General features: G+C 72.0%; 52 protein-coding genes, 1 pseudogene and 1 riboswitch (1 of these 54 cut by a window edge). Of the genes and pseudogenes, 30 read left to right on the top strand and 23 right to left on the bottom strand.

All coding sequences use genetic code 11. The annotated features are described in order from the left end of the window. Both ABT137_RS31195 and ABT137_RS51075 read left to right on the top strand, forming a co-directional pair. Positions 1–942 carry the 3' portion of an AraC family transcriptional regulator gene (locus tag ABT137_RS31195; RefSeq protein ID WP_351714454.1) on the top strand. The gene continues 81 nt to the left of window position 1, outside the view, so only the last 942 of its 1,023 coding nucleotides appear in the window; its start codon lies off the left edge, out of view; its stop codon occupies positions 940–942. Positions 943–1,404: 462 nt separating this feature from the next. Further along, on the top strand, positions 1,405–2,352 hold the full coding sequence (locus ABT137_RS51075; RefSeq protein WP_502984603.1) for a transposase: 948 nt from the start codon (positions 1,405–1,407) through the stop codon (positions 2,350–2,352). Between the two features lie 149 nt (positions 2,353–2,501). Here the strand turns inward: ABT137_RS51075 and ABT137_RS31185 are convergent, their stop codons facing one another. From ABT137_RS31185 to ABT137_RS31175, 3 genes are all read right to left on the bottom strand, one after another. Beyond that, on the bottom strand, positions 2,502–2,753 hold the full coding sequence (locus ABT137_RS31185) for a hypothetical protein (RefSeq protein ID WP_351714452.1): 252 nt from the start codon (positions 2,751–2,753) through the stop codon (positions 2,502–2,504). Positions 2,754–3,382: 629 nt separating this feature from the next. Beyond that, positions 3,383–3,742, bottom strand: a complete 360-nt coding sequence (locus tag ABT137_RS31180; RefSeq protein WP_351714451.1) for a nuclear transport factor 2 family protein — start codon at positions 3,740–3,742, stop codon at positions 3,383–3,385. Positions 3,743–3,767: 25 nt separating this feature from the next. After that, positions 3,768–4,553, bottom strand: coding sequence for an SDR family oxidoreductase (locus tag ABT137_RS31175; protein ID WP_351714450.1), 786 nt, complete (start codon positions 4,551–4,553; stop codon positions 3,768–3,770). 99 nt (positions 4,554–4,652) lie between these two features. On the opposite strand from ABT137_RS31175, the gene ABT137_RS31170 reads away from it, so the two are divergent. Then, on the top strand, positions 4,653–5,171 hold the full coding sequence (locus tag ABT137_RS31170; RefSeq protein ID WP_351714449.1) for a winged helix-turn-helix transcriptional regulator: 519 nt from the start codon (positions 4,653–4,655) through the stop codon (positions 5,169–5,171). Between the two features lie 241 nt (positions 5,172–5,412). Beyond that, positions 5,413–6,918 carry an ISL3 family transposase gene (locus ABT137_RS31165; RefSeq protein WP_351714448.1) on the top strand — a complete coding sequence of 502 codons (1,506 nt, stop codon included), beginning with the start codon at positions 5,413–5,415 and terminating at the stop codon, positions 6,916–6,918. A 567-nt stretch (positions 6,919–7,485) separates the two neighbouring features. Here the strand turns inward: ABT137_RS31165 and ABT137_RS31160 are convergent. The 3 genes from ABT137_RS31160 to ABT137_RS31150 all read right to left on the bottom strand — a co-directional run bounded on the left by ABT137_RS31160 (position 7,486) and on the right by ABT137_RS31150 (position 10,058). Continuing rightward, positions 7,486–8,505: an NADPH:quinone reductase gene (locus ABT137_RS31160; RefSeq protein ID WP_351714447.1), complete on the bottom strand. Its 1,020-nt coding sequence runs from the start codon at positions 8,503–8,505 to the stop codon at positions 7,486–7,488. Positions 8,506–8,610: 105 nt separating this feature from the next. After that, a complete protein-coding gene (locus ABT137_RS31155; protein ID WP_351714446.1) occupies positions 8,611–9,504 on the bottom strand; it encodes an aldo/keto reductase in 894 nt (297 codons plus the stop codon). After that, entirely contained in the window at positions 9,501–10,058 is a 558-nt protein-coding gene (locus ABT137_RS31150) for a TetR/AcrR family transcriptional regulator (protein ID WP_351714445.1), read from the bottom strand. Before ABT137_RS31150 ends, ABT137_RS31155 begins: the two co-directional genes overlap by 4 nt. Positions 10,059–10,332: 274 nt before the next feature. Between ABT137_RS31150 and ABT137_RS31145 the strand changes: the two are divergent. Next, a pseudogene (locus tag ABT137_RS31145) lies at positions 10,333–10,887 on the top strand (transposase). 240 nt (positions 10,888–11,127) lie between these two features. Here the strand turns inward: ABT137_RS31145 and ABT137_RS31140 are convergent. Then, positions 11,128–11,754, bottom strand: coding sequence for a TetR/AcrR family transcriptional regulator (locus tag ABT137_RS31140; RefSeq protein WP_351714444.1), 627 nt, complete (start codon positions 11,752–11,754; stop codon positions 11,128–11,130). A 233-nt stretch (positions 11,755–11,987) separates the two neighbouring features. On the opposite strand from ABT137_RS31140, the gene ABT137_RS31135 reads away from it, so the two are divergent. Genes ABT137_RS31135 through ABT137_RS31120 form a run of 4 tightly spaced genes read left to right on the top strand, consistent with a single transcriptional unit; the run spans position 11,988 to position 16,912 of the window. After that, positions 11,988–12,557 (top strand): (2Fe-2S)-binding protein, encoded by a 570-nt coding sequence (locus ABT137_RS31135; protein ID WP_351714443.1) that lies wholly within the window; start codon positions 11,988–11,990, stop codon positions 12,555–12,557. Continuing rightward, the gene (locus ABT137_RS31130) at positions 12,554–13,546 is read left to right on the top strand and encodes an FAD binding domain-containing protein (protein WP_351714442.1); all 993 of its coding nucleotides are present in this window, start codon (positions 12,554–12,556) and stop codon (positions 13,544–13,546) included. The genes ABT137_RS31135 and ABT137_RS31130 overlap by 4 nt, the downstream gene beginning before the upstream one ends. Beyond that, positions 13,543–15,669: a xanthine dehydrogenase family protein molybdopterin-binding subunit gene (locus ABT137_RS31125; protein WP_351714441.1), complete on the top strand. Its 2,127-nt coding sequence runs from the start codon at positions 13,543–13,545 to the stop codon at positions 15,667–15,669. Before ABT137_RS31130 ends, ABT137_RS31125 begins: the two co-directional genes overlap by 4 nt. Then, the gene (locus ABT137_RS31120; RefSeq protein ID WP_351714440.1) at positions 15,662–16,912 is read left to right on the top strand and encodes an XdhC family protein; all 1,251 of its coding nucleotides are present in this window, start codon (positions 15,662–15,664) and stop codon (positions 16,910–16,912) included. The genes ABT137_RS31125 and ABT137_RS31120 overlap by 8 nt, the downstream gene beginning before the upstream one ends. Before the next feature lie 34 nt (positions 16,913–16,946). On the opposite strand, the gene ABT137_RS31115 is transcribed toward ABT137_RS31120, so the two are convergent. The 5 genes from ABT137_RS31115 to fae are packed head-to-tail and all read right to left on the bottom strand — an operon-like array spanning position 16,947 to position 22,317. Beyond that, positions 16,947–18,107 carry an iron-containing alcohol dehydrogenase family protein gene (locus ABT137_RS31115; RefSeq protein WP_351714439.1) on the bottom strand — a complete coding sequence of 387 codons (1,161 nt, stop codon included), beginning with the start codon at positions 18,105–18,107 and terminating at the stop codon, positions 16,947–16,949. A gap of 49 nt (positions 18,108–18,156) precedes the next feature. Next, positions 18,157–19,083, bottom strand: coding sequence for an NAD(P)-dependent oxidoreductase (locus tag ABT137_RS31110; protein ID WP_351714438.1), 927 nt, complete (start codon positions 19,081–19,083; stop codon positions 18,157–18,159). Positions 19,084–19,127: 44 nt separating this feature from the next. Continuing rightward, the gene (locus tag ABT137_RS31105) at positions 19,128–20,648 is read right to left on the bottom strand and encodes an aldehyde dehydrogenase (RefSeq protein ID WP_351714437.1); all 1,521 of its coding nucleotides are present in this window, start codon (positions 20,646–20,648) and stop codon (positions 19,128–19,130) included. Further along, positions 20,645–21,757, bottom strand: a complete 1,113-nt coding sequence (locus ABT137_RS31100) for a mandelate racemase/muconate lactonizing enzyme family protein (protein ID WP_089105969.1) — start codon at positions 21,755–21,757, stop codon at positions 20,645–20,647. The genes ABT137_RS31105 and ABT137_RS31100 overlap by 4 nt, the downstream gene beginning before the upstream one ends. Then, on the bottom strand, positions 21,754–22,317 hold the full coding sequence (fae, locus tag ABT137_RS31095) for a formaldehyde-activating enzyme (protein WP_351714436.1): 564 nt from the start codon (positions 22,315–22,317) through the stop codon (positions 21,754–21,756). The genes ABT137_RS31100 and fae overlap by 4 nt, the downstream gene beginning before the upstream one ends. Before the next feature lie 245 nt (positions 22,318–22,562). Between fae and ABT137_RS31090 the strand changes: the two genes are divergently transcribed. The 5 genes from ABT137_RS31090 (at position 22,563) to ABT137_RS31070 (ending at position 27,826) form a co-directional block, all read left to right on the top strand. Next, positions 22,563–23,360, top strand: coding sequence for an IclR family transcriptional regulator (locus ABT137_RS31090; RefSeq protein WP_351714435.1), 798 nt, complete (start codon positions 22,563–22,565; stop codon positions 23,358–23,360). Between the two features lie 168 nt (positions 23,361–23,528). After that, a complete protein-coding gene (locus ABT137_RS31085) occupies positions 23,529–25,004 on the top strand; it encodes an NAD-dependent succinate-semialdehyde dehydrogenase (protein ID WP_351714434.1) in 1,476 nt (491 codons plus the stop codon). Between the two features lie 75 nt (positions 25,005–25,079). Next, complete coding sequence (locus tag ABT137_RS31080) at positions 25,080–26,447, top strand: MFS transporter (protein ID WP_351714433.1); 1,368 nt, start codon at positions 25,080–25,082, stop codon at positions 26,445–26,447. Between the two features lie 234 nt (positions 26,448–26,681). Further along, positions 26,682–27,302 carry a hypothetical protein gene (locus ABT137_RS31075; RefSeq protein ID WP_351714432.1) on the top strand — a complete coding sequence of 207 codons (621 nt, stop codon included), beginning with the start codon at positions 26,682–26,684 and terminating at the stop codon, positions 27,300–27,302. Positions 27,303–27,487: 185 nt separating this feature from the next. Then, the gene (locus ABT137_RS31070; RefSeq protein ID WP_351714431.1) at positions 27,488–27,826 is read left to right on the top strand and encodes a DUF2218 domain-containing protein; all 339 of its coding nucleotides are present in this window, start codon (positions 27,488–27,490) and stop codon (positions 27,824–27,826) included. A gap of 1 nt (position 27,827) precedes the next feature. On the opposite strand, the gene ABT137_RS31065 is transcribed toward ABT137_RS31070, so the two are convergent. Both ABT137_RS31065 and ABT137_RS31060 read right to left on the bottom strand, forming a co-directional pair. Further along, entirely contained in the window at positions 27,828–28,640 is an 813-nt protein-coding gene (locus tag ABT137_RS31065) for a hypothetical protein (protein WP_351714430.1), read from the bottom strand. A gap of 154 nt (positions 28,641–28,794) precedes the next feature. Further along, positions 28,795–29,052 (bottom strand): hypothetical protein, encoded by a 258-nt coding sequence (locus ABT137_RS31060; RefSeq protein WP_351714429.1) that lies wholly within the window; start codon positions 29,050–29,052, stop codon positions 28,795–28,797. A gap of 160 nt (positions 29,053–29,212) precedes the next feature. On the opposite strand from ABT137_RS31060, the gene ABT137_RS31055 reads away from it, so the two are divergent. From ABT137_RS31055 to ABT137_RS31005, 11 genes are all read left to right on the top strand, one after another. Continuing rightward, positions 29,213–29,344: a hypothetical protein gene (locus ABT137_RS31055; protein ID WP_351714428.1), complete on the top strand. Its 132-nt coding sequence runs from the start codon at positions 29,213–29,215 to the stop codon at positions 29,342–29,344. A gap of 202 nt (positions 29,345–29,546) precedes the next feature. Then, complete coding sequence (locus tag ABT137_RS31050) at positions 29,547–30,419, top strand: glutathione S-transferase C-terminal domain-containing protein (protein ID WP_351714427.1); 873 nt, start codon at positions 29,547–29,549, stop codon at positions 30,417–30,419. Between the two features lie 77 nt (positions 30,420–30,496). Then, positions 30,497–30,620: riboswitch (SAM riboswitch) on the top strand. Positions 30,621–31,008: 388 nt separating this feature from the next. Continuing rightward, positions 31,009–31,992: an amino acid ABC transporter permease gene (locus ABT137_RS31045; RefSeq protein ID WP_351714426.1), complete on the top strand. Its 984-nt coding sequence runs from the start codon at positions 31,009–31,011 to the stop codon at positions 31,990–31,992. Next, positions 31,989–32,777 (top strand): amino acid ABC transporter ATP-binding protein, encoded by a 789-nt coding sequence (locus tag ABT137_RS31040; RefSeq protein WP_351714425.1) that lies wholly within the window; start codon positions 31,989–31,991, stop codon positions 32,775–32,777. Before ABT137_RS31045 ends, ABT137_RS31040 begins: the two co-directional genes overlap by 4 nt. A gap of 59 nt (positions 32,778–32,836) precedes the next feature. Next, positions 32,837–33,862: a transporter substrate-binding domain-containing protein gene (locus tag ABT137_RS31035; protein ID WP_351714424.1), complete on the top strand. Its 1,026-nt coding sequence runs from the start codon at positions 32,837–32,839 to the stop codon at positions 33,860–33,862. A gap of 48 nt (positions 33,863–33,910) precedes the next feature. Then, positions 33,911–34,657: a GNAT family N-acetyltransferase gene (locus ABT137_RS31030; RefSeq protein WP_351714423.1), complete on the top strand. Its 747-nt coding sequence runs from the start codon at positions 33,911–33,913 to the stop codon at positions 34,655–34,657. 52 nt (positions 34,658–34,709) lie between these two features. Beyond that, on the top strand, positions 34,710–34,805 hold the full coding sequence (locus tag ABT137_RS31025) for a putative leader peptide (RefSeq protein WP_350785419.1): 96 nt from the start codon (positions 34,710–34,712) through the stop codon (positions 34,803–34,805). Positions 34,806–34,909: 104 nt separating this feature from the next. Next, positions 34,910–36,127, top strand: a complete 1,218-nt coding sequence (locus ABT137_RS31020; protein WP_351714422.1) for an LLM class flavin-dependent oxidoreductase — start codon at positions 34,910–34,912, stop codon at positions 36,125–36,127. Positions 36,128–36,149: 22 nt separating this feature from the next. After that, the gene (locus ABT137_RS31015; protein ID WP_351714421.1) at positions 36,150–37,523 is read left to right on the top strand and encodes an NtaA/DmoA family FMN-dependent monooxygenase; all 1,374 of its coding nucleotides are present in this window, start codon (positions 36,150–36,152) and stop codon (positions 37,521–37,523) included. After that, positions 37,520–38,602: an LLM class flavin-dependent oxidoreductase gene (locus ABT137_RS31010; protein WP_351714420.1), complete on the top strand. Its 1,083-nt coding sequence runs from the start codon at positions 37,520–37,522 to the stop codon at positions 38,600–38,602. Before ABT137_RS31015 ends, ABT137_RS31010 begins: the two co-directional genes overlap by 4 nt. Beyond that, complete coding sequence (locus ABT137_RS31005; protein ID WP_351714419.1) at positions 38,595–39,719, top strand: LLM class flavin-dependent oxidoreductase; 1,125 nt, start codon at positions 38,595–38,597, stop codon at positions 39,717–39,719. Before ABT137_RS31010 ends, ABT137_RS31005 begins: the two co-directional genes overlap by 8 nt. A gap of 3 nt (positions 39,720–39,722) precedes the next feature. On the opposite strand, the gene ABT137_RS31000 is transcribed toward ABT137_RS31005, so the two are convergent. The 5 genes from ABT137_RS31000 to ABT137_RS30980 form a co-directional block, all read right to left on the bottom strand. After that, the gene (locus ABT137_RS31000; protein WP_351714418.1) at positions 39,723–40,793 is read right to left on the bottom strand and encodes a phosphotransferase enzyme family protein; all 1,071 of its coding nucleotides are present in this window, start codon (positions 40,791–40,793) and stop codon (positions 39,723–39,725) included. Beyond that, positions 40,790–41,551: an ABC transporter ATP-binding protein gene (locus ABT137_RS30995; protein ID WP_351714417.1), complete on the bottom strand. Its 762-nt coding sequence runs from the start codon at positions 41,549–41,551 to the stop codon at positions 40,790–40,792. The genes ABT137_RS31000 and ABT137_RS30995 overlap by 4 nt, the downstream gene beginning before the upstream one ends. Further along, complete coding sequence (locus tag ABT137_RS30990; protein ID WP_351714416.1) at positions 41,548–42,312, bottom strand: ABC transporter permease; 765 nt, start codon at positions 42,310–42,312, stop codon at positions 41,548–41,550. The genes ABT137_RS30995 and ABT137_RS30990 overlap by 4 nt, the downstream gene beginning before the upstream one ends. After that, on the bottom strand, positions 42,309–43,346 hold the full coding sequence (locus ABT137_RS30985; protein ID WP_351714415.1) for an ABC transporter substrate-binding protein: 1,038 nt from the start codon (positions 43,344–43,346) through the stop codon (positions 42,309–42,311). Before ABT137_RS30985 ends, ABT137_RS30990 begins: the two co-directional genes overlap by 4 nt. Before the next feature lie 117 nt (positions 43,347–43,463). Next, positions 43,464–44,384 (bottom strand): ABC transporter substrate-binding protein, encoded by a 921-nt coding sequence (locus ABT137_RS30980; protein ID WP_351714414.1) that lies wholly within the window; start codon positions 44,382–44,384, stop codon positions 43,464–43,466. 403 nt (positions 44,385–44,787) lie between these two features. Here ABT137_RS30980 and ABT137_RS30975 point away from each other — a divergent pair, with 403 nt between their 5' ends. Then, positions 44,788–45,636, top strand: a complete 849-nt coding sequence (locus ABT137_RS30975) for a sulfurtransferase (protein WP_351714413.1) — start codon at positions 44,788–44,790, stop codon at positions 45,634–45,636. Between the two features lie 234 nt (positions 45,637–45,870). On the opposite strand, the gene absR1 is transcribed toward ABT137_RS30975, so the two are convergent. After that, positions 45,871–46,950: a beta-glucuronidase AbsR1 gene (gene absR1, locus ABT137_RS30970; protein ID WP_351714412.1), complete on the bottom strand. Its 1,080-nt coding sequence runs from the start codon at positions 46,948–46,950 to the stop codon at positions 45,871–45,873. Between the two features lie 94 nt (positions 46,951–47,044). On the opposite strand from absR1, the gene ABT137_RS30965 reads away from it, so the two are divergent. Continuing rightward, on the top strand, positions 47,045–48,781 hold the full coding sequence (locus tag ABT137_RS30965) for a LuxR family transcriptional regulator AbsR2 (protein ID WP_351714411.1): 1,737 nt from the start codon (positions 47,045–47,047) through the stop codon (positions 48,779–48,781). 17 nt (positions 48,782–48,798) lie between these two features. On the opposite strand, the gene ABT137_RS30960 is transcribed toward ABT137_RS30965, so the two are convergent. Then, entirely contained in the window at positions 48,799–51,402 is a 2,604-nt protein-coding gene (locus ABT137_RS30960) for a CHAT domain-containing protein (protein ID WP_351714410.1), read from the bottom strand. Between the two features lie 112 nt (positions 51,403–51,514). Between ABT137_RS30960 and ABT137_RS30955 the strand changes: the two genes are divergently transcribed. From ABT137_RS30955 to ABT137_RS30945, 3 genes are read left to right on the top strand one after another with little or no spacing between them, the layout of a single operon-like run. Beyond that, positions 51,515–52,957, top strand: coding sequence for a S8/S53 family peptidase (locus tag ABT137_RS30955; RefSeq protein WP_351714409.1), 1,443 nt, complete (start codon positions 51,515–51,517; stop codon positions 52,955–52,957). A 35-nt stretch (positions 52,958–52,992) separates the two neighbouring features. Next, entirely contained in the window at positions 52,993–53,592 is a 600-nt protein-coding gene (locus ABT137_RS30950; RefSeq protein ID WP_388918796.1) for an RNA polymerase sigma factor, read from the top strand. Positions 53,593–53,645: 53 nt separating this feature from the next. Then, on the top strand, positions 53,646–54,140 hold the full coding sequence (locus ABT137_RS30945; protein WP_502984602.1) for a hypothetical protein: 495 nt from the start codon (positions 53,646–53,648) through the stop codon (positions 54,138–54,140). A gap of 83 nt (positions 54,141–54,223) precedes the next feature. On the opposite strand, the gene ABT137_RS30940 is transcribed toward ABT137_RS30945, so the two are convergent. Together ABT137_RS30940 and ABT137_RS30935 are read right to left on the bottom strand one after the other, a co-directional pair. Then, positions 54,224–55,501, bottom strand: a complete 1,278-nt coding sequence (locus ABT137_RS30940; RefSeq protein ID WP_351714408.1) for a cytochrome P450 — start codon at positions 55,499–55,501, stop codon at positions 54,224–54,226. 58 nt (positions 55,502–55,559) lie between these two features. Continuing rightward, positions 55,560–56,351: an N-formylglutamate amidohydrolase gene (locus tag ABT137_RS30935; RefSeq protein ID WP_351714407.1), complete on the bottom strand. Its 792-nt coding sequence runs from the start codon at positions 56,349–56,351 to the stop codon at positions 55,560–55,562. Positions 56,352–56,512 lie beyond the last annotated feature (161 nt).

Below are 56,512 nucleotides of genomic sequence, written 5' to 3'. Positions count from 1 at the left end.
ATCGAGACGGCCAGGTGGTTCGCGGGCACGGGCCTGGACCGGGCCCGGCTGGAGCAGCCCCGGACGCTGGTCTCCTACCGGCAGGCGATCACCGTGATGCGCCGCGCCCTGAAAGAGCTGCCCGCCGGACCGATCGGCCTCATGATCGGAAGCCGCGACCCACTCCTCACCTGGGGAACGCTCGGCACCGCCGTGCGGTCCGCATCGACGGGCGCCGAAGCCCGCAAGGTCGCGACCCAGTTCCACCAAGGGGCGGGCACGATGCTGGACTACGTCGTGTCCCGCACGGACCAGGGAATCGTGGTCGAGCTCCTGCCCCGCACCCACGAGCCGGACCTGCTGGTCTTCCTCAGCGAGGAGGCCTTCGCCGGGATCGTGGTCCTCACCCGGCTCATGTTCGGCCCGTCATCCGGCCCGCTGGCCGCTGAACTGTCCTACCCGCCGCCACCGTGGGCTGCGGCGTACACCCGACTGTGGCGCTGTCCGGTCACCTTCGACTGCGAACACACGACTCTCACGATGCCCAGTGCCCTCGAAGAGCGGCGCGTTCCCACGGCGAACGCCACACAGTTCGAGGCCGCTCTGCATGCGACGCGCGCGATCCTGGAGTCCGACCCGGTCCAGGACCTCGTCGCAGCCGTCGAAGGCACACTTCGCCAAGACCTCCGCTCCCGAAGAACGGCGACGCAGGTCGCAGACGCGCTCGGCATGAGTCCCCGCACCCTTCATCGTCAGCTCGCCAGAGCCGGGTACAGCTTCGGCACGATCCAGGACCGGGTACGGCGGCAGCAGGCCGACGTACTGCTGACGCAGACACGCAGGTCGATCACCGCCATCGCAGCCGAACTCGGCTACAGCGACCCGCGTGAGTTCCGCCGCGCCTACAAACGATGGACCGACACCACGCCCACCCAAGCGCGACAAAGTGTGCGGCTCTTTTGAAGTGAAGGTCGTGGATCAGGCGGTCCGTGTGCAACCGTCCTGGTCGGGGCTGGGACAGCGGCGCTGGACTTGGTCGAGGTGGCCGGTGGTTCAGCGGTGGCAGCCGGTGCGCAGTCTCTTCCGCCCCCCTGCGGGCTTGGGGCGGCGCGCAGAAGGAGCTGCCGGGGAGGGGGCTGCCATGTCGGGTCGGGGGCAGGCCGGCACTGCGACGACGGCCTCGACAAATGCGTAGAAGTACGAGACCGAGAGCGGTCCGCGTCGCCGCGTCACGCCGCGCGCGGACAACCGCCCCGACTACTCGGGCAAGCACCACTGCCACGGCCTGCATTCCCTGGCCCTGACCGACGACACCGGCTACAAGGCCACCCGCGCTCGTAAGCTCACCCCGGGCCAGAAGCAGGCCAACCGGATCCTGGCCGGCGGACGCGCCCCCGTCGAACACGGCACCGCAAACCTGAAGGCCTGGCGGATCCTCACCAAGCTCCGTACCGACCCTGGCCGCGCCACCGCCCTTGCACGCGCTGCTCCCCGGGCGCCGGATGCGACTGGCCGCCCGCATCGTCAAGTGCGGAACCTCCCGCTACAGCATCTGGAACCGCGACGGCCGTCCACGCGACAGCATCGAGATCACCGCCATCGAGATCACCGTGCACCCACCAGCCCTGCCCAGCACGCAGGACCCGAGCCGGGCCCTCTCCGGTCGTCGGGGCCAGGTCTGCCAGCTCTTGGCCGCGAACTCCAACCAGGCCATGCACACCCGGGACATCGCGCGGCATCTCGGGCTCCCCACCTCGGGGCGCCCCCTCAGCAGCCTCACCGCGCAACTCTGCTACTGGGCCCGCAACGGCCGACTCATCCGCACCGCGCCATGCACCTACAAGATCACTCTCCCTGAGACCTATACGCGTTCGTCCGCCGCCGGAGGGACCACGTGCTGGTCAAGGAGTTCCACGACCGGCTGCGATCGAGGTCCGCGAGCGGGAGGGGCGGGACACGAAGCCGACGGCCGGCGTGATCGACTCGCAGTCAGCCAAGGCGGGCGCAGCTGTCGGCTCCGACAGTCGTGGCTTCGACCGCGGCAAGCTGATCAATGGGTGCAAGCGGCACGTCATGGTCGGCGCGCGCGGTCTGCTGCTGGGCGTGATGGTCACTGTCGCGGACACCGGAGACCGCGCCGCCGCCCAGGTCCTGCTTGAGCAGGTGGCCGACGCGCACCACCGGCTGGCCCTCATCTGGGCTGATGGTGGCTGCACCGGCAGCCTCGTCGAGTACTGCCTGGCCACGCTCGCGCTGGTCGTGGCGATCGTCAAGCGCAGCAACGACCAGAAGGGGTTCGTGGTGCTGCCCAAGCGGTGCCCGACTTCGAGCGCTGCACCACCAGTGCCGAGGCGATGGTCTACTGGTCGATGATCCTGCTCATGACCCGCCGCTTGGCCCGGCCATGATGAGGCTCGTTGAATACGGATCTGGCCGCGATTGCGTGAATGATCTTGATTGGGTGGGCAGTGCTCAGTTCTCCTGCACACGCTGACAAGCGGTTGTAGGAGGTGGGGAACGGTTCAGCAGCCGGTGACCGGGTGGGTGGCCGGGGGAGTGGTGGCCTGGAGGTCCCAGTCGGAGGGGTTGAAGGCCGAACCACCCAGCAGTTGCACGGTGCCCTGGACGTTCCTGGCCACGGTCTTGTGCCAGTACCAAGGCCCGGTGAGGGCGGAGTTCGCGGTATCGAAGATCCAGCCCGACTTTCGCAGGGCTGACTTCAGATGCGCGACGACCTGCGCGTCCGTGCCTCCGCCGGTGAACTCCAGGTTCACCGTCGGCTCGTCCCAGCCGTAAGTGGACTCAATCCCATCACAGGAGTCCCACCTCGGCTTGGTCGCGTTCCTCGAAGAGATATGCGCCCCCGCCGGAGCGACGGCAAGCACCGGCTTGATCGCCGCAAGCAACCATCCGCCTGGATCAGGATCCCCGACCGGCTGCGGCGTGCTGCTCCCGCACCCGGCCAGAACCACGACTGCCGCAACCACGATTACTGAAGCCGCCACGCGTCGCCGCCCGTGTGACGCCATCCTCGAATCGTTGATCATGGCTTTCAAGACGCCCACCCACCCTATTCGGTTCCCCACAGGTCCCCCTCGCACAGGGGGTGGCGGGTCCTGCTGTGCGGGGCACGCCGGCTTGGGCGCCGTAAGAGTATCCAGCCCAGCTTCGAGGCGATCACGAAACTGCGGCCAGAGCCTTGAATCTCCTCACCCTGTGCTGAGGATGGCCCCGGAGTCGCTCGCCTTGATTCCTCAGGCGTGCAAGTGCTGATCTGCGGGTGGATGCGGAACTTGAGGGCTGGCTCTTGGTCGGGTGGCTGGGTGGGCACGAGGGCTGGGACGGGGCGGTCTGGGGTGGGTGGGGTCTCTCGTGGGCGGGAACAGGTGGTGTGGGAGCGGGCTCAGGGTTCGATGGTGAGGTGTTCGATGAGGTCGTCGCGCAGCGTGAATTGATAGCGGAGATCGATGGTGCCGCCGGGGAAGTTGCCTTCGAGGTGGTGTGTGGCGATGTAGTGGGCCGGGTCGGTCTCCTGGGCGTTCGTGAGGTGGATGGTGTAGGTGAACTCGGTGGCGGATCGGTCCAGCCACTGCTCGATCGCGGCGCTGCCCCGGTAGGTGTTGCCGTCGTCGATCACTGTGGCGTCGTCGGTGAACGTCGTGACCGCGGTGGCGGTGTCGTGGGCGCGGTGCGCTGTGAGGTAGCGGGTGACTACCTCGGGCAGGTCGTCCGGGGGGATGGTGCGGGGCTGGTTGTCGTGCATGACGCTCCTGATGGTGGTGGCGGGTTCAGACGGTGGGGGTGGTGCCGCCGTCGATGACGTGTTCGGCGCCGACGATGGCCGAGGCGCGATCGGAAACGAGGAAGGCGACGAGCTCGGCGACCTCCTCGGGCCGGTTGGGACGGCCGAGCGGGATGCCTCCCAGGGAGTCCATGAGCCGGCCCAGCGCCGCTTCCTGGCTGATGCCGGCGTCGTGGGCGATCCGGGCGACGAGGTTGTCGGCGGCCGAGGTCTGGACGAAGCCGGGCGAGACGGTGTTGACGCGGACGCCGTGTGGGGCGACCTGGTTGGCCAGGCCCTTGCTGTACGTGGTCAGGGCGGCCTTGGCGGCGGCGTAGGCCAGGGTGCCGTTCCACAGCGGCATGCGGCGCTGGATCGAGGTGACGTGCACGACTGCGCCCTTGCCCGTGGCGATCATGTGCGGGAGGAGTGCGCGGTCCAGGCGGACGGCGGCCAGCAGGTTCGTGTTCAGCTCCCTGGCCCAGTCGTCCTCGCCGAGAGCGGCGAATCCTCCTGCCGGTGCCTCCGAGCCGCCGAGGGTGTTGACCAGGATGTCGACGCCGCCTGTGCGGGCGTCCACCTCGGAGGCGACGTGGGCGGCGCCCTGGGCGGTGGACAGGTCGGCGGTGATGAACGTCTTCTCCTGGACGTCGTCGGGGCGGCTGCGGGCGGTGACCAGCACGGTCGCGCCGGCCTGGGCGAGTCGTCGGGTGATGGCGGCTCCGGTGCCCTTGGTGCCGCCGGTGACCAGAGCGCGTCGGCCTTCGAGGGATTCGCTGATGGATGTGGCCACGTTGTGCTCCGTTTCCGGGCGCGGGTATACGAGGCGCCGCTCCCGTCTCTACTGCTAAAATAGAAGCTACTGACTTCGACTTTAGCAGTAACTGAGAGGATGGTCGCCGTGGCGAGCCGGATCAGGCTGGAGGACCGGGAGTGCCCGCTGTCCACGACGGTGGAACACGTCGGCGAGTGGTGGACACTGCTGATCCTCCACGACGCCTTCGACGGCTACACCCGCTTCGACCAGTTCCAGGAGAGCCTGGGCATCTCCTCCAGCATGCTCACCACCCGGCTGAAGACCCTGGTCGCGGACGGTCTGCTGGAGCGCCGGCCCTACCAGACCAGCCCCGTCCGGCACGAGTACGTACTCACCGAGCTCGGGCGCTCGCTGCGCCCGGTGATCGTCGCCCTGGCCGCGTGGGGCAATGCCCGCCTCACGCCGACAGAGCGCAGCATGATCCTTGTCGACGCGCACAGTGGCGAGGAAGTCGAGCCCGTCGTCGTCGACGCCAAAACCGGCCGCCGACTCGACGACAGTGCCGCCTACGTCTTCACCGCGGGCCCCGCAGCCAGCGACGCGATGCGCAGCCGCTATGCGGCACGGGCGACCATTCCCGCGCAAGAGGCGTAAGTCTGCCCGGAAGAGCCTCGTACAGCCTTGAGCAGGGCCGCGAGCACGGGCTGCACCTGATCAGCCTCGCGGCACCGGCTTGTCGCCGGCGTGATACCTGCCAACCCTCCCTAGTCGTTGCGAACTGGATCAAGTGAGGCGAGGAGCAATACCGGTCGTTTCCACGGCTCTGTCCGCAGTTTCGTGAATCCCCAGGTCAGGGAGGTGAGCGAGGGATCGTTTCGGCAGAGTATGTCCCGGCATGGCGAGCAAGGCGGTCGGGGCTGTGCTGTTTCCCGGTATCGATGTGAGAGTGGAGCACGTCAGCGACTCCTCCGACGTCCTCGTGGTGGAGGCTGTGTCCACGGCTCGCCCGGGCCGGTGCCCGGGCTGCGGGAAACAGGCGAGGCGCATACATAGCACGTATCAACGAGCCCTGAATGAAAGGCCGTTGGGGCCTCGCCGGGTCATAGTCCGGCTGCGGGTCCGCCGGTACTTCTGTGATCGGAAGAGTTGTTCCCGCAAGACGTTCGTCGAGCAGGTGCCGGGATTGTCCGAGCGGCACCGCCGCTCCAGCACCGGGCTGACAGGGTGGCTGCGGTCGATCGCGGTGGAACTGGGCGGCCGTCCGGCCGCGCGGTTGTGCCGCCGGCTGCGGCTGGTCGCGGGCCGGACCCGGCTGCTCAGGCTGTTGACGGCGCCGGCGGTTCCGGATCGTGCGCCGCGGGTGCTGGGGGTGGATGAGTTCGCCTTCCGTAAGGGCTGTACCTACGGCACCGTGCTGGTCGACGTCGAGGCCGGCCGGGTCGTGGACGTACTGACCGACCGCACCTCGGAGACGTTCGCGGCCTGGCTCACCAAGCATCCTGGAGCCGAGATCATCTGCCGGGACCGGGCCACCGCCTGCACCAAGGCGGTCAGGGAAGCCGCCCCGCATGCCCTGGAAGTCGCTGATCGCCGGCACCTGTTGCAGAACCTGTCCGCCGCGGTGGAGAAGACCTGCCACCAGCACCGCGACTGCCTGCGCAAACGCACCGAAGAGGAGACGGTGACTGAAGTGCCGGAACCGATCCCGATGCTGTTAGCGCCTGCGGAACTGCCCCGCACTCAGATCATCGAACGCACCCGCCATCGCTACGAGGACATCCACCGCTTGCTCGAGAAACGCTGGACGATCAGCGCAATCGCCCGCCGTCCGAACCTCGACCGCAAGACCGTGCGCCGCTTCCGCGACACCGACCTCGACGAGCTGCTGGCCTCCGCCCGCGAGCGCCGCCCCCACGGCGTCCTGGAGCCGTTCAAGGCATATCTCAACGCCCGCTTCACCGAAGCCCAAGGCCAGGCCAGCGGCACACGCCTGTTCCTGGAGATTCACGCTCGCGGCAGCCGCCAGGTCGTCCGCAAACACCTCGCAGCCCTTCGCGCGGGCACCGCCGAACCGGTCCGGGCCGACATTCCGAGCCCTCGCAAGATCACCTCGTGGATCATGCGGCCTCGGGAGACGCTCACCGAATGCCAGGAGGAGCGACTCCTTCAAGTCCGGCTCTCCTGCCCCGACATCACCCGGGCCTGTGATCTCGCTCGGGCGTTCGCCGACCTGGTCCGCCACCAGCGCGGATACCTCCTGCTGGAGTGGATCCGGCAGGCCGAGCAGGACGCACCGAAGCCCATGAAGGGCTTCGCCGGCTTCCTCGGTGTCGCAGGAGTCTCCTGCGTATCGACTGGTCCTGCTCAGCGGGGCGGAGTACCTTGCGGGACCCGGCGGTGAAATTGTCGACCATCCGCTCCATTTCCCCCTGGTCTTGGAAGGCGAACCGCAACTGGCTCTGGAGCAGTTCGTCGCGGTCACGACCACCGGCGACTTCCGCAGCCCAGTCGCGGATTCGTTCGGACAGAAGCTCGATGGCCTTCGCAGCGATCTCGGCATCGTGGGCGACGGCGTACGGGCCCTCGACCGCCACCGCGCCGACGGCCCGCGCGACCGCGTCACGCTGTCCGTCGACCTCCTGAAGCCGGACCTGTACGGCGGCATGGTCGAAGTCGTCGCTCTTGAACACGTCCAACAGTGCGGCTGCGGCGTTCCGCCCGGCGAGAAGGGCCGTCGCGCACGTGCTGTACGCCTGCCGACGGGCTTTCTGCTCCTCCGTGCTCGTCTGTGCCCGGCTGGTGATCCTTGCCGAGCCCAGCGTGCCAGCGGCTCCGACGACTGCGCCAAGGAGCGTGCCGCCGAGGACGTGCAGGAAGCGTCGTGTGCGGTCCAGGAGCTTGGCGTTGGTGTGGGCGATGAGGTCGTCCTCGTCTATGGCGCTGTGTTCGCACGGCGGCCGGCTGGGTGTCACGACATGATGCTCACCAGGACCTTGCCGACGGCTCCGTTCTCCACCGCCCGGTGCGCGTCGGCGGTGCGGTCGAGCGGGAAGCGGACCAGCGGCAGGCCGTGCTCCTCGCCGACCGGCAGCGCGCCGTCGCGGACTGCGGCGGCTACGTCGTCGACTGCCGCGGCGTGTGCTTCCGGACCGGCTGTGTAGAGCACCAGGAACTGCAGGCGTGCGTTCAGCACCATGCTCTGCAGCACGTCCAATTCGACCGGCTTGCCGCCGTCGTTGGCGTAGGCCGAGATCGTGCCGCGTGTCCGCAGCACGGCCAGGTCCAGTGCGAGGTTGGTGCCGAGCGCCACCTCGGCGACGATGTCGACGCCGTCCGGGGCGATCTTGCGGATCTCTGCGGCCGGGTTGCCCTCGCGATAGTTGAGCACGTGGTGGGCCCTCGCGGCGGTGGCCAGCCGGGCATTCTCCGGGCTGCTGACCGTGCTGATGACGGTGGCGCCGGCCCACCGGGCGAGCTGGATCACCGCATGCCCGACCGCTCCGGCACCGCCTGCGGCGAGCACCACCCTGCCGTCGAGCGCCCCGGGCCGCAGACGGCGCGGCCCGTCCTCGGCGACGGTGAGCGCGCGGTGCGCGGTCAGCGCGGGGACGCCGAGTGAGGCGCCGACGTCGAACCCGACCTCGTCGGGCAGCGGCACGGCCCGCTCGGCGGGCACGACGGTGAACTCGGCGGCGGTACCGGTGGGCCGCCCCGCGGCGGCCATGAACAGCCAGACCCGCTGACCGACCCGGCTCCGGTCGATCCCCTCACCGACGGCGTCGATCGTGCCGGCGCCGTCGAGGTGCGGGGTGACCTCGGAGAAGTGCCGGGGGTGGGCAGCGCGGGAGCGGGTCTGCCAGTCGGTCGGGTTGACCCCGGACACGGCGACCCGGACGCGTACCTCGCCGGGGCCGGGCGCGGGCAGGTCGCGGTCGACGAGCCGAAGAACGTCGGGGCCGCCGGCGTCGCGGTAAATGATGGCCTTCATGATTCGTCCTCAGAACCTGGTGAAGAAGGGGTTCCCGGCGCGGCCGGGAGTTCCGTCGGGGTGTCCGGTGGCGTGTGGTCGCGCCCAGAGTCCCGTGGGCTCCGGTCAGCCGATGGGGACCTCGTTGGAACGGGACTCGACGGCGTCGAGGGCGGCGCGGGTCGCGGCGTCGAGGGTGATCTCACCGGCGCCCATGTTGGCTTCCAGGTGGGCGGGGTCGGCGGTGCCGGGGATGAGCAGCACGTTCGGGGCGTGGTGCAGCAACCAGGCGAGGCCGACCTGAGTGGCTGTGACGCCCAGGGACTTGGCCGCCGCGTGCACCGCCGGCTCGGCGGTCGCCTTGGGCAGGCCCGGGAAGGCCCCGCCGAGCGGGAAGTACGGCACCCAGGCGATGCCCTCGGCCACGCACAGTTCCAGCATGTCCTCGTCGTCGCGGGAGACGAGACTGTAGGCGTTCTGCACGCAGACGATGCCCGCCGGCAGGGCGCGGCGCAGGACGTCGAGAGTGACGCTGCTCAGGCCGATCGCACCGATCTTGCCCTCGTCGCGCAGAGCGGTCATCACCGCGAGCTGGTCGTCGAGGTCGACCACCTGGTCGCCCTCGGGACGCAGCCCCGGGCCGGAGTCGAGGCGGCGGAGGTTGACCACCTGGAGTCGGTCGACGCCGAGGCTGCGCAGGTTGTCCTCGACGCCGGCGCGCAGCTGCTCGGGCCGCTGCGCGAGACGCAGCGGCGGGTGACCGCCGGGGTTGGGGTCGGCGCCGACCTTTGTGACGACCAGGACGTCGTCCTCGGGGCGCAGTGCCTCGCGGATCACGTCGTTGGCGAAACCGAAGCCGTAGAACTCGGCGGTGTCCATATGGTCGACGCCCAGCTCAACCGCGTGTCGCAGCAGCGCGACGGCCTCGCCGCGGCGGTCGCGCAGGCGCTCCAGCTGCAGCGCACCGTAGCCGATCCGGGAAACGGTGCGGCCGGCGAACGAAGCGGTGGGAGTGGTCATGGCGCTGTCTCCTCGGGCAGTGACTGCAAGGCGGTATACAGCAGTTCGGCCTGATAGAGCGCCATCACCCGGTGGGCGATCGGGGCGGCGCTCTCCCGGGCCTCGGCCGGCTCGTGGTGCTCGACCTTGACCAGCCACGCAGTGACGCAGTCGTGCAGCATCGCGCGCATCCGGTCGGTCATGTCGACGACGATGTCGCGGATGGCCGGGTTGGTGGTCGCCTCGCCCCAGGTCTGTACGCCGAGCCGGGCCTTGACGGGGTCGATCGCCGCGATGAGGCGGGCGAGTAGTTCGTCGGGGTCCGGCGGGGCGTCGCTCGCGGCGTGCTCGCCGAGGACCTTGGCGCGCTCGGCGAGATCTCCGCGGGCAACTGCCTGGACCAGGTCGGCCTTGTTGCGGTAGTGCGCGTAGATCGAGCCGGCCGAGAGGCCGGACTCGGCGATGATGTCGGCGATCGACGTCCGCTCCAGGCCGTTGCGACCGAAGCAGCGGACAGCGGCCTCGGCGATCTGGGCGCGCCGGAGTTCCTTGCGCGCGTCGGTGAGTCGCGGCACCACACCCCCCTCACAAAAAGAATCCCTGTTCTGCTTGTGGGGAGACACTAACAGAATGGCTGTTTCTTTTGTGATGGAGCAGGTCGCACAAGAACAGGCCGGTCGTGATGACGGAGCCGGTTCGCGACGGTTTGCCAGGCGGACCGTGGCGGGTCAGTGCGCTGTTTCGGAGTGGCCGCTGATCAGGTGACGCGAGCGGTGTGCGCAACGCACGAGGCTCCCGTGCCGTTGGGGGAGGTGTTCGAAGTCTCAGCCCACAGGCACAGGAGCCGCGTTGGTTCCGTGTTCTGCCGCACTCGGCCTGCCCCACGGCCTGGTCGAGTGGGTCACCATGCTCATCGTCACCCGAGAGGGGGACCGCCGCTGCAAGCTCCCGCCGCACCGGCGTGCGCTGGTCGGCCTGGTGTACCTGCGGCGGCACGACACCCTCGCCCGACTCGCGGCCGGCTTCGGCATTTCCGTCGGCACCGCCCATGCCTGCACCACGGCCGTCGTCGACCTGCTCGCCGGCCGCACGCCCGGTCTGCTGCACGCCCTCACCGTGGCCCGCACCCACCAGATCATCAGGATCTGTGAGCGTCAGAGCATTCCCGTCCTCGCCCATATCGGAGCCGGCCCATGGGTGACGACAGCCCTCAGACGCCCACCGGGCCGCGAGCTCACACCCACCCAACGGACCGTCAACCGTGCGCTGTCCGCGGCACGGGCACCGGTCGAGCGCGGCATCGGCACGACTGAAGTCGTGGCGCATCTTCCGCAGGGCCGGTGCAGCCCGAATCGAACGACGTCAATCGCCGCCGCCGTCCTCACCCTGGAGCGGCAACGCTGAAAACGCTCACCGACTTCGAAGAACGACCCGTCGCACGCCGCTCAGTGGCTCCACAACCGGGGGTCAATGGGTCGCAGGTTCACATCCTGTCGTCCCGACGGTGCGAAGGGTCTTCGCAGGCGAGAGCCCGCGGGGGCCCTTTTTCGCGTGGGGTGTTTCCGGCTTCGGGGTTGAGCATGCCGCTCGTCGGCGCCTTTGCTCGGAGGCCGGTGAAGATGTTGTTGCCGGAGCCGGAGGAGATCACCGCGGGTCTGTCGAAGACCTGGCCGGAGTTTCTGCGGGGCCGGTGTTCGGTCCGGGTGCTCCCACCCGCAGTCCGTCCATGACCAGGTCGAAGAGGCGGGCGGTTCGTGCTTCCCAGTCGCTGTGCGGGTCGATCGTGAACAGGCCGCTGATGGCGAGGAAGAAGTCGTCCGCGGTGACGCCGGGGCGGATGGTGCCGGCCTTCTCGGCGGCGCGGAGCAGGAGTTCGGACGCGGCGGTCACCGGGGTGTGCTCCGGCTTGGCCGCCGCGCCCGGCGCGCGTGTGACCTGACGGATCGCGTCCGCCAGACCGGCCTTGGCCATGGCGAACCGCGCGAGCCGGTCCAGCCACTCGCGCAGGGCCCGGTCGGGCTCCCGGGTTTCGAGGAGGTCGGCCGCGCAGTCGGCGACCTGCTGCATCTCGTGGCGGTAGATCTCCAGGACGAGCGCCTCGCGGTTGGGGAAGTTGCGGTAGAAGGTGCCCTGGCCGACGCCCGCCTTCTTGGCGATCGCGCTCAGCGGGGCGTCGGCGCAGCGCGTCAGTTCGGCCAGCGCCACTTCCAGGATGCGTTCGCGGTTGCGCTGTGCGTCGGAGCGCAGCGGTGCGTCCTTCTTCTCCGGCACTCGTGCCCTCCTCGCGGGCTCGCGGAGGGGCCCGGCCTTGCTAAGCGGACAGCTGTCCGATACGTTTCCTGGTAGCGGACAGCTGTCCGGTTGGATGCATCATAGCCCTGGCCGAGCTGATCCAGCCATGTACTGAGCTGCTTATTTGTCTCCCGGTGCACCCGATTTTCCCCTACGCCTGCGTGCCGGACCGCCTTCTCGGTGCGTTCGGGATCTGTGAAAGAAGGCTGATCATGACTCCAGCCAGTCCGTCGACGCACAGTGGCATCACCCTGAACATCAACGGCGAGAAGCACTCCCTGTCCGTCGACCATCGAACCACCCTCCTCGACGCCCTGCGCGAGCGACTTGCTCTCACCGGCACCAAGAAGGGCTGCGACCAGGGGCAGTGCGGGGCCTGCACGGTGCTGGTCGACGGCCGACGGGCCGTGGCCTGTCTGCAACTGGCGGTGGCCGCCGAGGGGCGGGAGATCACCACGGTCGAAGGCCTGGCAGACGGTGAACGGCTGCACCCCGTGCAGCAGGCCTTCCTCGACCTCGACGGCTACCAGTGCGGTTACTGCACACCCGGCCAGATCTGCTCGGCCGTCGCGGTGATCGAGGAGCACGCGGCCGGCTGGCCGAGCGCCGTCACCGGCGACGTACGGCCCGAGGCGGGACCGCCGCCGCTGACCGCCGAGGAGATCCGCGAGCGGATGAGCGGCAACCTGTGCCGCTGCGGTGCGTATGTGTCGATCGTCCAGGCGGTCGCCCAGGCGGCCGCGACCGCGGCCGAGACGGAGACCACGGAGGCGGCGGCATGAGGGAGTTCGGCTATCAGCGTGCACTCGACGTCTCCGGCGCGGTCGCGGTGCTCGACGCCGATCCCGACGCGAGGTTCCTCGGCGGCGGCACCAACCTCGTCGACCTCATGAAGACCGGCGTCGAGCGGCCCGCCCGTCTCGTCGACATACGCGAACTGCCCCTGGACCGCATCGAGTCGACGCCCGGCGGTGGCCTGCGGATCGGCGCCACCGTCACCAACAGCGACCTCGCCGCCCACCCCGAAGTGCGGCGCCGCTACCCGGCGTTGACGCAGGCGGTGCTGGCCGGCGCCTCCGGGCAGCTGCGCAACATGGCCACGGTCGGCGGGAACCTGCTCCAGCGCACCCGCTGCGGCTACTTCGCCGACGTGACCCAGCCGTGCAACAAGCGCACTCCCGGCAGCGGTTGCCCGGCCATCGCGGGTGAGCACCACAACGCCGCGATACTCGGCGCCTCCGGCCACTGTGTGGCCGTACACCCGTCGGACATGGGCGTGGCGCTCACCGCCTTCGACGCCGTCGTGTCGTACGAAACGGCCGACGGGCCCGGCGAGTTGCCGCTCGCCGAGTTCTACCTGCCGGTCGGCGACACCCCGCACCGGGAGACCGCCCTGCCGCCGGGCGCGCTGATCACCGGCGTCACCCTGCCGCCCGCGCCGGTCGCCGCCACCTCGCGCTACCGCAAGGTGCGCGAGCGGGCCTCGTACGCGTTCGCGATCGGGTCGATCGCCGCCGCGCTCGACGTCGAGGCGGGAACGGTACGGGAGGTGCGGCTCGCCCTCGGGGCGGTCGCGTCGCGGCCCTGGCGGGCCCTGGAGGCCGAGCGGGTGCTCAGGGGCGCGCCGGCCGATGCCCGTACCTTCGCCGCCGCCGCGGACGCCGAACTGGCGGCGGCCCGGCCCCTGCCGCACAACGGATACAAGGTGACCCTGATGCGCAACCTCGTGGTGGCCGTGCTGACCGAACTCGCCGAGGAGGCGGCCCGATGACCACCGTCACCCCCCTGAAGGGCTCCGTCGGCACGGCGCACACCCGCGTGGAGGGACGGGACAAGGTCACCGGCGCCGCCCGGTACGCGGGAGAGATCCCCTTCGCCGAACTCGCCCATGGCTGGCTGGTGTTGTCCACGGTCGCCCGTGGCCGCATCCGGGTCGTGGAAGCCGACGCCGTCCTGGCCATGCCCGGCGTCCTCGCCGTTCTGCACCACGGGAACGCCCCGCACCTGGAGACCGACTACGCCGGGCTCATGGGGAACAGGCCCGACCCGTCCATCGCGCTCTTCCAGCACGACCGGGTGCCGCACGCGGGCTGGCCCGTGGCGCTGGTCGTAGCCGAGACCTCCGAGCAGGCCAGGGAGGCCGCGGAGGCGCTCGTGGTGCACTACGACCGGGAGCCGCACGACATCGCGTTCGCCGACGGGCGCCCGGACGCGTACACGGCGGCGGACGTGCCCCACGCCGCGGCCGTGACCGCGAAGGGCGACCTGGAGGCCGAACTCGCCCGGTCCGCCGTCGTCGTGGACGCCGAGTACACCACGCCCGAGGAACACCACAACCCGATGGAGCCCCACGCGGCGACCGCCCGCTGGGACGGCGGACTTCTTGACGTCGTCGACTCCAACCAGGGCGCCATCTGGGTGAAGGGTGAACTCGCGAACCTGTTCTCGCTCGACCCGGCATCCGTGCGCGTGCGCTCCGAACACGTCGGAGGCGGCTTCGGGTCCAAGGGCGTCCGCGCCCACCAGGTGGCCGCCGTCATGGCCGCGACCCTCCTGCGCCGCCCCGTCCGCGTCGTACTGACCCGCCGTCAGATGTTCTCCCTGGTCGGCTACCGCAGCCCCACGGCACAGCGCGTCAGGCTCGGCGCCGACTCCGACGGGCGGCTGCGCGCGCTGGAGCACCGGTCGCTGAACCTCTCCTCGACGGTGCACGAGTTCCTGGAGCCCGCCGCCATGCCGGCCCGGGTGCTCTACGACGCCCCGGCCCACCACACCGCCCACCGGATCGTACGGCTCGACGTGCCGACCCCGACCTGGATGCGCGCGCCGGGCGAGGCGCCGGGGTCGTTCGCGCTGGAGTCGGCGCTCGACGAACTGGCCGAGAAGTGCGGCGTCGACCCGATCGAGCTGCGCGCCCGCAACGAGCCCGAGACCGGGCCGGTGTCCGGGCTGCCCTTCGCCGGCCGCGATCTGATCGCCTGCTTCCGGGAGGGCGCCCGGCGGTTCGGCTGGGCCGACCGCGATCCGCGTCCCGGCCTGCGCCGCGACGGCCGCTGGCTGCTCGGCACCGGAACGGCGGCGGCCTCGTTCCACGCCGCAGCCGTGCCGTCCACGGCGGCGGTGACCGCGGAGGCCGACGGCGGCTTCACCGTCCGTATCTCCGCGGCGGACATCGGCACCGGCGCGCGTACGGCCCTCACCCTGATCGCCGCCGACGCGCTGGAGGTGGCGCCGGACCGCGTCCGGGTGCTGATCGGGGACAGCGACTTCGGCCCGGCCATGATCGCGGGCGGCTCGATGGGCACCAGCTCCTGGTCCTGGGCGGTCACCGCGGCGGCGGACGAACTGCGCGAGCGACTCGCCCTGGGCGGCGGCATCCCTCCGGAGGGCGTCACCGTCCGCTCGAACACCGCGGCGGCCATCGCGGCACTCCCGCAGAAGGAACGGCACTCCTACGGCGCCCACTTCGCCGAGGTCGCCGTCGACGTCACGACCGGCGAGGTACGGGTCCGCCGGATGCTCGGCATTTTCGCGGCGGGCCGGATCATCAACCCGCTGACCGCCCGCAACCAGTTCGTCGGCGGCATGATCTGGGGCATCTCCATGGCCCTGCACGAGGAGGCGGTCCGGGACCGGGCTTCGGGCGCCCACGTCGGCGCCGACCTCGCGGGCTACCACTTCGCTGCCAACGCCGACGTCCCGCTCGTCGAGGCGGACTGGCTGCCCGAGGACCCGGACGAGGACGACCCCCTCGTCGTCAAGGGCATCGGCGAGATCGGCATCGTGGGCGCCGCGGCGGCGGTCGGCAACGCGGTCTGGCACGCGACCGGCGTACGCCATCGCAGCCTGCCCATCCGCCCCGACCGCGTCCTGCGGGCAGGCCGGGATGCTTGACCTCGCCGCGGAGTTGAGCAAGTGGGCCGAGGAGGGCCGCGACTTCGCCGTCGCCACGGTGGTGTCCGTCGGCGGCAGCGCGCCGCGCCCTCCCGGCGCCGCCCTCGCGGTCGACAGCGCGGGCACGGCGATCGGCTCGGTCTCCGGTGGTTGTGTGGAGGGTGCGGTGTACGACCTGTGCGTGCAGGTCCTCGCTGACGGTGAGCCGGTCCTCGAAACATTCGGCTACAGCGACGAGGACGCTTTCGCGGTGGGCCTGACGTGCGGTGGAGTGATCCAGATCCTCGTCACTCCGGTGACGCGGGACGCACCGGACCGAGAGCTGTACGAGGCGGCGCTGTCGGCTGCCGCCCGGGGGGAGCCGACGGCACTGGCCAGAGTGATACGTGGACCGGCCGGACTTCTCGGCACACCTGTGCACGCACCCGCCCACGAGCGCGGAACCGTGACCTCTGCGGCGCCGCCGCGTGGGGGCGGCAAGCCACAGCGGACCCGCAGCGCGTCCACGACCCTCCCCGTGGATCGGATCACCTCCGAGGCCCTGGCCACGCTGGCCGCCGGAGGCACCCGTACCCTCGACATCTCGGAGGACGGCTCCCACTGCCCCGGCGGCCTCGCCCTGTTCGTCGAGACCCGTGTCCCACCACCCCGCATGATCGTCTTCGGCGCGATCGACTTCGCCGCCGCACTCGTGCGGGCCGGAAAGCTCCTCGGCCACCACGTGACCGTGTGCGACGCCCGCCCCGTCTTCGCGACCCGGGCCCGTTTCCCCGAGGCGGACGAGGTCGTGGTCGACTGGCCGGACCGCTACCTCCGCAGCACGGAGACCGATGCGCGCACGGTCCTGTGCGTGCTGACCCACGACGCCAAGTTCGACGTGCCCCTGCTGGAGGCGGCCCTACGGATGCCGGTCGCCTACGTCGGTGCGATGGGCTCCCGCCGTACGCACGCCGACCGGGACCGCAGGCTGCGTGAAGTGGGCCTGGGCGATGCCGAGTTGGCCCGGCTCCGGTCACCCATCGGCCTCGACCTCGGCGCCCGTACGCCCGAGGAGACCGCGCTGTCCATCGCGGCGGAGATCGTCGCAGTCCGGCGGGGCGGGACGGGTGCACCGCTGACCGGCTCGGGGACGCCGATTCACCGGGCCACGGCGGAGTGGGCAGCGGCACGGCGAGGTGTGCCGACCGCCGCGATCACGGCGAGGAAGGCGACGCCGCTGGAGGGCGTGAAAGGGGCGGTGTAGCCGGCCTCCGTCATGTCCGGGGACCGCCCCGGTCCTAGTACACCGCTTCGAGGATCCCCAGGATCTGCTCCTCGGTGGGCTGCCGGGGCGCGTTGCGGGTGACCGCGTCCGCGAGGGCGCCCGCGGCGACCGGGCGCAGCAGGTCCGGGCGGGCGCCCAGCTCGCGCAGGGGCTGCTTGATGGCGAGGGCGCCGGAGATCTCGCGGACGGCACCGATCGCGGCGCGGGCCCAGTCGCCGTCGGCGGGCGGGGCGAGGCGCAGGGCGCGGGCGGTCTGCTCGTACGCCTCCTGGGCGGCCGGTGCGCTGAACTCCAGGACCTCCTCCAGGACGGCGGCGAGCGCGACCCCGTGCGGGGTCCCGGTGTGGGCGGTCAGGGCGTGCCCGATGCCGTGGACCAGGCCGAGCCCGGAGATGGTCAGGGCCTGGCCCGCCAGGTGGGCGCCGAGCATCAGCCCCGCCCGCGCCTCCAGGTCCGAGCCGTCGGCGTGGGCGACGGGCAGCCAGCGGCCGACCATCGCCACCGCCTGCGTCGCGTACGCCACCGACACCGGGTTGGCGCCCCGCGAGGCCAGCGACTCGATGCCGTGCACGAGGGCGTCGATGCCGGTGGCCGCCGTGATCCGGGCGGGCAGCCCGAGCGTCAGCTCCGGGTCGAGCAGCGCGATCCGCGGCTTCACCGAGGGGTGGCCGAGGTAGACCTTGCGGCGGGCTTCGGTGTCCTCGATGACGCCGAAGCCGTTGGTCTCCGCACCCGTGCCCGAGGTGGTCGGGATCGCGATCAGAGGCAGCCCGTCGAGCGCCTCCCACAGCGCGTCGGCGTCGGCCGCCGCCGCGTCCGCGTTGCCGACCAGGAGCGAGATGCCCTTGGCCGCGTCGAGGACCGAGCCCCCACCGAGCGCGACCACCACGGCCGGGCCGAACTCCCGCGCCCGGGCGGCGCCTTCGTCGACGTTGCCGGTGGAGGGGTTCGCGCCGACCCCGTCGTACACCCCGTGCTCGACGCCCGCCGCGTCCAGCACCTTGAGCACCCGGTCGGCGATACCGGCGGCCCGCAGCCCGCGGTCGGTGACCAGGAACGCGCGGCTCATGCCGAGGGAGGAGACCAGGTCGGGGAGGTGCGAGAGGCGGCCGGGGCCGAACTCGATACGGCAGGTGGGGTCGACGGTCAGCTGGCTGGTGAGGGACTCGCCCATGGCGTACGGCTCCTGGAGACGCGAGGGGAAAGGGGGGACGCGGATCGGCTCAGGCGGGGCTCAGCAGGGCCTCCTCCGGGCGGGGGAGCCGGAACTCCCTCCCGGCCAGGGCCTCGTAGAGCCGGACCGGGCTCATCTCCCCGGCCAGGTCGCCGTGTTCAGCCTTGGAGCGGCGGTAGATCTGCTCCACGAGCGCGGAGAGCTCCGTGGCGACGCCCAGGTCGCGGCCCAGGTCCACGGCGAGGCCCAGGTCCTTGCAGGCGAGGACCATGGCGAACGAGTCGTCGTAGTCGCCGTCGACCAGCACGGACAGCAGGTCCTGCTCCAGGAAGTGCGAGGCGGCCGGGCTGGCGAGCAGCGAGCTGCGCAGCACGCCCAGGTCGACGCCCGCCTTCGTGCCCATGGCCAGCACCTCGGAGGTGGCGACCAGGTGGGTGAACCACAGCAGGTTGATCATCAGCTTGACCGTGTACCCGGCCCCCGGCGGACCCACGTGCAGCACCTTGTCGGGGTCACCCATGGCCTCGAAGACCGGCAGGCAGGTCAGGAAGTCGTCCGCCGCACCGCCCACGAAGATCTGCAGCCGCCCGGCCTCGGCACCGCGCGCCATGCCACTGACGGGGGCGTCCAGGCGGCGCACCCCGCGCCGGTCCAGGACGTCGGCGGCGATCCGGTCCGCGACGGCCGGGGTGGAGGTCGACATGTCGACCCACAGGGCGCCCTCGGGCAGCGCCTCGGCGGCCCCGCCGCGCAGCAGTACCTCCTCGACGATGCGCGGGTTGGGCAACATCGTGACCAGCAGCTCGGCGTCGGCCACGCACTCCGCCGGGGTGCCGGCCCAGCGGGCGCCGAGCGCCAGGTGCTCGGCGGCGGCCTCGGGCCGGGAGTCGTGCACGGTGACCAGGTGTCCCGCCTGGATCAGGTGGCGGGCCATGTGGCGTCCCATGTTGCCCAGGCCGATGAAACCGATCCTCATCGTTGTCCTCGCTAGGTGATGGTGAAGTAAGGGGACGGGGCCGTTCAGGCCAGGTTGATCCAGGTGGTCTTCAGCGCCGTGTACGCGTCCAGCGCGTGCAGCGACTTGTCGCGACCCGCGCCGGTGGCCTTGAAGCCGCCGAACGGGGTGATGACGTCACTCGCGTCGAAGGTGTTGATCCAGACCGTGCCGGCCCGCAGCCGCTTCGCGGTGCGGTGGGCGACCGTCACGTCCCGGGTCCAGACGGACGCGACCAGCCCGAAGTCGCTCTCGTTCGCGAGCCGTACGCCCTCGTCGACATCGCCCTCGTACGACACGACGGCGAGCACCGGGCCGAAGATCTCCTCCCGGCCGACGACGGAGGTGTTCGCCACGCCGTCGAGCACGGTCGGCTCGACGAAGCTGCCGCCGGTGTCGGTGAGCGTGCGCCCGCCGCCCAGCAGCACCCGCGCCCCGTCCGCCCTGCCACGCTCGATGTAGCCCATGACCTTGGTGAGTTGGGCCTCGTCCACGATGGGTCCCATGACGGTGGCCGGGTCGAGCGGGTCGCCGACGCGGAAGGTCTCGGCGGTGATCCGCCGTACGGCGTCCAGGAGCTGGTCCTTGACCGAGGCGTGCACGACGACCCGGGAACCGGCGTTGCAGGTCTGCCCCGCGTTGTAGAAGATGCCCCACGCCACGGCGGACGCGGCGGCCTCGATGTCGGCGTCGGCCAGGACCAGCTGGGGCGACTTGCCGCCCGCCTCCACGGCGACCTGCTTGCCGTTGGACTCACCCGCGTACACCTGGAAGAGGCGGGCGACCTCCGCCGAGCCGGTGAAGGCGATCTTGTCGACCTCGGGGTGGCGGCCGAGCGCCTGACCGGCGACCTCCCCGCGCCCCGGAATCACGTTGAGCACGCCGTCGGGCAGCCCCGCCTCGGTGGCCAGCGCCGCGAGCCGGAGCGCGGCGAGCGAGGTCTGCTCGGCGGGCTTGAGGACCACACTGTTGCCGGTGGCGAGCGCAGGCCCCAGCTTCCAACTGGCGATCAGCTGCGCGTAGTTCCAGGGCACGACCACGCCGACGACACCGAGGGGCTCGCGGGTGATCAGCGCCAGCGCGTCACCGGGTGTTGGGGCCACCTCGTCGTACGTCTTGTCGATCGTCTCGGCGTACCAGGCGATCGTCTCCGCCGCCTTGGCCACGTCGATGCGCACCGACTCGGTGATGGGCTTGCCCATCTCCAGGGTGTCGAGCAGGGCCAGTTCCTCGGCATTGGCGAGGATCAGTTCGGCCCAGCGCAGCAGGATCCGCTTGCGCTCCTTGGGTGCGAGGTCACGCCAGCGGCCGTCCTCGAAGGCGGCCCGGGCGGACCGTACCGCGCGGTCGACGTCCTCGGCCCCCGCCGCCTGCACCTGGGCCAGCACCGCGCCGTCGCGGGGCGAGGTGCTCGTGAAGGAGTCGCCGGAGGTGGCGTCGGTGAAGGAACCGTCGATGAACGGGCGTGTCTCGAAGGCGAGTTTGTCCGCCGCGGCCAGCCAGTCCTCGTACGAGCGCGCCAGCAACTCGTCGACAGTGTTCGTCACTTGATCCTCCAGCGGTCGATCGCGTCCTCGTCCAGCTCGACGCCGAGCCCCGGCAGGTCCGGGACCTCCAGATCGCCGTCGGCGTTCACCCGCACCGGCTCGGCGAGCATGAAGTCGCGGCGCTCGGGGGTCCAGCCGGGCGGGTCGTAGGGGAACTCGAAGAACGGGCCGCCGCCGACGCCCGCCGCGACATGGAGGTTGGCGAGCACGCCGATGCCGTTGGTCCAGCTGTGCGGGGTGAACTGACGGTGCTTCAGCTGGGCCAGCTCGGCCAGCGTGCGGGCGCGGTGCATGCCGATCGCGAGCACCACGTCCATCTGGTAGATGTCGAGGGCGTCCGCTTCGAGGTAGCGCAGCAGCTCGGTGGGGGAGTGGTGCATCTCGCCGGCGGCGATCCGCACCCCCGGGTTCTCGGCACGCAGCTGCCGGAAGCCGTTCAGGTCCGCGTACGGCAGCGGCTCCTCCACCCAGAACACGTCGAGTTCGGCGAGGCGGGCGACGGTCTTGCGGGTCCTGGCGAGGTCGGAGGCGTTCGCGGTGTCGCCGGCCATCCGCCAGGACTGGTTGAGGTCGACCATGATCTCGAAGCCGGGCCCCAGTTCCTCGCGTACCGCCCGCACCGCCGCGATGCCCTCGTCGATGCGGTTGCGGTCGATCCGGATCTTCATGGCGCGGAAGCCGGCCTCACGCACCTTCAGGGCGGTCTCGACCCGCTCCTCGGGGGACTTCAGCTCGCCGGAGGAGGCGTACGCGGGCAGCTTCTTCGCCGCGTTGCCGAAGAGCTCCGACACCGGGCGGCCGTGCACCTTGCCGATGACGTCCCACAGCGCGGCCTCCAGCGGCCAGTAGTGGGCGCCGTGGAAGTTGGCGGTCTCGATCGCCCGGACATGCCGGGTGATGTCGAGCGGGTCCTCGCCGACGAACAGGTGCTTGTACGTCTCGAAGCCGTCCATCAGGTCGCCGGAGCCGATGCCGGTGATGCCCTCGTCGGTGTGGACGCGCACGATCGTCGCGTCGAAGACGCGGCGCGGCTCCGGGTCCCAGGCGGCGCGGAACGGCGGGTCCAGCTCCAGCCGGAGCCGGTCCAGGACGATGTCGGTGATCTTCATCGGGCGAGCACCTCGGCGGTCGGCGTGTAGAACGGGTTCGTGGCGCCCTCCTTGGCGGCCGCCAGCACGTCGGAGACGGTCGGTGCACCGGTCACGGCGGCCCGTACCGCGCCGTACGCGGCGGCGCGCTGGTTGCGGAAGGAGGCGTCCAGGTCGTCGACCGCCGGGTTCACCCACACCGCGGCGATGATCAGCAGGTCGTCGGCCTCCGCGGCCGGGATCAGCCCCTCCTCGACCGCGTCCGCGACCCCCTGCGCGAGGCCGGCCTGGGCGGAACCCCAGGTCGCCCGCTCGTGCAGCTCGCCCGCGGCGGCCGCCTTGGTCACGAACAGGGTCAGCGGCTTCACCGGCACCGACGGCCGGACGACCGTGAGGAACGGGACGTGCCCGGCGCTCGGGGTGGCCAGCGCCGTCGCCCACGCGGTCTCGACGGGGCCGCCCTTGCGTCCGAGCACGATGTTCGTGTGGGCGGCGTTCGCGCCGTCGCCGACGAACGACTCGCCGATCAGCGCGGTCGCCGCGAAGCCGGGCGGACGGGTGGGGGAAACCGGCGTGGGCATCGGATCTCCTGAGCCTGGGAAGCGTGGTTCACCGGGCGCGGAAGGACGAACCTCGTATGCGGCTCGGATGCCGAACCGCTTTCGAGGACGAACCTCGTATTCGGTGCAGTTCATCCGGCCCGATGCGGCGAATCTAGGTCGGCCGCCACCCCCTCGCAAGGCGCCGGCGGGAATCGAAACGCCGGTTGCTCTGCTGACAACTTCGACGCTGACCTGGGGTTCCTCCGCCGGTTTCCGTGCATACGATGGCCCCCGTGACCGACTCCTCCGCGGCCTCCCGCGGCCACGGCCTGCGCCGCGACATCGACCTCCTCGAAGCCCTCGCCTCCGACGAGGCCCAGAGCGCCGGCGGCCTCGGCGTCGTACGCCTCGCCCAGCTGGTGGGCCGCGAGAAGACCCAGATCTCCCGGGCCCTGAAGGCGCTGGCCGCCGAGGGCATGGTCGAGCGCGACCCCGACACCCTGGAGTACCGCCTCGGCTGGCGGCTCTTCTCCCTGGTCGCCCGCACCTCCGAGAGCCGGCTGGTGCGGGTGGCCGAGCCGGTCATGCACGCCCTGTCGGCCGACCTGGAGGAGACCAGCCACCTGTGCGTGCTCAGCGACCGGGACGTCCTCACCCTGCTCTCCGTCTCCGGGCACTCCTTCCGTGTGCACGGCTGGGAGGGGCGCGGGGTGCCCGCCTGGCAGCTGTCGGCCGGGCGCGTGCTGCTCGCCGACTCGACCCCGGACGAGCTGTACGTCCGCTTCGGGACGACCGGCGAGATGCCCGTGCAGGACCTGTGGGCGCTCATCCAGGACGCCCGGCGGCAGGGCTACGCCCGGGTCAGCGAGGAGTTCGAGGAGGGCCTGGTCGGGGTGTCGGCGCCGATCCGGGACTTCCGGGGCCGGGTCGTCGCCGCCATCAACATTTCCGCCCCGAAGGCCCGGCTCGGCGACCGGCTCGACGAGGCGGGGCGTACCACGGCACGGGCGGCGGCGCGGGTGTCGTCGCTGCTGGGCTGGGAGCCCCGGCGGGCCCCGCCGGCGCGGGCCCGGCTCACCTGACGGCCGTATCGCGGCGGGCTCTCCCGCATGACCGGCGATGATCGGCGAGTTGCCCTCACAGCAACCCCCGTTGCGATCCGTCGAGGTTGCCTTGTCGGCCCCATGACGCGCTCGTAAATTCACCGCGCATCGGACGAGCCTCGTCCGGAACGGAGAAAAGAGCAGCTCATGAACCTCGCCGGCATCGACCTCCTGGCCAAGGCGCCGCTCGCGGAAGGCGATGTGTTCCTCGGCGGCCGCTGGCTCCCGGCCGCCGACGGACGCACCTACCCCGTGTCCGACCCGGCCACCGGCGACCTGATCCGGGAGGTCTCCGCGGCCGGAGCGGAGGACGCCCGCGCGGCGGTCGGGGCGGCGGAGTCGGCCGCGGCCGGCTGGCGGGCGACACCGCCCCGGCGCCGTTCGGAGATCCTGCACCGCACCTTCGAGCTGATGCGCGAGCACACCGACATCCTCGCCCGGCTCATCGTGCTGGAGAACGGCAAGGCCTACCGGGACGCGGCGGCCGAGGTCGGGTACGCCGCCGAGTTCTTCCGCTGGTTCGCCGAGGAGGCGGTCCGCATCGGCTCTTCCTTCGGGGACGCCCCGGCCGGCGGCTACCGGCACGTCGTACGCAAGCACCCCGTCGGCGTCACCGCGTTCGTGACGCCCTGGAACTTCCCGGCCGCCATGGCCACCCGCAAGATCGCCCCGGCGCTCGCGGCCGGCTGCCCGGTGCTGCTCAAGCCCGCCCCGGAGACCCCGCTCACCGCGCTCGCGGTCGCCGCGCTGCTCACCGAAGCCGGCCTTCCCGAGGGCCTGTTGAACGTCCTGCCGACCGACCGCGCCCCCGAGGTCGTCGCCGCCTGGCTCGGCGACGCACGGGTCCGCAAGTTCTCCTTCACCGGCTCCACCGCCACCGGCCGACTGCTCCTGGAGCAGGCCGCCGCGAACGTCGTCAACGTGACGATGGAACTGGGCGGCAACGCCCCCTTCGTGGTCTGCGCGGACGCCGACGTCGACGCCGCCGTGCGCGGCGCGATGGACGCCAAGATGCGCGGCGGCGGCGAGGTCTGCATCGCCGCCAACCGCTTCTACGTGCACGCCGACGTCGCCGCCGAGTTCACCGAGAAGTTCGGCGCGGCCATGGCCGCCGTCCGCGTCGGACCCGGCCTCGCGGAGGGCGTCACCCTCGGCCCGATGATCAACCAGGCGGCCGTGGCCAAGATCCGCTCCCTGGTCGACGACGCGGTGGCGCGCGGCGCCCGGATCGCCGTCCAGGGCGACGTCCCGGACGGACCCGGCCACTTCCACCCCGCGACCGTCCTCGTCGACGTCCCCGACGACGCCCGCATCCTGCACGAGGAGGTCTTCGGCCCCGTCGCGCCGCTCACCACCTTCACCGACGAGGACGAGATGCTCACCCGCGCCAACGCCACCGTCCACGGCCTGGCCTCGTACGTCTACTCCCGCGACGTCGGCCGCGCCCTGCGCCTCGCCGAACGCCTGGAGGCCGGCATGGTCGGCGTCAACCGCGGCCTGCTCTCCGACCCCGCCGCGCCCTTCGGCGGCGTCAAGCAGTCCGGCCTCGGCCGGGAAGGCGGCCGCGAGGGCATCGAGGCCTTCCTGGAGACGCAGTACATCGCCCTCGACTGGCCCCTCTGACCGGCCCCTTCGAACCTCTTCCCGTCCCCGCCCGCTCACCGCTCACCGCTCACCCGCTCACCCCGAGGACCGCTCATGGCAATGACGCCTGCGACCCAGCAACCGCCCGGCACTCCGGAAGTGTCCGCCGACCGCGCCCGCGAACGCCGCCGCCTGCAGACGAAGCTGAAGCTCGCCACCCAGATAGGCGAGGGCATCGACGGGTACATCATCGGCGGCATCGGTATGGCGATGACCGCACTCACCGCCGACCTGCACCTCTCCACCCTCATGGAGGGACTGGTCGGCGCCTCCCCGCTGATCGGCATCTTCATCGGCGGCCCGCTCTTCGGCCGGCTCGCCGACCGTTTCGGCCGCCGCCCGGTGTTCCTCGCCGACATGCTGATCTTCCTGGTCGGCTCGGTCCTCCAGTTCTTCGTCACCGACGGGCTCCAGCTCTTCCTGATCCGGCTGCTGATGGGGGTCGCGATCGGCGGCGAGTACGCCATCGGTGCCCCGCTCCTGTCCGAGTACGCCCCGAAGCAGGGCCGGGGCCGATTGCTGGCGAGCCTGGAGATCAGCTGGTACGTCGGCTACGCACTCGCCACGGTCGTCGGCGCCCTGTTCGCGGACGTCGACGGCGGCTGGCGCTGGTCCCTGGCCAGCAGCGCTGTCATCGCGGTGGTGTGCGTGTCGCTGCGGGGCGGCATCCCCGAGTCGGCGCGCTGGCTGCTGAGCAAGGGCCGCCGGGAGGAGGCCGAGGCGCTGATCGAGAGGTACGGCATCGAGATCGACGTCGACGCCGAACTCGACGAGCGGAGCGCGACCGGACAGGACGGGTTCTGGGCGCTGTTCAGCAAGGACCACCTTCGCAGCACGGTGTTCGCGAGCGTCTTCTGGGCGGCCCTGGTGCTGCCGTACTTCGCCATCGGCACGTTCTGGACGCAGGTCTTCGACGCCCTCGACATGGGCGACAACGCGGTCGCGGCGTTGCTCGTCTACTCGTTCACCGCGGTCGCCGGTGTCACGGCCGGCTGCCTGGTCGTGGACCGCATCGGCCGCCGCCGGCTGCTGATCCCGCCGTTCTGGATCACCGCCGTCTGCCTGGCGCTGGTCGCGGTGTGGCCGCACTCGACGCCCGTCATCGTGGGCGGCTTCCTCTTCTTCATCTTCCTCAACGCGGCGTCCAGCGCGCTCACCGCCGTCTACCCGCTGGAGGTGTTCCCCACCTCCCTGCGCGCCACGGGCGTCGGCTTCGCCACCGCGATGAGCAGGGTCGGCGCGGCCGTCGGCACCTTCCTGCTGCCGATGGGCCTCGACCGGTTCGGAGTCGAGTTCGTGCTCCTCGTCGGCGCCGGGGTGCTCGCACTCGGCGGCCTGGTCTCCCAGTTCCTGGCCCCGGAGACCACGGACCTGGACCTCGCGCAGGCGGCGCGGGCGGCGCGCGGGCCGGCGAACGGCTGACACCCGTCTCGACAACCCCATACGGAGGCCCCGCGCGCGAGCGCCCGCGGGGCCTCCCGTCCGTCTCAGACGGTGGCGTGACGCGAAAGTGCGTCAAGGTGAGCGTGCCGAAACCAGGCAACGCGAGGGTTGGTCCAGTCCAAATCTCAGGATGTCTTAAGGCGCGGATGAGCACGTCGAAAGGAACGGATCGCAAGCTCGTTGGCAGTTCCCCCACGCGAAGGAAGTGTCACCATGACCGCGCACAGCAGGAAATGGATCGTGGCCACCGGGCTGACCGGTGCGCTGATGGCCGTCACCCTGGGCGGCACGACCGCCTCGGCGGCCCCCGCGTCCGGTCCGGCCGAGGGCGGGTCGACCGGCATCGTCGACTCCACATCCGCGTCGGGTTTCACCATGTCGACGGCGACGGGCGTCGAGGTGACCGTGGCCGAGACCCCGGCGACGAAGACCGTCGGCAGCTCCGCCGCGGCCGTGCGGGCGGGCGCCAGTGTGCTCGTCCTGGGGACGGTGGACAGCGCGACCATCACCCCGTCCCGGGTCGTCGTGCAACGCCACGGCGACGGCGGGGTGGCGGCCGCCGAAGCGGCGGGGGTGATCCCCTTCCAGCAGGGAACCCCGTCACCGGCGAAGTCGGTCGGCCGGATCCCGGACTACACCGAGGGCGAAGGCACGATCATCAGCGGAGTTACGGCGGACAAGGCCGTCAAGGCCGCGCAGACCGTCGTCCCCGGCGGTGTCAACGACCGTGTCGTGCAACTGGACGACGGCGAGTACGAGGTGCACAACATCAGCGTCAACTGGCCGCACCACGTCTTCGTCGACCAGGACTTCAAGGTCGTCGGGTACGAGTAGTCGCGAGTGGACCGCCGGTTGCGGTTGCGGGGAGGGTTTCCGGGCGGGTGCCACGGTTTCCGACGGCGTCAGGTGACAGGACCGGCATGCATAGTTTGCGGCCCCGGGTACGGCACCGGACCCCGTGCCCCGACGTAGCGTGACCGCGTCACCGCATGCCCGCCCCGCACCACCGGGAGTCCCAGATGGCCCGCTCCGAAGCCCGCGTTCCCACCGACCGCCCCGCCCGTTACGCCAAGCAGCTCGCCTCGCACCTCGGCCGCCGCTCGCAGACCAGCTGGGACGAGGAGGCGGGCACCGGCGGCATCGTCTTCCAGAACGGCACCGGCACCCTCACCGCGACCGAGGGCGCTCTGCTGCTGACCGTGGAGACGGACCCCGAGAACCTCGACGTCCTGGAAGGTGTCGTCGGCCGGCACCTGGTCCGTTTCGGCACCCGTGACGAACTCGTCGTCGCCTGGCACCGCGACAACGGGGAGCCGGGCACCACTCAGCGCAACTCCGAGGAGCCGATGCCCCATTGATCTAGTCGAACTGGCTCGGCAGCGGTGCCGGGGTCTTGCCGGACAGCACTTCCTTGAGGCGCTTGGCGCCGTTCTGCACGGCCAGGGCGGTGCTGTCGTGGTCGGCGCCCGAGAGGCCGCCGTTGGTGACCGCGGCCCCGGAGGCGCCGACGCGCAGCACCGCGACGTCCAGGGTGGTCGTGGCGGGCTGCCCGTTCGAGGTGCCCTGGACGGTGACCGTGAGCGCCGCCAGCGCGTCGCCCGCCTTGGGCGGCTCCTTGTACTCGACGACCTGCACGGTCCGCTTGCTGCCGTCCGAGGCGGTGGCCGAGAACTGGTTGCACTCCGTGGGGAGGTTCTTCAGCCACTTGATGGTGGCGTCCATGGCGGCCTGGCCGTAGTCCCCCACCTGGTACAGCAGCCGGGAGTCCTCCGAGGTGAAGCCGCGCAGCCCGGAGGCGCCGGTGGCGCGGCCCAGCAGGGTGTCGGAGTAGAGGCTGTCCAGCAGCCGCTGGCAGTCGGCCGCGTCGGACTTGGCGGTGAGGAAGTCGGCGACGTCGACCTTCCCGACCAGCATCTGGTTGCGCCAGGTGGCGGCGTCGTTGGCCAGCTGCCAGTCGTCCTCGATGTCGGCCGGCGTGATCAGCGCGGCCTGCGCCCCGGGGCCGGTGAGGGTGGGAGTGCGCGACGGGGCCGGGGAGCGCTCGGCGGCGGGGGAGACGGCCGCGGCCTCGGGGGAGCCGCTGCCGTCCGAACAGGCCACCGCCGTGGCGAGCAGGGTCCCCGCCGCCAGGGCCGTGGCGAGCACACGCGCGGGTCGGGACGGACGGGTCATCGCGACTGCCTCCTCGGGAACGCGGTACGTCACTGGGCGGACGGCGCCGGTGCGCGCCCCTTCCGCCGGACGACGCCGGACGACGTCGGTGCGTCCCTCCACGCCACCACCGGCCACGAGCACCGACCACCCGCACGTGCCATTCGGGTGAGCGTCATGACCCGGCCGCCGTGATCCGCACCCGCCGACTGCCGCAGCGCGGGCACACCGCGTCCGTGAGCGGCGACGGCACGGCCCGGCCGGCCTCGTCGACGTACTCCAGGGTGGTCTGCAGCTCCGGATCGGCGACCGGGTCGGTGAAGAACACCGCTTGGAAGGTGGCCTCCCAGCCGTGGCCGCACCGCCCGCAGCGGAACGCGAAGGTCTCGGGCACGGCACCCGGCACCGGCCCGGGACCCGGGGGCTCGTGCATGGGCTCCGGCTCCTGTCACTCGGCCTCCGCCACCAGCGCACCGCTCCTGCCCGCCGGCGGCAAGTCGGGGCCGGGTGTCCCAGGCGTGGACGCCCCCTTGACGCCGGGCGGAGGCCGATCGACACTCCAGGTGGTAATCCTAGTGAAAAGGTAGGGAAAGATGGGTCGCCTGCGCACGCTCACCGGCAGACAGCGCCGCGAGAGCCCCGCGCCCTGGACAGCTCCCCTGCTCACCTCCCGCCGCCACATCGACCTGCTGCGGATGTGCGGCGCCACCGGCCGCAGAAGCTGAGCGACCGATCCCGGCCGTACGAGCCGGGCGCCCACCTGCCGGGACTCACCACGGCCCGCCGAGCCACCGCTCGCAGAGCCACGGCTCACCGGGCCACCGCTCGCAGAGCCACGGCTCACCGGGCCACCGCTCGCCGAGAACCCACCGACGAACGCTTCCGCCGCGCGTACGTCCGCGCGCCCGCCCGCCTCCGGGGAGACGCATGTCCATCACTCCACTCGCCGCCCTGCCGTCCGTCCGCACCGCCCCCGCCTTCCGGGGCCGCATCGGCCGCGACGCGCGCAGCGGCCACTACGCCGTGCCGCGCCGCTACCGGCTGCACCTGTCCACCGCGTGTCCCGACGGCCTCCGGATCGCCGTCGGCCACAGCCTGCTGGCCCTGGACGACTGTTGTCCGGTCACCTTCCTGCCCGCCGTCCCGGACTGTCCCGACGGCAGCCACGCGGTACTGCGCCCGCTGTACGAGGCCAGCGCGCACCGCTACTCGGGACCGGCCCTCGCGCCGGTGTTCAGCGACGGCTGGTCCGGCCGTATCGTCAGCACCCACAGCCGGGACATCCTGCGCGACCTGGACCAGCACTTCGGTGACGGCGTCGCCCGGCTCTACCCGTGCGGTGCCGAGGCCGAGATCGAGGCCGTCGAGCGGCTGTGCGCCGAGGACATCGAGCAGGCCGCACAGCGCGCCGGGCGTGCGGGCGGCGACCCGGAGGCGCTGGAGGTGCTGCTCGCCGCCCTGGACGAGCTGGAGCGCCGGCTGACCGGGGTCGAGTTCCTGGTCGGCGGGCAACTCACGGCCGCCGACATCGAGTTGTGGGTGACGCTGGTGCAACTCGACACCGTGCACCGCAACCACCTGGACGCCGCCGCCGTGCACGCCATCGCCGGCCACCCGGTGCTGTGGGCCTATGCCCGACGGCTGGCCGCCCACCCGGCCTTCGGCACCCACCTCGACCTCGACGGCATCGCCCGCCGCCACCACGGCCGTTGCCAGGGCCTGGAGGCCGCCGGCGCGGCCGTCCAGATCCTGGACTGGGCGGGCCACGCGGCGGACGCTCCCGGCTCTCCGCGCAGGTGAGAGCGGCCCGAACCGTTTCGCCAGTCGGACAGGCGTTGACATTCGTTCGGGCAACTGCGTTACTTACGGACCAGAACGGTCATGAGCGTCAGCATCAAGCCCTGGCTTGCTGACCGGCAACCCTCGCATCGCGGTGGGGTGCCCCAGGTGACGACCGGACCGACGACGTTTCGGCAAGCGACGATTCGGTAAGCGCGAGGCCCCCCCGGGGCCGGCACGACAGTGACAGGTGACGGACATGTACGCAGCTTCCAGGACGGCCCAGCGCCGCGCCGAGGGCTGCGTACGCCCGTACCCGAGCCCGCTCGTCGCCGACCGTGCCGTCGACCTGCTCCGTGTCAACAGCGCCCTGTGTAGCGCGTGTACCGCACCGGGCTGTGCCCGCTGCCGGGTCTGACCAGGCCTTCCCGCCGGTTTCCCGCAGCTCCGCACCCCAGCGTCCCCGTCGAAACACCGGCCGTCCGGTGTGCCGCCGTCCGCCCAGCCCCGTGCCCCGCGCGCCCCCGCGCACCGCGCCGTGCCCGAACGCGGCCCGGTGCGCGGCCCCCGCCGTGGGACACGTGGGTGTCCGACTCCGCCGGAGCCCGCCATGAGTGAACCCCCAGGCGCCACGATCGCCGCCCCCGAGGCACCCCCCGCCGCCGACGAACCGTCAGAAACCCTCGCGGCACAGCGCGTTCTTCCGCTGCGCAGGCCGGGACGGTGGATCGCCACCGCCGTCGTCCTGGTCCTGGCCGTCCAGTTCGTGCACGGACTGGTGACCAACCCCTTCTACCAGTGGGACCGCTTCGGCTACTGGTTCCTCCGGCCGACGATTCTCGACGGTCTGGTCATCACCCTCGAAGTCACCGCCTACAGTGCGGTGCTGGGCCTCCTCGGCGGCATCCTGCTCGCCCTGGCCCGGCTCTCGAAGAGCCCCGTGCTGCGCGCGGTCAGCTGGACCTACGTGTGGGCGCTGCGTTCCATCCCGCTCATCGTGGTCCTGCTGTTCCTCTACAACTTCAGCGCCCTGTACAAGACGTTGAGCGTCGGCGTCCCCTTCGGGCCCGCCTTCTTCTCCTTCGACGAGTCGAAGCTCGCCACCGACATGGTCGTCGCCGTCATCGGCCTCAGCCTCAACGAGGCCGCCTACGCGGCCGAGGTGGTCCGCGGCGGCATCCTCTCCGTGGACCAGGGCCAGCACGAGGCGGCCGCCGCACTCGGTCTGCCCAAGGGCTACCAGTTCCGGAAGATCGTGTTCCCGCAGGCGCTCAGGTCGATCACCCCGAACTACGTCAACCAGCTGATCGGCCTGATCAAGAGCACCTCGCTGGTCTTCTACGTCTCGCTGCTCGACCTGTTCGGCTCCGCCCAGAGCATGGGCTCCACCTACCCCGGGGACATCGTGCCGCTGCTCCTCGTGGTGACCGTCTGGTACCTGATCCTGACCAGCGTCGTCTCCGTGATCCAGTTCTACGTGGAGCGGTACTACGCCCGCGGCGCCACCCGCACGCTGCCCCCGACCCCCCTCCAGAAACTCCGCGCCGGCCTCACCGACCTGCGCGCCCGCATCCGCCGGGAGGCCGCGGTATGACCACCACCGACACCCTGGAGACGGCCCCCGCCGCCCTGGAGATCCACGGCGTCCACAAGTGGTACGGCACCCACCGCGTCCTCGACGGCATCGACCTGACCATCCGCCCCGGCGAGGTCACCGTCGTCCTCGGCCCGTCCGGCTCCGGCAAGTCCACCCTCCTCAGGGTGATCAACCACCTGGAGAAGCCCGAGCGCGGCCACGTCAGCATCAACGGCGAGCCGATCGGCGTGAAGCGGCACGGCGACCGGCTGAAGGAACTGAGCGAGCGCGCCATCCTGGCCCAGCGCGGCCGGATCGGCTTCGTCTTCCAGAACTTCAACCTCTTCCCGCACCTGACCGTGCTGGACAACGTGGCCGCCGCCCCGGCCGCCACCGGGAAGCTCAGCAAGCCCGCGGCCCAGGCCCTGGCCAAGGAACTCCTGGAGCGGGTCGGCCTCGGCGAGCGCGTCGGCGCCTACCCCCGGCAGCTCTCCGGCGGCCAGCAGCAGCGCGTGGCCATCGCCCGCGCGCTCGCCCTGCGCCCCGGCGTGATCCTCTTCGACGAGCCCACCTCCGCCCTGGACCCCGAACTCGTCGGTGAGGTCCTCGCCGTCATCAAGGACCTGGCGACCAGCGGCACCACCCTCGTCATCGTCACCCACGAGATCGGCTTCGCCCGCGAGATCGCCGACCGGGTCGTCTTCATCGACGGTGGCCGGATCGTCGAGCAGGGCCCGCCCTCCGAGGTTCTCGACAACCCGCGCCACGAGCGGACCAGGGACTTCCTCAGCAAGGTCCTCTGAACCACCCCCCTTTCACTGCACCTTTCACCGCACCTTTCACCGCAACACGAAGGACAGCCATGCCCACGCTCCTCACCCGACGCAGCCTGCTCAGAGGCATCACCGCGGCGACCGCCGTCGCCTCCCTCGCCACCGGGCTCGCCGCCTGCGGGGGCGACAGCGACGCGGCCACCACCACGGCCGCCGCGAAGACCGGCGAGGTCGTCGTCGGACAGGTCTCCAACGGCGCCGCCACCCAGACCACGATCAAGGTCTCCGAGGTCAAGTCCATCAGCGCCGAACTGCCCGACTCCGTCAAGAAGAGCGGCAAGCTGGTCATCGGCGAGGGCGCCCTGCCCGCCGGGTTCCCGCCGCTGGCCTTCGTGGGCAGTGACCAGAAGACCCTCACGGGCTCCGAGCCCGACCTCGGCCGCCTGGTCGCCGCGGTCTTCGGCCTCAAGCCCGAGATCCAGAACGCCACCTGGGAGAACATGTTCGTCGGTATCGACAGCGGCAAGGTCGACGTGGCCTTCTCCAACGTCACCGACACCGAGGAGCGCAAGAAGAAGTACGAGTTCGCCTCCTACCGGCAGGACAACCTCGCCTTCACCGTGCCGAAGAAGAGCACCTGGAACTTCGACGGCAACTACGAGAACCTCGCCGGCAAGACCGTCTCCGTGAGCGCCGGCACCAACCAGGAGAAGATCCTCCTGGAGTGGAAGAAGAAGCTGGAGAGCGAGAGCAAGAAGCTCACCGTCAAGTACTTCCAGGACAGCAACAGCGTCTACCTGGCCCTGTCCAGCGGCAAGATCGACGCCTACCTCGGCCCCAACCCCGGCATCGCGTACCACAACAAGCAGACCGCGAACACGCCCAACGCCACCCGCACCGCGGGCACCTACTCCGGCGCGGGCGCCAGCCTCCAGGGCCTGATCGCGGCCACCGCGAAGAAGGACAGCGGCCTCGCCAAGCCGCTCGCCGACGCCATCAACTACCTGATCGAGAACGGCCAGTACGCCGAGTGGCTCAAGGCCTACAACCTCTCCAACGAGGCCGTCGCCAAGTCCGAGGTCAACCCGCCCGGACTGCCGCTCGACAACTCCTGACCACCTGTCAAGAAGCAACACCGCAAGGCGAGAAAGGACCGCGCCTCCGTGACCCTCCAGACCGACCTCCACGGAGGCGGGGCCCCGCTCGCACCCGATACGTCCCCGCTCGACAACGCCGTCTGGTCGGCCCTCACCGGCCCGCACGCCCACCTTGCCGAGCGTATGGGCCGGGCCGCCCGCTACCCCGACGACGTCTACGCCTACGCGGCCGTCGCCGACTCCACCGACCCGGCCGCCTGGGCCGACCTGCGCACGCTCGTCGGCCCGGGAACGACCGTGAAGGTCAAGCCGGTCGAGGTGGCACCGCCCGGCTGGGAGGTGGTCGGCGGCGGGATCGGCGTCCAGTTCGTGGACACGGCACTGCGGGCCGAGCCTGCCCCCGAAGCCGTACGGCTCGGGCCGGACGACGTGCCCGAGATGCTGGACCTGGTCGCCCGTACCGAGCCCGGCCCGTTTCGCAAGCGGACCGTCGAGATGGGCGCCTATCTCGGCATCCGCCACCGGGGACGGCTCGTCGCCATGGCGGGGGAGAGGCTGCGGCTGCCCGGCTGGACGGAGATCAGCGCCGTCTGCACCGACCCGGAGCACCGGGGCCGTGGCCTGGCCACCCGCCTCGTCCGCGCGGTCGCGGCCGGCATCCGGGAACGCGGCGACACCCCGTTCCTGCACGCGGCGCCGGGCAACGCGAACGCGATCCGGCTCTACGAGTCGATCGGCTTCACCGAGCGGCTGCGCGGCCGCACCCTGCTGCTGCGCAGCCCGGGAACAACCACGAACGCCGGTCTGTTGTGAGTCACGACGAGATGTACGCGGAGCAGGCCCGGAGAACGGGGAGGTGCGGGACGTGACACGTGTCCTCAGCCCCAGCCGCCGCACCGTCCTGCACTCCCGGCCGCACATCGACCTGCAGCGCGTGGCCGGCGCGCTCTGTTGTTCCTGACCATCCCCCAGCCTTCGGCCGGGGGACCCCCATCTCGCTGCGCTCGCCCGCTCGCGCCCCCGTCTCCGGCGCGCCCGCGTACGGACCTTCAGGAAGGCACCACTGTGTCCTCATATCCCGCTTCCCACCTGCACCTCGCCGTCGCCCTGGACGGCACCGGCTGGCATCCCGCCTCCTGGCGCGAGCCGGTCGCCCGCCCCCGTGAGCTGTTCACCGCCGGCTACTGGGCCGACCTGACCGCCGAGGCCGAGCGCGGTCTCCTCGACTTCGTCACCATCGAGGACGGCCTCGGCCTGCAGTCCTCGCACTACGGCGAGCTCGACGGCCGCACCGACCAGGTCCGCGGCCGCCTGGACGCCGTCCTGATCGCGTCCCGGATCGCGCCGCTGTCCCACCACATCGGCCTGGTGCCGACGGTGATCGCCACCCACACCGAGCCGTTCCACATCTCCAAGGCGATCGCCACCCTGGACTACGTCAGCACCGGCCGCGCCGGGGTGCGGGTGCAGATCTCCGCCCGTCCGCACGAGGCGGACCACTTCGGCCGGCGTACCTTCCCGCCGGTCGACCTGGCGGAACTGCGGTCCCCGGCCGGGCAGCAGCGGCTCACCGAGCACTTCGACGAGGCCGCCGACCACGTCGAGGCCGTACGCAGGCTCTGGGACAGCTGGGAGGACGACGCCGAGATCCGGGACGCCGCCACCGGCCGCTTCGTCGACCGGGACAAGCTGCACTACATCGACTTCGAGGGCCGGCACTTCAGCGTCAAGGGCCCCTCCATCACCCCGCGCCCGCCGCAGGGCCAGCCGCTCGTCACCGCCCTCGGCCACCAGACCGTCCCCTACCGGCTGATCGCCCGGCAGACCGACGTCGGCTACGTCACCCCGCAGGACGGCGCCGACGCCCGCGCGATCGTCGCCGAGATCCGCGCCGAGCAGGAGGCCGCCGGACGGGCCGGCGACACCGTGCACGTCTTCGGCGACCTGGTGGTCTTCCTCGACGACGACCCGGCCGCGGCCGCCGCCCGCAAGGAACGCCTCGACGCCCTCGACGGCGGCGAATACACCAGCGATGCCCGGATCTTCACCGGAACGGCCGCTCAACTCGCCGATCTTCTTGAGGAGTTCGCCGCCGAGGGCCTCACCGGGTTCCGGCTGCGGCCCGCCGTGCTCGGCCACGACCTGCCGCGCATCACCGGGGACCTGGTCCCCGAACTCCAGCGCCGCGGCCGCTTCCGCACCGCCTACGAGGCCGACACCCTGCGCGGCCTGCTCGGGCTCGCCCGCCCCGCCAACCGCTACGCCGCCGCTGCCACCGCCTGAGCCGGAAGGACCCCGCACCGACATGAGCAAGCCCCTGAAGCAGATCCACCTGGCCGCGCACTTCCCCGGCGTCAACAACACCACCGTGTGGAGCGACCCGGCCGCCGGCAGCCACATCGAGTTCAGCTCCTTCACGCACTTCGCGAAGACCGCCGAACGCGCCAGGTTCGACTTCCTGTTCCTCGCCGAGGGCCTGAGGCTGCGCGAACAGGGCGGGAAGATATACGACCTGGACGTGGTCGGCCGCCCCGACACCTTCACCGTCCTCGCCGCGCTGGCCGCCGTCACCGACCACCTCGGGCTGACCGGCACCATCAACTCCACCTTCAACGAGCCCTACGAGGTGGCCCGCCAGTTCGCCAGCCTCGACCACCTCTCCGGCGGCCGGGCCGCCTGGAACGTGGTCACCTCCTGGGACGCCTTCACCGGCGAGAACTTCCGACGCGGCGGCTTCCTGCCCCAGGACGAGCGCTACTCCCGCGCCAAGGAGTTCCTCGCCACCGCGAACGAGCTCTTCGACTCCTGGCACGGCGACGAGATCCTCGCCGACCAGGCCACCGGCACCTTCCTGAGCGACGCCAGGGCCGGCTCCTTCGTGCACAAGGGCCCCCAGTTCGACATCCACGGCCAGTTCAACGTGCCGCGCTCCCCGCAGGGCCGCCCGGTGATCTTCCAGGCCGGCGAGTCCGACGAGGGCCGCGAGTTCGCCGCCTCCGGTGCCGACGCGATCTTCAGCCGGTACGCCACCCTCGACGCCGGCCAGGCCTTCTACACCGACGTGAAGTCCCGCCTCGCCAAGTACGGCCGCCGCCCCGAGGACCTGCTGATCCTGCCCGCCGCCAGCTTCGTCCTCGGCGACACCGACGCGGAGGCCGAGGAGATCGCCCACCAGGTGCGCCGCCAGCAGGTCAGCGGTGCGACGGCCCTCAAGCACCTGGAGTTCGTCTGGAACCGGGACCTGTCGTCGTACGACCCGGAGGGCCCGCTGCCCGACGTGGACCCGCTGGTCGGCGAGGAGCACATCTCCCGGGGCCGCGCCCAGGTCCGGATGTACCGCGACCCGGTCGCCATCGCCCGTGAGTGGCGCGAGCTCGCCGAGGCCAACAAGTGGTCCATCCGCGACCTCGTGATCAACACCGGCAACCGGCAGACCTTCGTCGGCTCCCCGGCCACCGTCGCCCGCACCATCAACGACTTCGTGCAGGCCGACGTCTCCGACGGCTTCATCCTGGTCCCGCACATCACCCCCGGCGGCCTCGACGCCTTCGCCGACACCGTCGTACCGCTCCTCCAGGAGCAGGGCGTCTTCCGTACCGAGTACGAGGGCACCACCCTGCGCGACCACCTGGGCCTCGCCCACCCGGACGAGAAGCGGAGCGAGCGGGTGGCCTCGTGAAGTTCCTGGCGATCACCCTGATCGTGCACCGCCCGGATCCGGTCACGGGGAGACAGAAGTCCACCCACGACCGGTTCCGCGAGGTCCTCGACAACGCCGTGCTCGCCGAGGAACTGGGCTTCGACGGCTTCGGGGTGGGGGAGCGGCACGAGCGCCCGTTCATCTCCTCCTCGCCCACCGTGGTGCTCAGCCATGTCGCCGCGCTCACCCGGCGCATCCGGCTGTTCACCGCGGTGACCACGCTGAGCCTGCTGGACCCCGTCCGGGCGTACGAGGACTACGCCACCCTCGACCACCTCTCCGAGGGCCGCCTCGACCTGATCATCGGCAAGGGCAACGGCTCCGCCCAGCGCGAGCTGTTCCATGTCACGCCCGAGGACCAGTGGGACCGCAACGCGGAGAGCTACGAGGTGTTCCGGCAGCTGTGGCGGCAGGACAAGGTCACGGCGAAGACCCGGTTCCGGCCCGAGCTGACGGACGCCGAGGTCTGGCCGCGTCCCTACCAGCGGCCGGTCCGGGTCTGGCACGGCAGCGCCACCAGCAAGGAGTCCGTCGACCTCGCGGCCCGCCACGGCGACCCGCTGTTCTCCGCGAACGTCACCAACCCCATAGAGCCGTATGCCGAGTTGGTCCGGTACTACCGGGAACGCTGGGCGCACTACGGCCACGACCCGGCGGGCATCGCGGTCGGCGCGGGTACGGCGGGCCTCCTGGTGGCGCCCACCAGCCAGCAGGCGCTGGCCGCCTACCGCCCGCTGTTCGAGGCGAACCTGGCCTTCTTCCGCCGGGCCGGACTGCCGGTCGTCTTCGAGACCCTGGAGGACTTCGTCGAGCGCAGCTCGGCGCTGATCGGCAGTCCGCAGCAGGTCATCGAGAAAGTGCACCGCTACCACGAACAGTTGGGGCACTCGGTCCTGCATCTGCACGCCGACGCGGGCGGGCTGACGGACATTCAGCACCGCGACTCGCTGGAGCTGTTCCAGTCGGCGGTGGCCCCGGTGCTGCGCAAGGACATCCCCGACCCGCCCTTCCCGTGGGCACCTGTCCACCCGGCCGCCGAGGAGCCCGCCCATGTCTGACATCCCCCTCGGCGTCCTCGACCTGGTGCCGATACCGAGCGGTGCCACCGCCGCCGACGCCCTCCGCAACTCCGTCGAACTCGCGCAGCGCACCGAGGAGTTCGGCTACGCCCGCTACTGGTTCGCCGAGCACCACCTCAACCCGGGGGTGGCCGGCACCTCCCCCGCGGTGGTCCTGGCGCTGACCGCCGCCGCGACCTCCACGATCCGGCTCGGCTCCGGCGCCGTACAGCTCGGACACCGCACGGCGCTGTCGACGGTCGAGGAGTTCGGCCTCCTCGACGCCGTGTACCCGGGCCGCCTCGACCTGGGCCTGGGCCGCTCCGGCGGCCGCCCGCCCGCGGAGAAGGCGGCCGCGCCGACGACGACCCCGGTGGTCGACGGCCGGGCCCCCAACGGCCTGGTCGTCCCGCCCCGCTTCTCCTTCACCCGTCTCCTCGGCTCGCCGCGGTTCGCGCTCCACCGCAAGCTGCTCCTGCTGCCGAACGCCGAGTCCCAGGACTACGCCGAACAGATCGACGACATCCTCGCGCTGATCGCCGGGACCTACCGCACCGAGGACGGCGTCGAGGCCCACATCGTCCCCGGCGAAGGCGCCGACGTCGAGGTGTGGATCCTCGGCAGCAGCGGCGGCGAGAGCGCACAGGTCGCGGGCGAGCGGGGCCTGCGCTTCGCCGCCAACTACCACGTCAGCCCGGCCACGGTCCTGGAAGCGGTGGACGGATACCGGGCGTACTTCCAGCCCTCCGACGACCTCGACAAGCCGTACGTCAGCGTCTCCGCCGACGTCGTGGTCGCCGAGGACGACGCCACCGCCCGCGAACTCGCCACCGGCTACGGCCCCTGGGTCCGCAGCATCCGCACCGCCGAGGGAGCCATCCCCTTCCCCACCCGCGAGGAGGCCCGCGCCCACGTCTGGACGGACGAGGACCGGGAACTGGTCCAGGACCGCCTCGACACCCAGTTCGTGGGCAGCCCGCAGCACGTCGCCGACCGCCTGGAACAGCTCCAGGAGGCCACCGGCGCCGACGAGCTGCTCATCACCACCATCACCCACGACCAGGCCGACCGCGTCCGCTCCTACGAACTCCTCGCGGCGGAATGGCGTCGGCGCTGAGGCTCACACCTGCGCGGCCACCAGCTCAAGGAGCCGGTGGCCGACCGTTCCGGAGAACCACTCGGCATGGCCGACGTAGTACTCGTACGCCAGCCGGGCGTTCGCGGGCGACCGGGTGACGCCGTGGAAGTAGTCCAGCTCGGACAGCGCGAACTCGGCGTGGACCAGCGGGAGAAGAGCGGGCAGGGCCGCCGCTTCGGCGGCGGTGAGCGGGCGTGTCGACTGGTATCCGTGGAGCAGCTCGATCGCGTGCTTCTCCTGGACCGGACGGGCCGGGTCCAGCCACTGCACGGTGTTGCGTTCCAGGGCCGTGGCCAGGTCGTGCACGGCGGTGGTGCGGTCGCTCATGCCGAAGTCCAGGACCGTGGCGACCTCGCCGTCCACGCCCCAGAGGAGGTTGGAGGCGTGCCAGTCGTTGTGGGTCCACAGGGGGTCGAGACCCGGGAGGTGGGGTGCGAGGCGTTCGTGGAGCGGGAGCAGGACGCGACGGGTGTCCTCGCGCCACGGGAAGTCCGCCAACGCCCGTTCCAGTCGCGGGCGTTCGGCCACGTAGGTGTGCAACGCGGGCCACGGGTCCGGGGCCGCGAACACCGTGAAGGAGGCGACCAGCGGCTGCGGTGAGCGGCGCGGTGCGGCGAAACCCTCCGCCGCCAGGTGCAGCCGGGCCAGCGCCTCGCCCGCCGCCCGGGCATGGGCCGTACCGGCGAACGGCGACCAGGACAGCGCGTCCCGGTACAGGTCCGTGCCGGTCCCGGCCGAGTGGACCTCGTACGTCCACTCGCCGCGCTCCACCACGTCCAGGACCTCCACCACGGGCGCCCCGCGCTCCCGCAGATGGCGCAGGAAAGCGTGCTCCTCCGCCAGCCCCTGCGGGGTCCGTACGGTGACGTGGTGGCGTTTCACGAACAGCCGCCGCCCGTCCCGTTCCACCACGGCCGCCGCCGACAGCGGGCGCGGGCTGCGCCACACCACCCGGGCCGGGCCGGTCACGGCCGTGACCTCGGCGTCGGTCAGCGGCGGCCAGTCCGGCTCGACCGGCTCGGTGCCCAGTCCGTGGGCGAGGTGCGAACTCATGGCGTCCGCACCGCCGTCGTACCGCGCAGGGAGTCCAGGATCCGGCGTTCCGTCGCCGCGAACTCCGGTGCCGTGAAGTCGTCGGCGCCGCGCGGCCGGGGCAGCGGGACCTCGACACGGTCGACGACCGTGGCCGGGCGCGGGGACAGGACGTGGACGGTGTCGGCGAGCAGCACCGCCTCCCGGATGTCGTGGGTGACCAGGACGACCGTCCAGCGGTGCCGCTGCCACATGCCGGCCAGCCACAGCTGCATCTCCGTGCGGGTCAGCGAGTCCAGCGCGCCGAACGGCTCGTCGAGCAGCAGCACCGGCCGCTCCAGGACCACCGTGCGCAGCAGCGCGGCCCGCTGCCGCATCCCTCCGCTGAGCTGCGAGGGGTACGCCTTCTGGAAGCCGTCGAGGCCGAAGTCGCCGAACAGCGCGTCGGCCCGCGCCCGCGCCTCCTTCTTCCGCACCCCCTGCGCCTCCAGACCCAGCGCGGTGTTGTCCAGGACCGTCCGCCAGGGAAACAGCAGGTCCTTCTGCGGCATGTAGGCGACTTTCCCGGACGCCACCCCGGCCGGCTCGCCCTCCACCAGCACCTGCCCGGAGGTCGGCCGGTCGAGCCCGGACACCAGGTTGAACAGGGTGCTCTTGCCGCTGCCGCTGGGCCCGATGACGGCGGCGAACTCGCCAGGCTCCACGGTGAGTTCGAGGTCGCGCAGGACGTCGAGGTCCCCGAACGACTTGCTCACCCGCTCGACGCTGAGACCGCTCACGGCCGCCGCTCCTTCCGTTCCCAGGGCAGCACCAGCCGCTGCAGCAGATAGGTCGCCCCGAACAGCGCGACGCTGAGTGCGGCCGTCACCGCGACCGCCGCGAACACCAGGTCCGTACGGAACGCGCTCTTCTGGGCCTGCATGTAGATCCCGAGCCCGGATTCGGCGCCCGCGTACTCGGCGAACACCGCACCGACCACGGCGTAGGTGATGCTCACCCGCAGTCCCGCGAAGAAGTACGGCATCGCGCTCGGCACCCGCACCAGCCGGAACGCCCGCCACCGCCCGGCGCCCAGTGAGCGCAGCAGCCGCATGGCCTCCCGGTCGGTCGCCGCGAACCCGGCGGCCAGGTTGGCGGCCAGCGGGAAGAACGTCGTCAGCGTCACGACCAGCATCTTGGGCAGCAGCCCGAAGCCGAACCAGATGATCAGCAGGGGCGCCACGGCGACGATCGGGATCGTCTGCGAGGCGACCAGCAACGGGTACAGGCCCCGGCGGGCGGCGGCGGAGAAGTCCAGCACCACCGCCACCAGCCAGGCCGCCGCGAACGACAGCGCGAAGCCGAGCAGCGTCTCCTGGAGCGTCGGCAGCGTCTGGTCCCACAGATCCTGGCGGTTCGCCCAGCCCTGCTCCACCACCCGGGCGGGGGACGGCAGTGTGGTCGGATCGACGCCGGCCGCCGTCACGTACAGCTGCCAGCCGCCGACGACCACGGCGAGCACCAGCAGGGGCGGCCACAACGACCGCAGTACGGACCTCACTTGGTGTCCGGGAGGTAGGCGTTGGTGAAGAACGCCGAGGTGTCCGGCGCCTTCGTCAGCTTCTTGCCGTTCGCGTCCACGAGCAGCCCGGCGCCGTACTCGAAGTCGGCGAAGGACTTCCAGCGCGCGGCGCTCTGGGTGCCGATCGTGCCGTCCGTGCCCTTGTAGTACTCCTTGGCCAGCAGCTCCGAACTCTCCTTCACCAGCTTGGTGTTGGTGAGCACGCTCTTGTTGGCGGCGATGAGCAGGTCGGCGGCCTGGTCGGGGTTCGCGGCGGCGTAGCGGTACCCCTTGTCGACGGCGGCCAGGAACTTCCTCGCCACCGTCGGGTTCTTCTTCAGGAACTGGTCGGAGGACGCGATCAGCGTGGAGTAGATCGCCGGGAAGCCGTAGTCGGAGAGCTGGAAGTCCTTCAGCGGCTTCCCGCTGAGCTTCGCCTCCAGGCCCTCCCAGGTCGGCATCGGCATGGCGAAGTCCGCCTTGCCGGCGTACAGCGCCGCGTACGCCGAGGTGTTGAGGGTGACCTGCTTGAAGTCGCCCTTGCCGCCCGCATTCTTGATCACCTTCTGGAGCAGCGGCTTCTCGTAGGGGGCGCCGAACCCGGCGTACGTCTTGCCGTCCAGGTCCTTCGGCGAGGTGATGTCGGTGCGGTCGGCGCGCACCGAGACGGTCACGTCCGTCTTCTGCGTGACGGCGTAGACGGAGGTGATGTCCTGGCCGGCCGCTCGGGCGGTGGTGACGCCCTCCTGGTAGGAGATGCCGAAGTCGGCCTTGTGGCTCGCGATCAGGGTCTCGGGCGCGGTCGAGCCGTAGGGCACGATCTTCAGGTCGATCCCGGCGTCCTTGAACCAGCCCTTGGCCTGGGCGACGTAGATGCCGGTGTGGTTGGTGTTGGGGGTCCAGTCCAGGGCCAGGGTGACGGTGGTGGTGCCGTTCTTGGCGGCGGCCGTGGAGTCGGCGCCGGCCGAGCAGGCGGTGGTGACGGCGAGGAGTGCCAGGGCGGCGAGGGCCGGCGGCGCGGTGCGGCGGAGCATGGTCGAGGGTCCTTCGTACGGGGGAGGGGAGTCGGGCGGCGGTGTGAGGCGGTCAGGCCCGACACAGCGCGCTGTCCACCCGCTTGAAGTCGACGGCGAGCCGCCGGGTGAGCAGGGTCATGCGGCCACGTCCAGCAGGCTGTTGGTGAAGGACCGGTGCCAGTCGTGGTCGTGCGCGATGGCGCCGTTCTCGGCGAGCCAGTGTGCGTAGGGGCCCATCCGGCCCTCGTCGATCACGCCCCAACGGCCCTGCGGGTCCGTCCACGTCGGCGCGATCAGGGCGAGGGAGCGGGCGATGAGCGGACGCGGGAAGTACGGGATGACGCGCTCCAGCATCTCCAGCGTGGCGTCGGGCTCCCGGGCGGCGGTGGCGTATCCGCGGGCCGTCACGGTCAGGAAGTCCCGTACCAAGGAAGGCTGTTCGTCGCGCAGTCGCTCGCTCGTGCCCAGCAGATAGCTGTGGTAGCGGGGCGCGCCTATCTCGTCGACCGGCCAGGTCAGCCGACTGTCGTCGGGCAGGTCGCCGCGCAGGGCGTCCCAGGACCAGTAGTTGCCGAAGGTGGCGTCCGCCTCGCCGGCCTCGATGTCGTCCACGGTGAGTTCGCGGGAGCCCGCGTCGACGGTGATCACCGCGTCCGGGTCGCCGCCGTCCGCCGCCACCAGATGGCGGACCATGGCCCGCCCGCGCGGGGTCGGGTTGTAGGCGAGACGGCGGCCCGCCAGGTCGCGGGGGCGGGTGATGCCGGTCGAGGTCGTGGTCTGGATCGCCTCAAGCCCGCGGTGGTTGACCGCGGCGACCGCCACCAGCGGCTGGCCGAGCGCCGCCCGGCGGGCGAGCAGCCGGTTCGGCGGGAAGATCCCGAAGTCCACCTCGCCCCGGGCCAGGTACTCCAGCGTGTCACCGCGCCCCGGGTCCTGCACCACCAGCTCGACGTCCAGGCCCGCCGCCCCGTACCAGCGGCGGGCACGGGCGACATACAGACCGGCAGAATTCGGCCATGGATGGAAATAGTCGAGCATGACCCGGATGTGCGGCATGGAGGTACTCCGAGAGCGGCGCGCAGGGGCGCGCGGAGGTGAGCGGGGTGGTGGAAGCGAGGGAGGCGGCGGTCAGCGGGACCGGCGACAGCACGTGCGACAACAACAGGAGCGGGCAGCGTGGTGGAACACCGGGGGCCGCGGCTCGACTGCTGTGGACACGTGAACTCCTACGCGGGGCGCATGGCGCTGCTGGTGCGGTCGGCGTCCCCATGGGGACCGTGCCCGCCACCGCGGCACACGGATCCCAGACGCCCTCTCAGCCCGGTCGGGGAGGGGCTCCCGCGTAGATGGCCGAAACCATAACCGCAGCTCCCGCGTCCTGTGCAAGCGGCATCCGGAATGTGGGACGCCGTTGCCCGATGCGTGAGACATCCAGGTCACGGGCGTACGATCGCCCGCCATGACCGCCCTGCTGCCCGGCCCCCTGGTCGACGACACCTGGCTCGCGACCCACCTGGACGACCCCCGGCTGGTCGTCCTCGACGCCACCGCGCTGCTGCCCTCGCCCCGCCACGACGGCGACCACCGCTCCGCCTCCGGTCGCGCCGGCTGGGCCGAGCGCCATGTCCCCGGCTCCCGCCACGCCGACCTCACCGGCGATCTCTCCGACCCCGGCGCGCCCTATCACTTCGCCGTCCCGGCGCCGGACGCGCTCGCCGTCGCACTGGCCCGGCTGGGCGTGGGGGAGGGCAGCGAGGTCGTCGTCTACGACACCGGGGGCGGGATCTGGGCCGCCCGCGTGTGGTGGATGCTGCGGGCGATCTCGGTACCGGCCGCGGTGCTGGACGGCGGACTGGCGGTGTGGGAGGCGGCGGGGCGGCCGGTGGCCGCGGGGGACGCTGTTCCCGAGCCCGCCGCCGTGCCGGTGACGCCGGTACCGCGGCCCGGGCTCTGGTCGGACATCGAGGAGGTGGCGGCGATCAGCCGGGGGGAGCGGCCCGGGGTGCTGGTCTGTGCGCTGCCCTCCGGGGGGTACGCCGGGACCGTGCCGACGCGGTACAGCCGGCGGGGGCACATTCCGGGGAGTCTCAGCTTGCCCGGGCGGGGGCTGCCGGCCGCCGAACTCGAAGAGAAAGTACGGGAGTTGGGTGACGCGTCGCCCGTCGTCCTCTACTGCGGTGGGGGGATCTCGGCGGCGGGGGCGGCGCTGGCGCTCACGCTGCTGGGCCGTGAGGACGTGTCCGTGTACGACGGTTCACTGGAGGAGTGGTCCAAGGACCCTTCGCGGCCACTGGAGTTGGGCGGCTAGTGGGTGGGATGGTCCGGCGCGCTGCCGGGTGCGGATATGTGGGGGCTGGTCGCGCCCACGCGGCGGAGCCGCATATCAACAGGGGCCCCGCGCCCCTGGGCGAGCGGCCCTGAGGTTTGTTCCCCGGCCCCGGTGCTGCCGCGCGGACGTCTCCCTCCCCCGAAGGTGGCGTCCGCGCGGCTGCTTCCCCCGGCGCCGGACAGTGGTCCGACCTCCGCGTCGCGGCCGTGCCGGTTACCAGCACATGACCGCTGTCTCCCCCGACCCCCACGTGGAATGGAGACGGACGCGGACGGCGTAGCGGCGGCCCTTGACGAGCCTGACCCTGATCCTGGTGTTGTGCGGGGTGCCTCCGTCGTCGTGGCCGGCGAGGTAGCGCGGTTCCCCGTCGCGCTCCTCGAAGACCACGACGACGGAGTCGCTCTCCCCGAAGGTGCCCACGCTGTAGACGCGGGTCTCCGGCGGCTCCACGGCGAAGTCGGCCTGTCCGCCGGGCCCCAGGCTGAGCGGCGCCGAGCGGAACGGCACCAGCACGGCCGGCGGATCGGCGGGCGGATACCAGCGGAGCACGAACTCCTTGTCGGCCGGGGACAGCGACCCCGGCGGGTACAGGCCGTTGTGGTAGTGCTCCGGCTCCAGGACCAGCCCCGGACCGAAGGCGAACTGCATCACGGACTGCGGGTCCCACACCGAACCGTTGGCCTCGGCCGGATCCAGCGTGCGCAGGATGTTGAAGTGGGTCCGGTCCCGGCTCCAGTGGTTCGGCGGTCCGGCGAGGTCGGCATAGACCGCCTCGTCGTCCCAGTGGACGCCCGCGAACGGGCTCTGGTGCTCGTGCTGCATCCCGAGCGCGTGCCCGATCTCGTGCAGCGTCGTCCAGCGCCCGCCGGACCCGGTCAGGTCCCAGCCCAGGTTCATGGTGCGCTCGCCGGCGCCCACCGAGAGCGCGTCCCGGCCCACCGCCGACCAGGACCCGTCCCCCAGCTGGAAGCCGATCCGCAGCTCCGCCTCGCACCGGTCGAAGACCTCGGCGAACCTCACCCCGATACCGAGGTCCTGCCACTCCCGGAAGCACTCGCGCACCACGTCCCGCTGCTCCTTCGCACCCGCCCACGGCACCCGGCGGGTCTCCCCGGTCCCCGGGACCGGGATCACCGAGGCGTCCGTGTCGGCGTCGAAGAAGTAGTAGTGCAGCACCGTGCCGTTGACCCACATCCGCCGACCGCCCACGAGCGCGCCGAGCCGCTCGGCGGCCAGTCCCGGCGCGAACGCCGGGGCCGACTGCTGCGGAAGCGAGCAGTAGCGTCGGGTCATGCGCCCAGACTGCCGTTCGACCCGGCCGCACGCCTGAGTCGGAAGCTACTCAAGTCCCCCTGTATCAGAGCTGAGTAACGCGACTCATACTCACGTGACGACTTACGAACAGGTTGCGCGAACCCTCGAACTGCCCTGGCCGTTCACCGGCCGGGAGGACGAACTGGAGCTGGTCAGGCGGTCGTCGGTGGCCGGCCGGCAGGGTGTCGTGGTGACCGGCCCGGCCGGCATCGGCAAGACCCGGCTGATCACCGAGGCCGTCCGGGGCACCGACTGCGTCCGGGTGACCGGCACCCCCGAGACCAGCGCCCTCCCGTTCGCGGCGTTCGCGCACCTGCTCTCCGACCGCGTGTCGCTGCCCGGCGCGGTCCGGCACCTGTCCGGGGTACGGCTCCTGGTCGTCGACGACGCCCACCTCCTCGACGAGGCCTCGGCCGCCCTCGTCCACCAGCTCGCCGTGCACGGCCGCACCCGGCTCGTGGTGGCCGCCACCGGCACGGAATCCGTCCCCGGCGCGGTCTCCCGGCTGTGGACCGGGGAACTCCTCACCCACCTCGCCCTGGAACCGCTGCCCTACGACGAGACGGCCGCGCTGCTCGCCGGCGGCCGCCTCGAACCGCTCACCGTGCGCCGCCTGCACCGGCTGTGCCGGGGCGATCTGCGGCTGCTGCGCGACCTGCTCGGCGCGCTGCGCGAGTCCGGCCCGCTGACCCGGGTCCCGGACACCGGCGAGTGGGCCTGGCGCGGTCCGCTGCCCCTCACCACGACCGTACGAGACCGGATCGCCACCCTGGTGGACGGCCGGGGCCCCGGGCAGCGCGACACCCTCGAACGCCTCGCCTTCGCCGAGCCCTTGCCGCTCCACCTCGACGACGGCCTCGACCTGGCCGTGCTCGAACGGCTGGAGACCGACGGCCTCATCCACGTCGACGACCGGGGCGCCGTCCGCCTCGCAACCCCCCTGCACGGCCCGGCGCTGCGCGCCTCGGCAGGGCGGCTGCGGGCCCGCCGGCTGGCCCGCACCCCCGAGCAGTGCGAGCCCGCCCTGAAGGACGAACAGGAGCAACTGGAAGAACACATCGAGCATTTGGACGTGCGGGAGGTGCCGGCCCCGGTGGGGGAGTGGCTGGCGGCGGGAGACCTGCCCGTACCGGCCGGGTACGCGGCCGTGCGTGCCCGGTACTCGTGGCTTCGGGGGGAGCTGCGAGAGGCGGCGGCGTGGGCGAGGGAGGGACTGCGGGCGGCGCCGGGCGACGCCGCCTGCCGTACCGAACTCGCCCGTGCCGCCGCCGAGTGGGGGGAAGCTGCCGTAGTGCGCGGGGACGGGGGTCTCGCGCACTACGGCGCCGTACGGCTCGGGGAACCCGAGGGCGTCGCGCAGGCCGTGGGACGGCTGGACGGCGTGCTCGCACAGCACGCGGAGGCGCTCGCCCGCGGTGACGGACCGGCCCTGGACCGGGCGGCCGAGGCGCTGGCGGCGCGCGGTCTGCTGCTGTTCGCGGCCGAGGCCCACGCGCAGGCCGTCCGCGCCCACCGCGACCCGCGCGCCGCCCGGATGTCCCGCACCCGCGCGGTCGCCCTCGCCCGCCGCTGCCAGGGCGCCCGCACCCCGGCCCTGTCCGGCCTGGTGCTCGGCGAACTCACCGCCCGCCAGCGCCAGATCGTCGCCCTCGCCGCCGCGGGCCTCAGCAACCGGCAGATCGCCGAGCAACTGACCCTGTCGGTACGGACGGTGGGCAACCACCTCTACAGCGCCTACACCCGTCTCGGCGCCAGCGACCGCGCGGCGCTGCCGTGGCTGGTGACGCAGCCGGACCGGCAGTCCGCCTAGCGCCTGTCCACAGCGCCTCAGGCCGCCCCGAACGCGGCGAACGCCCACCCCGTCGCCTGGTGGAGCGCGTCGCCCGGCAGGGCGGCCCGCGCGTCGCGCAGCGCCTCCGCCAGCGACAACCCTGCACCCAGGCCCTTGTGCAGGGCCAGCATCAGCGGGACCACGGCCGCGTCGTTGACGGGGGCACTGCTCGCCACCACCCCGGCCGTGCCCAGCGGCAGCAAGGCCGTGACCAGGCCGAGGAGTTCATCGGCGCCGACCGAGGCGAGCCGGGCCGTGTCGCAGCTGGAGAGGATGATCCGGTAGGGGCTGCGGGCGAGGCGCTCGAAGTCGTGCACGATCAGCGGGCCGTCCGCCATCCGCAGCGAGGAGAAGAGCGGACTGTCCGCGCGGAACGTGCCGTGCGCGGCGATGTGAGCGAGTGCGGCACCGTCCAGCTCCTCAAGGACACGCGGGACTTGAGCGTCCTCATGTTCCAGGACCCGCGCCGTCGCGTACCGGCCGGCCACTTCGGGCACCTCCGCGCCCCCGGTCGCCAGCCCAGGCCCCCGGACCAGCACATGGCGGCCGCCCGGCGGCGGCTCGGTCTCCCGCGCCCGCAGCCAGCTCGACGCCGACGGCGACACACTGAGCACCCGCTCCCGCAGGGAGGGCAGCAGAGCCCACGGCACCCGGTGCAGCGCGCCCGGCGGGACGATCACCACCGGCCCGGAGCCGAGCTGGTCCGCCGCCGCACCCAGCAGCAGCTCCTCCAGCCGCTTCCCGGCGGCCTCCACCACCGGGAGCCGCCCCTCGGCACCCGGGTGCGCGAGCCGTCGCAGCCCCGCCTGGACGTGCTCGGCCTCGGCGACCGCCTCCGCCAGCAGGCCGCCCGCGAAGCGCCGCACCCGGCCCTGACCGCACAGCAGGATGTGCACCCGTCCGTCCAGGACCGCGAGTTCGACCAGCCGGGCGTCGCCGAGCCGGTCCAGGAGGCGGGCCGGGTCGAAACGGTCGCCGCCGCCGGGGGCGTCACCCCGGGTGTGGTGCGTGCGGGCGCGGATCTCCCGTTCCAGACGCCGCTGTTCACGCTCCAGGGCGGGCACCGGACGGCGCTCCCGGCGGGCCTCCTCCGCGCGGGACGCGATCTCCCGGAACGCGGTCAGCGAGGCGAGCAGGGCAGGGTCCGCGGGCGGCCGGGTCGGGGGCGTGGACAGCACCGTGGCCCGCCAGCGCTCACTCCACTCCAGGAGGCGGCGCGGGCCGCCGTGCGCGAGGCTCGCCTGCTGGGCCAGCGCGGCCAGTTCGGCACCCTGCGCGGTGGCCCGGGCCCGCAGCTCCGAGGCGCCCAGGGTCATCCGGTGGTCGTCCAGGACGTCGAGGCCGCGCCGGCACGCCTCCAGGACGCCCCGGCGCGAACCGGCCGCCCGGGCCCGGAGCGCCTGCGCGGCCCAGCCGGTCATCCGGGCCAGCGGCGGGCCGACGTGCCTGCTGCGCGCGGCCACCGCCAGATGCCGCTCCGCGTCCGCCGTCCAGCCCAGCGCCAGCGCGATCCGCCCGGCGAGCAGCGAGGCCTCCGGCGCGGCCGGCGCACCGAAGGACGCCAGCCGGTCGGCGACCGCCGCCGTGTCCTGCACCAGCCGCCCCGACGCGGCCCCGCCCGCCACCCGCGCCTCGATCAGCACCAGCCGCGCATGCGTCTCCCACCAGCTCCGCCGCTGCCCCGAGAACAGCCGTACGGCGACGGCGGCACGGGCGATCGCGGTCTGCGCGTCCCCGGTCGACAGCGCGGACCGGGCGGCGGTCAGCAGCAGTTCGGCCTTGCGGGTGGACTGCCCGCCGATCCGGTCCAGGGCCGCGATCGCCGCGTCCGCCTCGGCCAGCGCCTCCGGGGCGAGACCGGCCGCCATCAACACGTCGCAGCGCGCGATGTACAGCATGAACGAGGGCGTGCCCAGCTCGTCGTACCGCTCCTTGGCCTCGGCCAGCAGCCGCAGCGCCGCCGGGATGTCGCCGGACCGGTACGCGGCCAGGCCCCGGTTCTCCACGGCGACCGCCTTGTCGTGCTCCTGGCCCGTCGTCTCCCACAGCAGCTCCGCCGCCGTGAAGTCCGCGTCGGCCCGCTCCACCGCGCCCATCGCCAGATGCACGGTGGCCCGCACGCTCAGCGCCCGCGCGGTCCAGATGACGTCGTCGGCCTGCCGCAGCACCGGTATCGCCCGCCGCAGGTCCTCCAGGGCCTCCTTGTGCCGGCCCAGCACCCACCCGGCGTACGCCCGCCGGTACAGCACCCGCGCCCGGGTGTGCCCGTTGCCCCGGGCCACCCCGCGGTCCAGCACGTCCAGCCCCTGCCGCGTGCGCCCCGCGTGCACCAGGGCCACCCCGAGGGTGCCGAGGACGTCCGCCTCCCGCTCCGCCGAGTCCGCGCGCGCCGCCCAGTCCCGGGCGCGCCGCAGATGGTCGAGGGCCACGGCCAGGTCCCCGAAGTCCCGCTGCCAGATGCCGATGACCTGGTGGGCGACGGACGCGTCCAGCGGCGGCGGATCGGACCGCAGGACGTGCTCCGCCCGGGCCAGGGCCTCGCCGGGGGCGGCGAACACCATCGGCAGGAGTTCCGTAACCGAATCGCTTCCGGCAGTCACCCCTCGGATGGTAGTGGCCTGGGCATACATGCCCCACCGGTTTGACGCTGTATCAAGCGGCGGCTTCGCGAGTCTGACTGAAGAACGCCGTTTCTGGGGGAGGAGACAGGCCATGGCACCTCAGCGATTCCATGAGCAGTTCGAGCAGATCCAGCGCTCCATGCCGGACGTTCCACTGGCGATGGGGCCGGACGACGCGGCCGAGTTCCTGTACGAGAAGGGGGTGGTCCTCGCCCGCGACGGCGAGGAGGCGCGGGTCGTCGAGGACACCGTGCGCGCCCACTTCACCGCCACCGCCGGCCTGGTCGCCGACCACGTGCGCAGGGCCGCGCCGGAGACCAACCGCACCGGCGTCACCCGCATCCGGGTCGGCGACCCGAACCACGGCGACCGCACCGCCGACCCCGCCGTCGGCCACGCGCTGCGCGCCCTGCGGGAGGCGGAGGGCCGCGCCGGCCGCCGCCTGGTCAGCCGCAACCACGTGGTGTCCACCACCCCGAACGCCAACTCCTGCAACCCCTGCGAGCCGCTCCCCGCCCTGCTCACCCAGACCCCGAACCCGCAGCCCGTGGCCGGGAGTTACGACCCGGACACCGCCGTCAGCGTCCTGGTGATGGACACCGGTCTGGTGCACGACTACCGCTCCTACCCGCTCCTCGCCCGCGTCCAGGGCGACCCGCAGCTCACCGAGACCGACGCCGACGGCATACTCCAGCAGTACGTCGGCCACGGCACCTTCATCGCCGGACTCATCGCCGCCCTCGCCCCCAACACCGACATCACCGTCACCAACACCCTCAACGACGCGGGCGCCATCCTGGAGTCCGAATTCGGCGCCAAGCTCTTCGAGGCGATCGACCAGCACGGCTGGCCGGACGTCATCAGCCTCTCCGCCGGCACCCCGAACGGCAGCGCCGACGGACTGCTCGCCGTCGAGGCCTTCATGGACGCCCTGCGCGACCAGCCCACCCTGCTCGTCGCCGCCGCCGGCAACAACGGCAGTGCCACCCACTTCTGGCCCGCCGCCTGCGCCGACCTGCCCGGCTACGAGAACACGGTCCTCTCGGTCGGCGCGCTGCGCAGCGACGGCGAGTACGGCGCCTGCTTCACCAACCACGGCAGCTGGGTCAAGGTCTACGCCCCCGGCGAGCAACTCATCGGTGCCATGGCCGGCTTCGACGCACCCGTGCCGTACGTGTACCAGCACACCACCTACGACGCCTGCCGGTTCGGCTTCACCTATGCCTGCACCTGCCAGTACCCGCGCCACACCGGCGTGTTGACCGACACCGGGACGACCGGCCCCGGCAAACCGGACCAAGTGATGTTCGAAGGGTTCGCACAGTGGAGCGGAACATCGTTCGCCACCCCCATCGTGGCCGGCCTCGTCGCCGACCGGATGAGCACCGGCAAGGAGCCCGACCCGCGCGCCGCGGGCGCCCAACTCCTGCAGAGCATCACGGAGTACGCGGAGGTGCGCGGGGCCCACGTACCGGCGCTCCGCCCGGCCGGCTGGCAGCCGGTCCCGGTGGTGAGGCTGGCCGCCACCGCCTGAGTTCCGGAACACTCCCCTCCACGGCGTACCATGACTTGCCGTACACGAGGGGTGGGACCGTGGACCGAGCAGAGGTCGGCGCGCTGGTCCGGGCCGCCGTCGACGGCGACGCGGCGGCCTGGAAGGCGCTCGTGGAAGGGCTGAGCCCACTGGTGTGGTCCGTGGTGCGCGCGCACCGGCTCTCCGACGCCGACGGGCACGAGGTGTACCAGACCGTGTGGTTCCGGTTCGCCCAGCACCTGGGCCGCATCCGGGAGCCCGACAAGGCGGGCTCCTGGCTGGCCAGCACGGCACGCAACGAGTGCCTGAAGGTGATCCGGGGGCTGACCCGGCTGCTGCCGACCGACGATCCCCAGGTCCTGGACCGGATCAGCGAGGACCGCACGCCCGAGCAGTCCCTGATCGACGCGGAGGACCAGGCGGACGAGGCCGAGCGGATCCGTCTGCTGTGGCAGGAGTTCGAGGAACTCGGCGACCGCTGCAGGCAGTTGCTGCGCGTCCTGATGGCCTCGCCGCCGCCCAGCTATGTCGAGGTGTCCGTCGCGCTGGGCATCGCCGTGGGCAGCATCGGCCCGCTGCGCCAGCGCTGTCTGCGCCGGCTGCGGGCCCGGCTCGACGCGAGGGGTGCGGTGTGAGCGACGACGAGTTCCCGGCCGGCCAGGCTTTCGAGGAGGCCTCGGACGATGCCTTGGGCGACGCCTCGGGCGACGCCTCGGGCGACGCCTCGGGCGACGCCGACTTCGACGCGGACTTCGACGCGGACCTCCTGGAGGAGGAGCTGCGCGGCGCGGCCGCCGTCCTCGACCCGCTCCCGGCCGAGCTGCTCCAACTGGCCATGGACGCCTACCTGCTGCACGACCTGGACGCCCGGGTCGCCGAGCTGACCTTCGACTCCCTGGTCGACGCGATCCCGGTCAGGAGTGTCGAGGACCCGCCCCGCATGCTGACCTTCCAGGCGGGCGAGCTGACCGTGGACGTCGAGGTCACCGAGGACGGGCTGCTCGGCCAGCTGCTGCCCCCGCAGTCCGCGCGCATCGAGGTGCTCGGCGGTCCGGCGGCGGCGCATCCGCTCACGGTCGACGCCATGGGCCGCTTCGCCTACGACACCGCACCCACCGGCCCGTTCGCGCTCCGGCTGCGGACGGGCGGGGACGTGATCGTGACGGAGTGGCTGCGGGCCTGAGGCAGGCGGAGTGCTATGTCACATACCACGTCTGGTGTCATGTGACATAGCACTGGTCTCCCGTACCCTCCCCGGAGCCCTCCTCACCACGCGACAGGCAGCGTCCGCGGCCCCCGGATCATCGTCTTCCGCCGCCACTCCACCCCCTCGGCCGGCACCGCGAGCCGTAGCCCCGGCAGCCGGTCGAGGAGGGTGTCGACCAGCAACTCGGTCTGCAGCCGGGCCAGGACCGCGCCCGTGCAGTAGTGCGTACCGTTGCCGAAGGCGAGGTGAGGGTGGGGATCGCGGTCCGGGAGGATGCGGTCCGGGTCCGGGAAGACGGCCGGGTCGCGGTTGGCGGCGAGGTAGGAGACGTACACCGGTTCGCCAGCCGCGATCCGGGTGCCGTCGCTCAGTTCGACGTCCTCCAGGGCGATCCGGGCGAGCCCGACCGTGCTGCGGTGCGGGATCCAGCGCAGCAGTTCGTCCAGGACCGGGCCGCGGTCCGCCGGCCGCTCCCGCATCCGCGCCATCAGCTCCGGCCGTGTCAGCATCAGGAACAGCATCTGCCCGCAGTTGTGGGTGACCGCCTCGCCGCCGATCTGCAGCGGACCGGCCAGCCCGACGGCCTCCTCCTCGCCGATCTCGCCGCGGGCCACAGCGCTCCCGAGCAGCGCGTACACGTCGTCGCCCGCGCTGTCGGCACGCGCGCGTACCGCCTCGGTGATCCACCCGTACAGCCCCTGCTTGGCCGCTCCGGCGGCCTCGACTCCGCCCGAGGTGGAGATGATCTGCCGGGTCCAGGCGTGCACCCGCTCCCGGTCCGCCTCCGGTACCCCCATCACCTCGCTGACCACGGTGATCGGGAACGGCTCAAGGACCCGCTCGATCAGATCGGCGGGCGGCCCGTCCCGCAGCACCCCGTCGACCAGAGCGTCGAGGATCTCCTGCGCCCGGGGCCGCAGCCGCTTCATCGCGCCGACCGTGAAGGCGCCGGCGAGCGGCTTGCGCAGCCGGTTGTGGTCGGGCTGGTCGGCCCAGGCCAGCGAGCCCGGACGGGGCTGGAAGTGCGGGGCCAGCCGGGTCACCTGGCGGCGGGTGACCTCGGTGCGGCTGAACCGCGGGTCGTTGGTGACGGTCCTGACGTCCTCGTAGCGGGTCGCGAGCCAGGCCCAGCCCTCGCCGTACGGCAGCCGGATCCGGGTCACCGGCCCTTCCGCCATCAGGGCCGCGAGCACCGGGTCGAAGTCGGTCCCCGCCAGTTCGAGCGCGGGCCAGTCCCGCACCGGCGGCGCGGCCTCGCAGACGGGAGGCAGCGGCCCGGTCGTCGCGGGCGCGGCCGGCTCCGTGGTCGTGGCGGGCGCGGTGAACTCCGTGGTCATGCCTCCACGGTCGTACGGCCCTCTCTCGGTGTCCTGCCGGAATGCGCCAGCCGGAGGGTCAGCGTCCGGCGGCGTCCACGAGCGCGGCGAGGGCGGCGGCGAGCCGGTCCGTTCCCGGGCCCGCCGGACCGCCGGGCTCGGTCATGTAGAGGTCGCGCCGGATCTCCACCATCAGCGCGGCGACCCGCGCGTCCGTCCCGTAGAACTCCAGCGGCACGTACGTCCCGCCGAACGGGCTGTCCAGCCCCGTCTCCCCGCATCCCGCGAAGGCCTTGCGGGCCGCCTCCGTCAGCTCGGCCGGTGTGTGGAAGGCGTCCGTGCCCAGGCACACCGGTGGCCGCGGCCCCGCCGCGTGCAGCTCGTAGGGCAGCGCCCGGCTCGGATAGGAGTGCACGTCGATCACCACGGCCCGCCCGGTCGCGGCCAGCCGCCCGGCGACGGCCTCCGTCATCGCCCGCGCATACGGCCGGAAGTACCGCTCGACCAGCGGCCCGGGGTCGTACGCCCCGTCCCGCAGCACGCCCTGATGCGTGGTCCGCGTGTACACGGCCCCCATCCCGACGGCGAGCATCTCCTCCCGCTCGTCCGGGAACCGCTCCGGATCCACCACCAGCCGCGACAGCCGGTTGACGAACCGCCAGGGGGCCGTTCCGGCCAGCCCGGCCGCCGCCTCCGCGATCTCGGCCGTGTGCGCGTCCGTGATGTGATCCAACTCCCGCTCCAGGGCGGCATCGTCGAGCACGATGCCGGTCCGGACGTCGGCCGGGATGGCCCGCGCCGAGTGCGGCACATGAAGGATCACGGGCGACTCGTCGGCGCCGGGCAGGAGTGCGTACGACGGCTGGGACACGGGCGGCTCCGGGGGCGGTGGCGGTGGCAGCGGACAGGATCACGGTGTCACATCGACGACCCGCGGGGTGGGCTCAGCGATATAGGCAAGTATCGAATAGTTCGAATCAGAATACTTCCATTTCTCTCCTGGACTCCCAATACGCTTTTGTTTTCCTATTC

Source organism: Streptomyces sp. NPDC001980, assembly GCF_040296885.1.
Taxonomy (GTDB): Bacteria; Actinomycetota; Actinomycetes; order Streptomycetales; family Streptomycetaceae; genus Streptomyces.
The sequence above is the reverse complement of the archived record's forward strand: the minus strand, read 5'-3'. Positions and strand labels throughout refer to the sequence as shown.

Coding starts and splice junctions, on each gene's coding strand:
- ABT137_RS31075 (WP_351714432.1), top strand. CDS start 26,682: ATGACCGCGCACAGCAGGAAATGGATCGTGGCCACCGGGCTGACCGGT.
- ABT137_RS31120 (WP_351714440.1), top strand. CDS start 15,662: ATGCTTGACCTCGCCGCGGAGTTGAGCAAGTGGGCCGAGGAGGGCCGC.
- ABT137_RS31155 (WP_351714446.1), bottom strand. CDS start 9,504: ATGACCACTCCCACCGCTTCGTTCGCCGGCCGCACCGTTTCCCGGATC.
- ABT137_RS31165 (WP_351714448.1), top strand. CDS start 5,413: ATGGCGAGCAAGGCGGTCGGGGCTGTGCTGTTTCCCGGTATCGATGTG.
- ABT137_RS30975 (WP_351714413.1), top strand. CDS start 44,788: ATGACCGCCCTGCTGCCCGGCCCCCTGGTCGACGACACCTGGCTCGCG.
- ABT137_RS31080 (WP_351714433.1), top strand. CDS start 25,080: ATGGCAATGACGCCTGCGACCCAGCAACCGCCCGGCACTCCGGAAGTG.
- ABT137_RS31090 (WP_351714435.1), top strand. CDS start 22,563: ATGGCCCCCGTGACCGACTCCTCCGCGGCCTCCCGCGGCCACGGCCTG.
- ABT137_RS31035 (WP_351714424.1), top strand. CDS start 32,837: ATGCCCACGCTCCTCACCCGACGCAGCCTGCTCAGAGGCATCACCGCG.
- absR1 (WP_351714412.1), bottom strand. CDS start 46,950: ATGACCCGACGCTACTGCTCGCTTCCGCAGCAGTCGGCCCCGGCGTTC.
- ABT137_RS31065 (WP_351714430.1), bottom strand. CDS start 28,640: ATGACCCGTCCGTCCCGACCCGCGCGTGTGCTCGCCACGGCCCTGGCG.
- ABT137_RS30980 (WP_351714414.1), bottom strand. CDS start 44,384: ATGCCGCACATCCGGGTCATGCTCGACTATTTCCATCCATGGCCGAAT.
- ABT137_RS31060 (WP_351714429.1), bottom strand. CDS start 29,052: ATGCACGAGCCCCCGGGTCCCGGGCCGGTGCCGGGTGCCGTGCCCGAG.
- ABT137_RS31000 (WP_351714418.1), bottom strand. CDS start 40,793: ATGAGTTCGCACCTCGCCCACGGACTGGGCACCGAGCCGGTCGAGCCG.
- ABT137_RS31070 (WP_351714431.1), top strand. CDS start 27,488: ATGGCCCGCTCCGAAGCCCGCGTTCCCACCGACCGCCCCGCCCGTTAC.
- ABT137_RS31005 (WP_351714419.1), top strand. CDS start 38,595: ATGTCTGACATCCCCCTCGGCGTCCTCGACCTGGTGCCGATACCGAGC.
- ABT137_RS31180 (WP_351714451.1), bottom strand. CDS start 3,742: ATGCACGACAACCAGCCCCGCACCATCCCCCCGGACGACCTGCCCGAG.
- ABT137_RS31100 (WP_089105969.1), bottom strand. CDS start 21,757: ATGAAGATCACCGACATCGTCCTGGACCGGCTCCGGCTGGAGCTGGAC.
- ABT137_RS31055 (WP_351714428.1), top strand. CDS start 29,213: ATGGGTCGCCTGCGCACGCTCACCGGCAGACAGCGCCGCGAGAGCCCC.
- ABT137_RS31125 (WP_351714441.1), top strand. CDS start 13,543: ATGACCACCGTCACCCCCCTGAAGGGCTCCGTCGGCACGGCGCACACC.
- ABT137_RS31050 (WP_351714427.1), top strand. CDS start 29,547: ATGTCCATCACTCCACTCGCCGCCCTGCCGTCCGTCCGCACCGCCCCC.
- ABT137_RS31015 (WP_351714421.1), top strand. CDS start 36,150: ATGAGCAAGCCCCTGAAGCAGATCCACCTGGCCGCGCACTTCCCCGGC.
- ABT137_RS31110 (WP_351714438.1), bottom strand. CDS start 19,083: ATGAGGATCGGTTTCATCGGCCTGGGCAACATGGGACGCCACATGGCC.
- fae (WP_351714436.1), bottom strand. CDS start 22,317: ATGCCCACGCCGGTTTCCCCCACCCGTCCGCCCGGCTTCGCGGCGACC.
- ABT137_RS30985 (WP_351714415.1), bottom strand. CDS start 43,346: ATGCTCCGCCGCACCGCGCCGCCGGCCCTCGCCGCCCTGGCACTCCTC.
- ABT137_RS31115 (WP_351714439.1), bottom strand. CDS start 18,107: ATGGGCGAGTCCCTCACCAGCCAGCTGACCGTCGACCCCACCTGCCGT.
- ABT137_RS31045 (WP_351714426.1), top strand. CDS start 31,009: ATGAGTGAACCCCCAGGCGCCACGATCGCCGCCCCCGAGGCACCCCCC.
- ABT137_RS31040 (WP_351714425.1), top strand. CDS start 31,989: ATGACCACCACCGACACCCTGGAGACGGCCCCCGCCGCCCTGGAGATC.
- ABT137_RS31085 (WP_351714434.1), top strand. CDS start 23,529: ATGAACCTCGCCGGCATCGACCTCCTGGCCAAGGCGCCGCTCGCGGAA.
- ABT137_RS31160 (WP_351714447.1), bottom strand. CDS start 8,505: ATGAAGGCCATCATTTACCGCGACGCCGGCGGCCCCGACGTTCTTCGG.
- ABT137_RS30955 (WP_351714409.1), top strand. CDS start 51,515: ATGGCACCTCAGCGATTCCATGAGCAGTTCGAGCAGATCCAGCGCTCC.
- ABT137_RS31135 (WP_351714443.1), top strand. CDS start 11,988: ATGACTCCAGCCAGTCCGTCGACGCACAGTGGCATCACCCTGAACATC.
- ABT137_RS31170 (WP_351714449.1), top strand. CDS start 4,653: ATGGTCGCCGTGGCGAGCCGGATCAGGCTGGAGGACCGGGAGTGCCCG.
- ABT137_RS30940 (WP_351714408.1), bottom strand. CDS start 55,501: ATGACCACGGAGTTCACCGCGCCCGCCACGACCACGGAGCCGGCCGCG.
- ABT137_RS31130 (WP_351714442.1), top strand. CDS start 12,554: ATGAGGGAGTTCGGCTATCAGCGTGCACTCGACGTCTCCGGCGCGGTC.